Source organism: Methylocystis sp. H62 (genome assembly GCF_015709515.1).
Taxonomy (GTDB): Bacteria; Pseudomonadota; Alphaproteobacteria; order Rhizobiales; family Beijerinckiaceae; genus Methylocystis.
Window position 1 is genome coordinate 1 of record NZ_JADNQZ010000041.1, and the last position, 55,509, is coordinate 55,509.

Annotated in this window: 58 protein-coding genes and 1 pseudogene (1 of these 59 only partly in view); 22 read left to right on the plus strand and 37 right to left on the minus strand. The window is 62.1% G+C overall.

Annotation, left to right across the window (positions count from 1 at the left end; translation table 11 throughout):
- Positions 1-166 precede the first annotated feature (166 nt).
- The 6 genes from istA to merT form a co-directional block, all read right to left on the minus strand.
- Positions 167-1,666 (minus strand): IS21 family transposase, encoded by a 1,500-nt coding sequence (istA, locus tag IYY11_RS03235; RefSeq protein WP_196402689.1) that lies wholly within the window; start codon positions 1,664-1,666, stop codon positions 167-169.
- A 292-nt stretch (positions 1,667-1,958) separates the two neighbouring features.
- Complete coding sequence (gene petA, locus IYY11_RS03240; RefSeq protein ID WP_196402690.1) at positions 1,959-2,477, minus strand: ubiquinol-cytochrome c reductase iron-sulfur subunit; 519 nt, start codon at positions 2,475-2,477, stop codon at positions 1,959-1,961.
- 149 nt (positions 2,478-2,626) lie between these two features.
- Positions 2,627-2,947, minus strand: coding sequence for a hypothetical protein (locus IYY11_RS03245; RefSeq protein ID WP_196402691.1), 321 nt, complete (start codon positions 2,945-2,947; stop codon positions 2,627-2,629).
- Between the two features lie 3 nt (positions 2,948-2,950).
- The gene (gene merA / locus IYY11_RS03250; protein WP_246719595.1) at positions 2,951-4,606 is read right to left on the minus strand and encodes a mercury(II) reductase; all 1,656 of its coding nucleotides are present in this window, start codon (positions 4,604-4,606) and stop codon (positions 2,951-2,953) included.
- Between the two features lie 186 nt (positions 4,607-4,792).
- Positions 4,793-5,071 (minus strand): mercury resistance system periplasmic binding protein MerP, encoded by a 279-nt coding sequence (gene merP / locus IYY11_RS03255; RefSeq protein WP_196402692.1) that lies wholly within the window; start codon positions 5,069-5,071, stop codon positions 4,793-4,795.
- Between the two features lie 15 nt (positions 5,072-5,086).
- The gene (merT, locus tag IYY11_RS03260) at positions 5,087-5,479 is read right to left on the minus strand and encodes a mercuric ion transporter MerT (protein ID WP_210331222.1); all 393 of its coding nucleotides are present in this window, start codon (positions 5,477-5,479) and stop codon (positions 5,087-5,089) included.
- A gap of 303 nt (positions 5,480-5,782) precedes the next feature.
- Here merT and IYY11_RS03265 point away from each other — a divergent pair, with 303 nt between their 5' ends.
- Positions 5,783-6,262: a MerR family transcriptional regulator gene (locus IYY11_RS03265; RefSeq protein WP_196402694.1), complete on the plus strand. Its 480-nt coding sequence runs from the start codon at positions 5,783-5,785 to the stop codon at positions 6,260-6,262.
- Positions 6,263-6,761: 499 nt separating this feature from the next.
- On the opposite strand, the gene IYY11_RS03270 is transcribed toward IYY11_RS03265, so the two are convergent.
- From IYY11_RS03270 to IYY11_RS03280, 3 genes are all read right to left on the minus strand, one after another.
- Positions 6,762-7,865, minus strand: coding sequence for a Fic family protein (locus IYY11_RS03270; RefSeq protein ID WP_196402695.1), 1,104 nt, complete (start codon positions 7,863-7,865; stop codon positions 6,762-6,764).
- Between the two features lie 153 nt (positions 7,866-8,018).
- A complete protein-coding gene (locus tag IYY11_RS03275) occupies positions 8,019-8,342 on the minus strand; it encodes a DUF433 domain-containing protein (RefSeq protein WP_196402696.1) in 324 nt (107 codons plus the stop codon).
- 20 nt (positions 8,343-8,362) lie between these two features.
- Positions 8,363-8,599 (minus strand): hypothetical protein, encoded by a 237-nt coding sequence (locus IYY11_RS03280; RefSeq protein ID WP_196402697.1) that lies wholly within the window; start codon positions 8,597-8,599, stop codon positions 8,363-8,365.
- Between the two features lie 726 nt (positions 8,600-9,325).
- Here IYY11_RS03280 and IYY11_RS03285 point away from each other — a divergent pair.
- From IYY11_RS03285 to IYY11_RS03305, 5 genes are all read left to right on the plus strand, one after another.
- A complete protein-coding gene (locus tag IYY11_RS03285) occupies positions 9,326-9,712 on the plus strand; it encodes a single-stranded DNA-binding protein (protein WP_246719591.1) in 387 nt (128 codons plus the stop codon).
- A 508-nt stretch (positions 9,713-10,220) separates the two neighbouring features.
- Positions 10,221-10,970, plus strand: a complete 750-nt coding sequence (locus IYY11_RS03290) for a ParA family protein (RefSeq protein WP_196402699.1) — start codon at positions 10,221-10,223, stop codon at positions 10,968-10,970.
- Positions 10,967-11,968: a ParB/RepB/Spo0J family partition protein gene (locus IYY11_RS03295; protein ID WP_196402700.1), complete on the plus strand. Its 1,002-nt coding sequence runs from the start codon at positions 10,967-10,969 to the stop codon at positions 11,966-11,968. Before IYY11_RS03290 ends, IYY11_RS03295 begins: the two co-directional genes overlap by 4 nt.
- Before the next feature lie 352 nt (positions 11,969-12,320).
- Positions 12,321-12,839 carry a plasmid mobilization protein gene (locus IYY11_RS03300; RefSeq protein ID WP_196402701.1) on the plus strand — a complete coding sequence of 173 codons (519 nt, stop codon included), beginning with the start codon at positions 12,321-12,323 and terminating at the stop codon, positions 12,837-12,839.
- Positions 12,839-13,885, plus strand: a complete 1,047-nt coding sequence (locus IYY11_RS03305) for a relaxase/mobilization nuclease domain-containing protein (protein WP_196402702.1) — start codon at positions 12,839-12,841, stop codon at positions 13,883-13,885. The genes IYY11_RS03300 and IYY11_RS03305 overlap by 1 nt, the downstream gene beginning before the upstream one ends.
- Before the next feature lie 349 nt (positions 13,886-14,234).
- Here the strand turns inward: IYY11_RS03305 and IYY11_RS03310 are convergent, their stop codons facing one another.
- From IYY11_RS03310 to IYY11_RS03345, 7 genes are all read right to left on the minus strand, one after another.
- Positions 14,235-14,852 carry a class I SAM-dependent methyltransferase gene (locus IYY11_RS03310; protein ID WP_409455215.1) on the minus strand — a complete coding sequence of 206 codons (618 nt, stop codon included), beginning with the start codon at positions 14,850-14,852 and terminating at the stop codon, positions 14,235-14,237.
- Positions 14,849-16,384 carry a methyltransferase domain-containing protein gene (locus tag IYY11_RS23440; RefSeq protein ID WP_312029692.1) on the minus strand — a complete coding sequence of 512 codons (1,536 nt, stop codon included), beginning with the start codon at positions 16,382-16,384 and terminating at the stop codon, positions 14,849-14,851. The genes IYY11_RS03310 and IYY11_RS23440 overlap by 4 nt, the downstream gene beginning before the upstream one ends.
- Positions 16,385-16,399: 15 nt before the next feature.
- Positions 16,400-17,527 carry a cysteine desulfurase family protein gene (locus IYY11_RS03325; protein WP_196402703.1) on the minus strand — a complete coding sequence of 376 codons (1,128 nt, stop codon included), beginning with the start codon at positions 17,525-17,527 and terminating at the stop codon, positions 16,400-16,402.
- 3 nt (positions 17,528-17,530) lie between these two features.
- Complete coding sequence (locus tag IYY11_RS03330; RefSeq protein WP_196402704.1) at positions 17,531-17,881, minus strand: DsrE/DsrF/TusD sulfur relay family protein; 351 nt, start codon at positions 17,879-17,881, stop codon at positions 17,531-17,533.
- A 139-nt stretch (positions 17,882-18,020) separates the two neighbouring features.
- A complete protein-coding gene (locus tag IYY11_RS03335) occupies positions 18,021-18,392 on the minus strand; it encodes an SHOCT domain-containing protein (RefSeq protein ID WP_196402705.1) in 372 nt (123 codons plus the stop codon).
- A gap of 17 nt (positions 18,393-18,409) precedes the next feature.
- Entirely contained in the window at positions 18,410-19,687 is a 1,278-nt protein-coding gene (locus IYY11_RS03340; RefSeq protein ID WP_196402706.1) for an MFS transporter, read from the minus strand.
- Complete coding sequence (locus tag IYY11_RS03345) at positions 19,684-20,424, minus strand: MBL fold metallo-hydrolase (RefSeq protein WP_196402707.1); 741 nt, start codon at positions 20,422-20,424, stop codon at positions 19,684-19,686. The genes IYY11_RS03340 and IYY11_RS03345 overlap by 4 nt, the downstream gene beginning before the upstream one ends.
- Before the next feature lie 104 nt (positions 20,425-20,528).
- On the opposite strand from IYY11_RS03345, the gene IYY11_RS03350 reads away from it, so the two are divergent.
- Positions 20,529-21,197, plus strand: coding sequence for a metalloregulator ArsR/SmtB family transcription factor (locus IYY11_RS03350; RefSeq protein ID WP_196402708.1), 669 nt, complete (start codon positions 20,529-20,531; stop codon positions 21,195-21,197).
- 132 nt (positions 21,198-21,329) lie between these two features.
- Here IYY11_RS03350 and IYY11_RS03355 read toward each other — a convergent pair whose 3' ends face one another.
- From IYY11_RS03355 to IYY11_RS23205, 17 genes are all read right to left on the minus strand, one after another.
- Positions 21,330-21,863, minus strand: a complete 534-nt coding sequence (locus IYY11_RS03355) for an RES domain-containing protein (protein ID WP_196402709.1) — start codon at positions 21,861-21,863, stop codon at positions 21,330-21,332.
- Positions 21,860-22,222: a DUF2384 domain-containing protein gene (locus tag IYY11_RS03360; protein WP_196402710.1), complete on the minus strand. Its 363-nt coding sequence runs from the start codon at positions 22,220-22,222 to the stop codon at positions 21,860-21,862. Before IYY11_RS03360 ends, IYY11_RS03355 begins: the two co-directional genes overlap by 4 nt.
- Before the next feature lie 65 nt (positions 22,223-22,287).
- Positions 22,288-23,115, minus strand: coding sequence for an LPD7 domain-containing protein (locus IYY11_RS03365; protein WP_196402711.1), 828 nt, complete (start codon positions 23,113-23,115; stop codon positions 22,288-22,290).
- Complete coding sequence (locus IYY11_RS03370; protein WP_196402712.1) at positions 23,108-25,117, minus strand: type IV secretory system conjugative DNA transfer family protein; 2,010 nt, start codon at positions 25,115-25,117, stop codon at positions 23,108-23,110. The genes IYY11_RS03365 and IYY11_RS03370 overlap by 8 nt, the downstream gene beginning before the upstream one ends.
- Before the next feature lie 64 nt (positions 25,118-25,181).
- Positions 25,182-26,204 carry a P-type DNA transfer ATPase VirB11 gene (virB11, locus tag IYY11_RS03375; RefSeq protein WP_409455216.1) on the minus strand — a complete coding sequence of 341 codons (1,023 nt, stop codon included), beginning with the start codon at positions 26,202-26,204 and terminating at the stop codon, positions 25,182-25,184.
- Between the two features lie 47 nt (positions 26,205-26,251).
- Positions 26,252-27,409 carry a type IV secretion system protein VirB10 gene (virB10, locus tag IYY11_RS03380; protein ID WP_196402714.1) on the minus strand — a complete coding sequence of 386 codons (1,158 nt, stop codon included), beginning with the start codon at positions 27,407-27,409 and terminating at the stop codon, positions 26,252-26,254.
- 37 nt (positions 27,410-27,446) lie between these two features.
- Entirely contained in the window at positions 27,447-28,307 is an 861-nt protein-coding gene (virB9, locus tag IYY11_RS03385; protein WP_196402715.1) for a P-type conjugative transfer protein VirB9, read from the minus strand.
- A complete protein-coding gene (locus tag IYY11_RS03390) occupies positions 28,304-28,978 on the minus strand; it encodes a virB8 family protein (RefSeq protein ID WP_196402716.1) in 675 nt (224 codons plus the stop codon). Before IYY11_RS03390 ends, virB9 begins: the two co-directional genes overlap by 4 nt.
- The gene (locus tag IYY11_RS03395) at positions 28,971-29,312 is read right to left on the minus strand and encodes a hypothetical protein (protein ID WP_196402717.1); all 342 of its coding nucleotides are present in this window, start codon (positions 29,310-29,312) and stop codon (positions 28,971-28,973) included. The genes IYY11_RS03390 and IYY11_RS03395 overlap by 8 nt, the downstream gene beginning before the upstream one ends.
- A 35-nt stretch (positions 29,313-29,347) precedes the next feature.
- Complete coding sequence (locus IYY11_RS03400) at positions 29,348-30,331, minus strand: type IV secretion system protein (RefSeq protein WP_196402718.1); 984 nt, start codon at positions 30,329-30,331, stop codon at positions 29,348-29,350.
- A 2-nt stretch (positions 30,332-30,333) separates the two neighbouring features.
- Positions 30,334-30,615, minus strand: coding sequence for an EexN family lipoprotein (locus IYY11_RS23670; RefSeq protein ID WP_196402719.1), 282 nt, complete (start codon positions 30,613-30,615; stop codon positions 30,334-30,336).
- Positions 30,612-31,322, minus strand: coding sequence for a P-type DNA transfer protein VirB5 (gene virB5, locus IYY11_RS03410; RefSeq protein ID WP_196402720.1), 711 nt, complete (start codon positions 31,320-31,322; stop codon positions 30,612-30,614). The genes IYY11_RS23670 and virB5 overlap by 4 nt, the downstream gene beginning before the upstream one ends.
- Positions 31,319-33,691 (minus strand): VirB4 family type IV secretion/conjugal transfer ATPase, encoded by a 2,373-nt coding sequence (locus IYY11_RS03415; protein WP_196402721.1) that lies wholly within the window; start codon positions 33,689-33,691, stop codon positions 31,319-31,321. Before IYY11_RS03415 ends, virB5 begins: the two co-directional genes overlap by 4 nt.
- Positions 33,684-34,019, minus strand: coding sequence for a type IV secretion system protein VirB3 (locus IYY11_RS03420; protein WP_196402722.1), 336 nt, complete (start codon positions 34,017-34,019; stop codon positions 33,684-33,686). The genes IYY11_RS03415 and IYY11_RS03420 overlap by 8 nt, the downstream gene beginning before the upstream one ends.
- An 8-nt stretch (positions 34,020-34,027) precedes the next feature.
- Entirely contained in the window at positions 34,028-34,321 is a 294-nt protein-coding gene (locus IYY11_RS03425) for a TrbC/VirB2 family protein (RefSeq protein ID WP_196402723.1), read from the minus strand.
- A gap of 53 nt (positions 34,322-34,374) precedes the next feature.
- Entirely contained in the window at positions 34,375-34,902 is a 528-nt protein-coding gene (locus tag IYY11_RS03430) for a hypothetical protein (RefSeq protein ID WP_196402724.1), read from the minus strand.
- Positions 34,903-34,922: 20 nt separating this feature from the next.
- Positions 34,923-35,048 carry a hypothetical protein gene (locus tag IYY11_RS23205; protein WP_281431668.1) on the minus strand — a complete coding sequence of 42 codons (126 nt, stop codon included), beginning with the start codon at positions 35,046-35,048 and terminating at the stop codon, positions 34,923-34,925.
- A gap of 240 nt (positions 35,049-35,288) precedes the next feature.
- On the opposite strand from IYY11_RS23205, the gene IYY11_RS03435 reads away from it, so the two are divergent.
- The gene (locus tag IYY11_RS03435; protein ID WP_196402725.1) at positions 35,289-36,014 is read left to right on the plus strand and encodes an autoinducer binding domain-containing protein; all 726 of its coding nucleotides are present in this window, start codon (positions 35,289-35,291) and stop codon (positions 36,012-36,014) included.
- Positions 36,015-36,041: 27 nt separating this feature from the next.
- Here the strand turns inward: IYY11_RS03435 and IYY11_RS22740 are convergent, their stop codons facing one another.
- Positions 36,042-36,413, minus strand: a complete 372-nt coding sequence (locus IYY11_RS22740) for a hypothetical protein (protein ID WP_246719602.1) — start codon at positions 36,411-36,413, stop codon at positions 36,042-36,044.
- A gap of 50 nt (positions 36,414-36,463) precedes the next feature.
- A pseudogene (locus IYY11_RS22745) lies at positions 36,464-36,742 on the minus strand (serine hydroxymethyltransferase); the annotation flags it as partial.
- Positions 36,743-36,920: 178 nt separating this feature from the next.
- Between IYY11_RS22745 and IYY11_RS03445 the strand changes: the two are divergent.
- Complete coding sequence (locus IYY11_RS03445; RefSeq protein WP_196402726.1) at positions 36,921-37,586, plus strand: SOS response-associated peptidase; 666 nt, start codon at positions 36,921-36,923, stop codon at positions 37,584-37,586.
- Between the two features lie 6 nt (positions 37,587-37,592).
- Positions 37,593-38,741, plus strand: coding sequence for a DNA polymerase IV (dinB, locus tag IYY11_RS03450; protein ID WP_196402756.1), 1,149 nt, complete (start codon positions 37,593-37,595; stop codon positions 38,739-38,741).
- On the opposite strand, the gene IYY11_RS03455 is transcribed toward dinB, so the two are convergent.
- The gene (locus tag IYY11_RS03455) at positions 38,738-39,400 is read right to left on the minus strand and encodes a hypothetical protein (RefSeq protein WP_196402727.1); all 663 of its coding nucleotides are present in this window, start codon (positions 39,398-39,400) and stop codon (positions 38,738-38,740) included. The two genes, dinB and IYY11_RS03455, sit on opposite strands and share 4 nt — an antisense overlap.
- A 299-nt stretch (positions 39,401-39,699) precedes the next feature.
- Here IYY11_RS03455 and IYY11_RS03460 point away from each other — a divergent pair, with 299 nt between their 5' ends.
- The 10 genes from IYY11_RS03460 to IYY11_RS03505 all read left to right on the plus strand — a co-directional run bounded on the left by IYY11_RS03460 (position 39,700) and on the right by IYY11_RS03505 (position 52,490).
- Positions 39,700-40,845, plus strand: a complete 1,146-nt coding sequence (locus IYY11_RS03460; RefSeq protein WP_196402757.1) for a DNA cytosine methyltransferase — start codon at positions 39,700-39,702, stop codon at positions 40,843-40,845.
- Positions 40,842-41,702 carry a hypothetical protein gene (locus IYY11_RS03465; protein ID WP_196402728.1) on the plus strand — a complete coding sequence of 287 codons (861 nt, stop codon included), beginning with the start codon at positions 40,842-40,844 and terminating at the stop codon, positions 41,700-41,702. Before IYY11_RS03460 ends, IYY11_RS03465 begins: the two co-directional genes overlap by 4 nt.
- 67 nt (positions 41,703-41,769) lie before the next feature.
- Positions 41,770-42,429 carry a GIY-YIG nuclease family protein gene (locus IYY11_RS03470; RefSeq protein WP_246719593.1) on the plus strand — a complete coding sequence of 220 codons (660 nt, stop codon included), beginning with the start codon at positions 41,770-41,772 and terminating at the stop codon, positions 42,427-42,429.
- A 167-nt stretch (positions 42,430-42,596) separates the two neighbouring features.
- A complete protein-coding gene (locus tag IYY11_RS03475; protein WP_196402730.1) occupies positions 42,597-44,684 on the plus strand; it encodes a ParB/RepB/Spo0J family partition protein in 2,088 nt (695 codons plus the stop codon).
- A 105-nt stretch (positions 44,685-44,789) separates the two neighbouring features.
- The gene (locus IYY11_RS03480; RefSeq protein WP_196402731.1) at positions 44,790-45,545 is read left to right on the plus strand and encodes a hypothetical protein; all 756 of its coding nucleotides are present in this window, start codon (positions 44,790-44,792) and stop codon (positions 45,543-45,545) included.
- Positions 45,546-45,681: 136 nt separating this feature from the next.
- Positions 45,682-46,224: a hypothetical protein gene (locus IYY11_RS22750; RefSeq protein ID WP_246719594.1), complete on the plus strand. Its 543-nt coding sequence runs from the start codon at positions 45,682-45,684 to the stop codon at positions 46,222-46,224.
- Positions 46,193-50,677, plus strand: coding sequence for a strawberry notch-like NTP hydrolase domain-containing protein (locus IYY11_RS03490; RefSeq protein ID WP_196402732.1), 4,485 nt, complete (start codon positions 46,193-46,195; stop codon positions 50,675-50,677). Before IYY11_RS22750 ends, IYY11_RS03490 begins: the two co-directional genes overlap by 32 nt.
- A 13-nt stretch (positions 50,678-50,690) precedes the next feature.
- A complete protein-coding gene (locus tag IYY11_RS03495) occupies positions 50,691-51,713 on the plus strand; it encodes a toprim domain-containing protein (RefSeq protein WP_196402733.1) in 1,023 nt (340 codons plus the stop codon).
- A gap of 160 nt (positions 51,714-51,873) precedes the next feature.
- Positions 51,874-52,155: a hypothetical protein gene (locus IYY11_RS03500; RefSeq protein WP_196402734.1), complete on the plus strand. Its 282-nt coding sequence runs from the start codon at positions 51,874-51,876 to the stop codon at positions 52,153-52,155.
- Positions 52,156-52,247: 92 nt separating this feature from the next.
- A complete protein-coding gene (locus IYY11_RS03505) occupies positions 52,248-52,490 on the plus strand; it encodes a hypothetical protein (protein ID WP_196402735.1) in 243 nt (80 codons plus the stop codon).
- Positions 52,491-53,240: 750 nt separating this feature from the next.
- On the opposite strand, the gene IYY11_RS03510 is transcribed toward IYY11_RS03505, so the two are convergent.
- Positions 53,241-54,305, minus strand: a complete 1,065-nt coding sequence (locus IYY11_RS03510) for an ImmA/IrrE family metallo-endopeptidase (protein WP_196402736.1) — start codon at positions 54,303-54,305, stop codon at positions 53,241-53,243.
- A 228-nt stretch (positions 54,306-54,533) separates the two neighbouring features.
- On the opposite strand from IYY11_RS03510, the gene IYY11_RS03515 reads away from it, so the two are divergent.
- Positions 54,534-55,478 (plus strand): CBASS oligonucleotide cyclase, encoded by a 945-nt coding sequence (locus tag IYY11_RS03515; RefSeq protein ID WP_196402737.1) that lies wholly within the window; start codon positions 54,534-54,536, stop codon positions 55,476-55,478.
- Between the two features lie 3 nt (positions 55,479-55,481).
- Positions 55,482-55,509, plus strand: partial view of a hypothetical protein gene (locus IYY11_RS03520; protein WP_196402738.1) — the beginning only. Its footprint extends 467 nt past the window's final position; 28 of the gene's 495 nt are visible here — the first part of the coding sequence; it begins with the start codon at positions 55,482-55,484; its stop codon lies beyond the right edge, outside the window.

Consider the following 55,509-nt stretch of genomic DNA (forward strand, 5'->3'; position numbering starts at 1 on the left):
AGTTCGACGAGGCGTAGAAGGTATCGGACGTGATCCTGACCTTCGCGCGCCGCCTCGGCGGCGACCTTCTCGTATTCCCGCAGGATCGTCGGCAATTTGAGCTGCCGCAGATGATGGCCGAGCAAAACCCGCGGCGGCGCAGGGATATCGGCAGAGGCGGACGTGGTCATGCCGCCTCCCTGGAAACGAGCGCGAGATAATCGGCGGGCGATGTCGTCTTGACGTTCAGTGACGGCAGGTAGGGATAGGCGGAAAGATCGAGACGCGCGGGCCTGTTCTCAGTTCTTGCGATGACGAGTTGTTTGACTGCGTCGAAACCGATGGCGCCCAGCCTTATGGCGTCGAGCGCCGCGCCTATGACGACGGCTTCGGGAAACACTTCCGTCAGCCGCAGCACCTGAATGAACTCGCGTTTGCCGCGCTTGCCCATGCGCGTTTCCAGAAGTCGGCGCAGATGCGCGAGCGTCTCCGGCAGCGTCCAGCCCTGCAAGGGCGCCGCCTGATCGAGCGCGCCGGGCTTTTGTTCGAGCAGCGCCAGATAATGACGCGGCTCAAAAATAAAATCGTCGCGGGCGTAGCTGCGCGCATGACGGGCGATCAGGGCGCCGTCGCAGAAAATGGCGACCTCGTCGACGAAGCCTTTCGCCAGCACGTCGCGAAAGCCATACTTTGTGGGAACCGAATAATCGTTCGTGCGATAGCGGACGAGCGACAGGGACGAGACCTTTGTCGCGACCTTGTGGCAAGCCTCGAACGGCGTGGCGGGAAGTTCTCGAAAGGCGGCCATGTCGGCGACGAGCCTCTCGCCGATCGTCTGCTCATGCCGGCCGGCGCGCTCGTTCTGGCGAGCGCGGCAGCGCTCCGCGAGCCTGGCGTTGAGCGCTTCGATGGACGGCGCATGCGGAACGGGCGTCAGAAAATTGGCCCGCGAATATTTTACCAGTCCTTCTACTTTCCCCTTGTCGTTGCCCTTGCCCGGGCGACCAAAGCGATCGTCGAACAAAAAATGGCTGACGAGTTCGGTAAAAGCTTGCGTGCGCCGGCGTTTGCCGTCGCCGAGAATCTTCGCCACCGCGATCTTGAGATTGTCATAGAGGATCGACAGCGGAACGCCGCCAAAGAACGCGAAGGCCGACACATGGCCGTCGAGAAAAGCTTCCGTCGTCTCTGCCGCATAGGCCTTGATGAAGCAGGCGTCCGACTGCGGCAGGTCGAAGCAGAACACATGCAGCTTCATCCGCACGCCGCCGATGACGCCGACGCATTCGCCAAAATCCACCTGCGCGTGACCCGGCGGATGAGCGAGCGGCACGAAGACCTCGCGCGAGCGCGTGCGCGCCAGCCGCACATAATCCTTCACCACTGTGTAGCCGCCGGCAAAGCCGTGCTCATCCCGCAGCCGTTCGAAAATCCGCTTCGCCGTATGCCGCTGCTTCGGCGGCGCCGTCTTGTCCGTCTCCAGGATCGCGTCAATCACCGGGAGCAGCGGCCCGAGCTTCGGCCGCTTCGGCGCCTTTGTGCGCACGTAACCCGGCGGCGCCGAATAGCGGCACATCTTCGCGATCGTGTCCCGGCTCAGTCCAAACACGCGCGCCGCTTCACGCCGGCTATTGCCCTCAATGAAAACAAAGCGTCGAACCGCCGCATAAATCTCCACCGCAAACATCCCCGGCCGCCCTCCCGAATCAATGTTCGGGAAGTCAGCCTAAAACTGGCCGGGTTTTACGCCGCCACGCGGCCGCAATATGCGCCGCTCAATGGCCGATTATTGCGCCGCCGCGTACACAATCAGCGGTCGAGCCCAACGAAGCATGGTCTCCTCGCTCGAAGAGAAAACAGACATAGTTCGCGCCGCATCCCGCTTCAAGCAGTGCGATTTTGTGTCGCAAGCGCGCACTGTTCGGAGCCTCCGCTGACGAGAATTGACTGAGACGTGAGGAGCGATCGGACACCCGCTCTCAGCCGATCTTGACTCGGGTGGCGCCGATGAAGGAGTACTTGGGCACTTCGAGATTGGTTGGCGCGGGGCCGGCGCGAATTCGCCCGGATGTGTCGAAGACGGAGCCATGGCAGGGGCAGAGCCATCCGCCATATTCGCCCTCGTAACCGATAGGTATGCAGCCGAGATGCGTGCAGACGCCGACGACGATGAGCCATTCTGGCTTTTTTACGCGCGCGGAGTCGGGCTGGGGATCGCTAAGGTCCGAGAGCGGCGTATTTTGCGCCGCCTCGATCTCCTGCCTCGTGCGATGACGCACGAAGACCGGCCTGCCGCGCCATTTCACCGTGACGATTTGCCCCTCAGCAATGCCGGAGATATCGACCTCTACGGAAGACAACGCCAGCGTCGAGGCGTCGGGACTTATTTGCGCAATGAGCGGCCAGACGGCTCCGGCCATGCCCGCGGCGGCGGCTGCGCCTGTGGCGACGTAAAGTATGTCACGGCGGTTTGGTTGAGCCTCTGCCGTCTCAGCCATCTCTGAGCCTGGAACTCCCTGGCGAGTTTGATGACGATCCCCCCAGCATATAGCGCGCCCGCCAAGTCTCGCGAGGGAGACCTTGGCCAAGCCGCTTGACCGATTAAAGCGGGTAGCATCAAGGCGTCGAACACTTGCGGCGGCGCTCATTACGCTGCCAGGCGAAATCTCGCGTCCAACCACCGCCATGGAGAGCAGCCGATCCTCACGCAGCGGCCGAGCAGAAGACTGGGCGCCGCCCCGAGTTCCGGGCAACCGGGATAGGCCATCGCCGCCGCGAGGATGTGGGTCGCGCCAAGCCAGCCTGCGATGACGGCCAGCGCGATCCAGCTGACGGCTGACCAGGGGAGAGCCAGAGCCAGCGACAGCAGGGCGACACCGACGATCAGCCTGGCTCGGCGCTGCCTCGCGTTCAGCGGACGCCAGTCGGCAGGATCGCCATTGCAACAGGGCGTCAAGCGCTCTTTCATCGCTTACCCCGCGCAGCAGGACAGTTGCTTCACGTCCTTACTGAACGTCTGCGCGGCGAGCTTCAGCCCCTCGACCATCGTCAGGTAAGGGAAGAGCTGATTGGCGAGGTCGTGTACACTCATCCGTGCATGAATGGCGATCACCGCCGCCTGGATGACTTCGCCCGCGTCCGGCGCCACGGCTTGCACGCCAATGAGCCGGCCCGAGCCTGCCTCGGCGACAAGCTTGATGAAGCCTCGCGTGTCGAAATTCGCTAAGGCGCGCGGCACATTGTCGAGCGTCAGTGTGCGGCTGTCGGTCTCGATGCCCTCATGGTGCGCTTCCGCCTCGCTGTAGCCTACGGTGGCGACCTGCGGATCGGTGAACACCACGGCCGGCACGGCGGTCAGATCAAGGGTGGCGTCGCCGCCGCTCATATTAATGGCCGCGCGGGTGCCGGCCGCCGCCGCCACATAAACGAATTGTGGCTGGTTGGTGCAGTCGCCGGCGGCGTAAATATGGGGCGCGCTGGTGCGCATGCGCGTGTCGACGATGATTGCGCCCTGTGGGTTGACGGCGACGCCGGCGGCTTCCAGCGCCAGGCCGCACGTGTTCGGCGCGCGGCCTGTGGCGATCAGCAGCTTGTCGGCGCGCAATTCGCCGTCACCGGTCGTAAGCACGAATTCACCGTCAGCGAACGCCACGTTGCTCGCTCGCGTGTGCTCCAGCACTTCGACGCCCTCCGCCCGGAAAGCGGCCGTGACCGCCTCGCCGATCGCCGGGTCTTCGCGGAAGAACAGCGTGCTGCGCGCGAGGATCGTCACCTTGCCGCCAAGCCTCGCAAAGGCTTGCGCCAGTTCGACGGCCACCACCGACGAGCCGATCACCGCTAGGCGCGCAGGGATTGTGTCGCTCGCCAGCGCCTCGGTCGAGGTCCAGTAGGGCGTCTCTTTCAGTCCGGGAATGGGCGGGACGGCCGGGCTCGCGCCCGTGGCGATGAGGCAGCGGTCGAAACTGATTTCGCTTTCGCCGCCTTCGTTCAGCCGGACGATCAGGCTGCGACCGTCTTGGAACCTGGCTTCGCCACGCAGCACGGCGATGGCGGTATTGCCTTCAAGAATGCCCTCGTATTTAGCGTGCCGCAGCTCATCGACGAGCGCCTGTTGTTGGGCGAGCAGTTTTCCGCGGTCAATTGTTGGCTCGCTCGCCCCAAGGCCCTCGTCGAAGGGGCTCTGCCGGCGCAGATGCGCGATATGAGCGGCGCGGATCATGATTTTGGAGGGCACGCAGCCGACATTGACGCATGTCCCCCCGATCATCCCACGCTCGATCAGCGTGACCCGCGCGCCGTCTTCGGCAGCGCGCAACGCGGCCGCCATCGCTGCTCCGCCGCTGCCGATGATCGCCACACGCAACGGCGCGCCCCGGCGCTCTTGCTTGGCTTCGCGATTGAGTATTTTACCGGGCCCACTCTCTGGAGGGCTGACGCCGCGGGCGCGTTTTGCGACAACTGCTTGATAGCCTGCGGCCTGCACAGCGGCGGAAAGCGCCGCGGGGTCGAGCGCCCCGTCGCCGCTGACTCGCGCCGTCCCTTCGGCGTAGGACACGTTCGCCTCATGCACGCCGGGGGCTTTGAGCAAGACCTTTTCGACATGACTCGCGCAGCTGCCGCAGGTCATGCCGGTGATCTGCAAGACCACACTATTCCCTTCGCGCCTTCGATCGGATGAGGCGGGGGATTCCTCAGAAACGATTCGTTGCCCGAGGACATGGCGCAGGCGCGCGAGAAGCGGCATGGCGTGGCCCATCGCGGCGCCAAACGAATGTTCGAGCGCTGTCTTGATCGAAGGTGTTTCGTCCATGGCTCACTTCTTCAGTTCGGAAGGATAACCGGCCCCTTCGGTCGCCTTGGTGAGCGCTTCGACGTTTGTTTTCGCGTCGTCGTAGGTTACGACGGCTTCCTTCTTCTCGTAACTCACTTCGGCTGATTCCACGCCCTCGACCTTGATCAACGCCTTCTTGACCGTGATCGGGCAGGCGGCGCAGGTCATGCTAGCCACTGACAAAGTGACCGTCTTCGTTGCGGCAAAGGCCGACATGCTGAAAACGGCGGCCATAGCGATGACTGCGGTGAGCTTTTTCATGTTCGGGGTCCTCTTTCAGTAGAACAGCGGAAGCACATAGGGGAAGACGGTCGACCCTCCGATCAGCGCCGCGATGCCCCAGAAGATCATTTTGTAGGCCGACCTCACCCGCGGCGCGGCGCAGGCCTCTCCTGGTTTGCAGGCTGCGGCGGGGCGATAGATTCGACGCCAGGCGAAGAACAGCGCGACGAACGCCGCGCTAAGGAACAGCGGCCGAAATGGCTCGAACACTTTAAAATTGCCGAGCCAGGCGCCGCTGAATCCGAGGCTCACCAGCACCAGCGGCCCAAGGCAGCAGGCCGACGCCAGGATGGCGGCGACGCCGCCGGCGGCCAGCGCCTTGCGGCCGGACGCTCGATCTGCCGCCCGTTGGCCGGATGCTGATCGGTCGGATGCTGTCTCGGACATGATCTGTTCGGACATGGAGGTTTTCCTCGTTTCGTTCCGGAAGCCCCTTCGGGTTTGGCTCGCGCCAACCTCAGGCGCGAACCCAACGTATGAAAAGGAAAAACAGGGCGGCAATGCCTGCCGTCGCCGCGAGCCCCATCGGCGTCATCGCCATCTGGATGAGACCAAGACCTTCGCCGTCACACATTGCCGCTGCCCCCATCGTGTTGCTTGCCAGCGCCGTTCGGCCGGAGTAATCAGACCATAGGGCCTGTAGCTGCTACAGGGTCAAGAGGATTTTTCACGAGCGTCAAGAGGCCGGATATGAAGCAAAAAAATGGGCTCTCGATTGGCGAATTGTCGAAGCAGAGCGGCGTCAACATCGAGACGATCCGCTATTACGAGAAGATCCGCGTCATGCCGGCGCCTGATCGCAGCGCAAGTGGCTACCGCGTTTACGACGCCGACCACCTCAAGCGCTTGAGCTTCGTGCGACGCAGCCGGCAACTTGGGTTCAGCCTCGATGAAATTCGCGGCCTGCTTCGCCTCGTGGATGGACACGCTTACACCTGCGCGCAAGTTCGTGAGCTGACGCTGGATCACCTGGCGGAGATTCAGCGTAAGATCGCGGATTTGAAGCGGCTCGAAAGGGTGATGGCGGAAATGGCGGCTCAGTGCAGCGGGGACCGGGTGCCTGAATGCGCGGTCATTGACGCTCTCTTCGATACGCGGCCGCCAGCCGTTGAACCCTCTGGGCGTCAACCGCCAATGCCGACGGCGACCTCAGTCATGAGGCGGCGGTAGCGTCGGTACATTTTTCCTCTTTCCTCGCTCCAACTCATGCAGCGGCCTGCTCATGGGCTGTCCTTCTTTTTTGGCGCGAGCTGCTCGCCTCACGCCTGCGCACGCCGAACTGCGACTGCCTCGGCCTTTAGGAACTGGACGTGAAGCTCGCCGCGATTGGCAGGATCGTGAACGATCAGCATATGCAGACCATCCGCAACGGCGTTTACGCGGCCGGGGCGGCGCCATCGCGATTTTCCCGGACATGTCCGCTTTCTTGTCCGGCAATCATCCTGCCCGAGTTGCCATTGTCAGACATAGTTTCCGGACAAATTGGCGATGGACCGTGAAATGATCGATTGCCGGACACGGGGTTGAAACATGCGCAGTCTGGCGAAGGCATAGTTCGCGACGCTGCAGCTCAAGCTCTTGAAGGTTGCCGCTTGCCTCGTCGAGACGGCGGCTTTCCGGCGCAGGGATGCGTGCGCCAAGCCCGGCCCCGCGCTTTCGCCGATGTTCTTCAGACCTGGCGCATCGAGTAGCACGTGCTGCGGCCGCCAGCGGCATCCTTGATCAGAATGTCGCGCTCGAGGAGGTCGTCGATGTCGCGCAGCGCGGTATCCTGTGAGCATTTGGCGAGCTTCGCCCATTTCGAAGATGTGAGCTTGCCCTCGAATCCATTCAACAGCCGATTGATGATCGTTCGTTGCCGGTCGTTGAGCCTTTCCCCGGCGTGAGCGTCCCAAAAGCGCGCTTTTCGCAAAACGGAAGCCAAGATCGTCTCAGCGCTTTCGAAAGCTCGGTTCAGGCAGTCGAGGAACCATTCGAGCCAAGCGGTGACGTCGAGGTCGCCTCTCTGGGTTGTTTCCAGGATTTCGTAATAGGCGTTCCGCTCCTGGCGGATTTGCGCCGACATGCTGTAGAAGCGTTGCGGGTTGCCCTCCGAACGCGTGAGTGCGAGGTCGGCGACCGCGCGCGCAATGCGGCCATTGCCGTCCTCGAACGGATGGATCGTGACGAACCACAAGTGCGCGACACCGGCTGTGATTACGGGGTCGATCGACAGGTCGGCCTCGAACCAACCGAGGAAAGCCCGCATCTCTTCCTCGACCCTGACTGCGTCCGGCGCTTCGAAATGCACGTGTTCGCGCCCCGTCGGTCCAGAGACGACCTGCATTGGACCTGACGCCTTGGTGCGCCATGCGCCGACGACGATCTTGCGCATTCCGCTGCGGCCGGTCGGAAACAGCGCGGCATGCCAGGCGAACAGCCGCTCTTTCGTCACCGGCGCCGTATAATTCTGGGTCGCGTCGAGCATCATCTCGACGACGCCTTCCACGTGGCGATCGGCAGGGACGAGTCCAGCAATGTCCATGCCGAGGCGACGAGCAATGGAGGAGCGCACCTGTTCCTTGTCGAGCAGCTCTCCTTCGATCTCGCTGGATTTCAGGACTTCTTCAGTGAGAGTCTGAAGGACCGCTTCGGCCCGCAGCTGAAAGCCGAGCCCCTCCATGCGCCCGATAAGGCGTCCCTGCCGGTGGCGGACAGACGCGAGGCGATCCGCCAAGCGCTCTTGACTCCATCTGAAGGCGGGCCAGTCTTTAGTTTCATGAACGTATGTCATAATAACCGCGTCGCGTGCGGTGATTATAGGGCCCATTCGCCGCGCTCGCAAGTGTTTTCGCCGCAAAAAATGCGGCGATCAAGCCCGGTAAGTCTCTCCCCGGAAGCTGGAGTCCGGCCGAAGGTGCGAGCGGACGCGCGCGCCGCCGCAATATTACCTCGGGACCAAAGTCGACGGCCGACCCCGCAGAGGCCGCGCGTTCGCATAGACGCGCGCCGCCGCGATCCGCTCTTGCGAGAGCCCGTAATCCTCCATGAGGTCGTCGGCCGGGACGCCACGCCGCAGCGCCTCGGCGATCGGCCGCACGAGAATTCTCGTGCCGCGAAAGGTCGCGGCCCCGGCCTGAATCTCGTCGTCTTCGACGATCAAGGCGAGCGCCGCTTCGAGCGCGGAGAGACGTTTGGCCACGCTGTCCGACACGGGCTTGAAGTCGATTGTCATCGGCAATGCGGAGGAGGGAACTGCGAGCTCCTTCACGGATTCGATCGGCTTCTCCTTCAAGAGCGTGGCGAGACGCTTGCGCAGCTCCTGGCGCGCCGGCGCGGCGACATCGCGCGCGATCGATGATCGGCGGCGATAAGGAAGGCGCCTTTCGGCGTCAGGAGAGGCGCGCGTCGGCGGCGTTGCACGAACGGCCGTCCGATGCGGAGCCGATCGATCGCGCGGTCCACGACCGTGGCGTCGAGCCCCGCCACGAACGCGGCGTCCGATTTCGACAACAGCATCGCCGGCATAATGGTTCTCCGACCGATGGAAATATATTGCGCCCGAACCCATCCATGCAAGGCGCGGCCGCTCGCATGGGCTCGTCGGCGGCGCGCCGGCCGGGGCGTTGGCGCCGTCCCGTCCTCTTGGCGCTCCCACTGTTTTCCCGCGACGTACGCCGGCCTGGCCCATGCGTTCGTTCAGGCGGTGTCGCTTCGGGCGAGCGTCGCCTCCGGTCGAGCGTGCGATCGCCTCGCCGATCCGGCTTCTGGCTCCTCACCAGCGCCGCGCCATCGCGACCAGGCGGTTTGGCGCGCGCGACTTGGTCTGCGATCGGCGCCGTCCCAACGGATTTCGTTCCCGCAGGCGCTGCTATTCTTCGCCGAGCGGTTTCGGGACGGTAGCAGCGCTGAGATCGAGGCGCTGGCTCGCTGGCTTCACGAAGCCTGACGTTCCGATAATCAGAATTCGCCGCGTATTTTCTACATCGCTCTCCGTTTACGTGCGCTCGCCTCCGGTTGCATGGCGTTTCGTCCTATGGCCGCAGTCGCCGCCCAAAACCCTGCGGCCACGACAATTTTCCCCTTGGCGCGTGCCGCGCCAATTCCTCGCGCAAGACAAAATTATCGCGGCCTTCTGGTCCTCCACATCGTTTCGGCCTCGCGCCGTTCCGGGGCACGGTTATGGCGTCGCCCTTGCGGCCATCACGGCCAGCCATCGCAACCGGGGCAGCCGCCCCAACGATGGAGAGCAAGATGAAGACTTTCGCGGAATTCCAGATCCTCGGCCGCATCGGCAAGGTTCGTGAAGTCGGGCAGACGACGCGCGTTTCGATCTGCGCCAACTACGCCTTCAAGGACCGCAACGGCGAGATACAGGACAGGCCCTACTGGAACGAGATCACGATCTGGAGCGAGAGCGCCCGCAAATATGTCCGCGACTATGCGAAGCCCGGCGATCTGGTTGTGGCGCGCGGCACACTGAAGCAGAGCAGCTTCGAGAAGGACGGCGAGAAGGTCTACACGGTCGACCTCAACTGCGACGATTTCTCGATCGTCGCTTCCGCCAAGGCGGACAAGTCCGACAAGGACGAGGCCGACGCGGCGCCCGAGACGCAGAAGAAAGCCGCCAAGCGCAAGTGACGCGGAGAACGGGGCGGCCGCGCGCCGCCCCGCCCTTCAAAACGTCGCGGGCAGCGACGCGTACGCTTGCCTTTTTTCAAGTGACGGCTGCCCCGAAGTTTGTCTGGCAAACTTCGGGGGCACGCGCGAAGCGTTGCTCCTCCGCTTGCGACATCTCGCCGACGCGTGTCGCGACTCCCATGGAGTGCGATAGGTCGCGCCCTGGCGCGCCGCGCGCTTTTGCTCATCCTCTTTGAAGCATGTGCGGAAGTTTGTCTGGCAAACTTTCGAGGCGAGACCTGTCCCAAATTACGGCTCAGCGATCCGTCTCGCGCAGCCGACGATCGCTTCCTCTCGAAGTTTGTCGTGCAAACCTGATTCTACCCCTGTGAAATCTCACAGTCGCGCAAGACCAGTTGAATTTGCTTCTTGCGTTGAAACGTCCCGCCGACTGATTCGTCGAAACATCAAATGTCTCGAACCGAAGAAGGACTCATTATGCGTCCATTGCTTCGACTGGAGCCGTCTCGTGAAAGTGATCGTCGTGAACAACGAGAAGGGCGGCGTTGGCAAGAGCACGATCGCCGTCCACCTCGCCTGGTATTTTGCCGAGCATCGCAAACGCGTGCTCTTTCTCGATCTGGACCCGCAGAGCAATGGCACGACGACGCTCTCGGCTCAGATTGGCGAGCCTGAGGCCGCGACGTTCTTTAGCCGCCCCGTCGCCCTTCCGCCGCTGTCCGCGCCCGGCATCCGCGTCGCGCCCGCCACTCCGGCCTTGCGCGGAATTCTCACGGTAGACGGAAAGCTCATTCAGCAGTTTCGTTCGAATCTCGAGGATGCCTCGCGCGCCTATGATGTCGCGGTGATCGACACGCCGCCGACCTTCGGCGTGCGCAATCTCGCCGCGTTGATCGCCGGCCATTTCGTGTTGGCGCCGATCGACCTCGATGATTACGCGATCGACGGCATCGAGACGCTTTTGAAACATATCGTCGGCGTCAGGCAGAAGTACAATCCTGGGCTCAACTTTCTCGGCTTGATACCAAACCGCCTGCAGACGACCTCGCCGCGCCAGCGCGACAATCTGAAAAACCTCGTCCAGAAGTTCGGCACGAAATATCTCTTCGACGGCGTGATCCCGCAGCGCTCGTCGATCGGCGAGGCTCTGGCGGAAAAGAAACCCGTCTGGAGCCTACCGAAGACAGCGGCCCGCGACGCTGGTCGAGAAATGCGGATCGTCTTCGACAAACTCGCCGCGAAAATGGAGCTTACATGAGCTACGCCCAAAAACTCGACGACGTCGCGGCGCTCCTCGACCATCTCGAGGGGCTTGAGCCGCCCATCGGCTCCAATGGCGCGCCGCTGGAGATTGCCTTGAGCCTGATCGAGGAGGACCCTGGACAGCCGCGTCGCAATTTCGATGCGCTGGCGCTCGAAGAATTGGCCGCTTCGATCCGCGAACGCGGCCTGCTCCAGCCGATCGGCATCACCGAAAAGCAAGAAAACGGCATGCATCGCATCGTTTTCGGGGCGCGCCGATTTCGGGCGGCGAATATAGCAGGTCTGACGACCATTAAGGCGATCATTCAGCCAGGGCAGGCCGGCGATGATCCATACGATCAGATGGTCGAAAACATACAGCGCGACGATCTGTCGGCAACCGAGATCGCCGCCTTCATCGAAACGCGGCTGAAAGCCGGGGAGAAGCAAAAGGATATCGCCAGACGCCTCGCCAAGAGCAAGGGCTTCGTCGCGATGCACGCATCGGTCGGGCAGATGCCGAAGGTTCTCCGAGATAAGCTTTCAACATCGCCGCTTCGGGCGGTCTATGAACTCTATCAGCTGTGGAAGCGAGACGCGGCAAGAGTCGAGGAATTCTGCGCGCGGCATGAATCCTTTACGCGCCCGCAAGCCGAAGCGTTCATCGAGGAAGCATCTGCGAAGCCGAACGACAGCGACAAAGCAGATTTGTCGACAGATCGGAATTTCCGCCCGGAGCATCTTGCGCCTCAGCCGGTAGAGGAGGCCTCGAAAAAGGACGCACGAGGGCTGCGCACGGGCGAGCTCGCTCCGGCGGCGCCACGAAAATCTTCATCTGAGGTCATCGTACGAGTCCGCCATGAGCAACGAGGCGGTCGCTTAGTTCTTGGGCGGGTTTCGAATAGAGGGTCGCACTTTGCGCTCGTCGTATTGGACGAGCGTGACGACGAAGCCGATGTGTTGCTCTCCGAACTCGCCCTTATCGAGATGCGAATGGAGGCATCTCTCCCGTAAGGATTTGTCGAGCCACGCGTCAGGTAGCGGCTTTTCCATCCCGCAGGGACGAAGCGAAGCGGAGCGCCCGGAGGCCGAACGCGCTCATCAAATAGCGCCGTAGTGACGCCGGAGGGTGTGGGAAAGGCGCGGGGGAAAGGGGAGAGGGTCTGCAGCCGTCGTCTCGATCTTCATGCCGCCGCGAACGATCCGAGTCAGTTGAAGAACTCGCCGCGAGGCCACGGCCACCAATCGGAATCGAGCCCCGAAACTTCAAGATGGAGCGCATCGTGTTTTTCGAGGGCGAGTGCAGGATAGGCTTGCCGCCAGCCGTTTTTAAACACCTCGCCCTCTGAAGGGACCAAACGTACGCATGACGTTTCTGGGATTTCATATTGACGACGCGCTGGCCAAAAAATTCGCGGCGATGGCGGCGAACGAAGGGGGCAAGTCCGCCATGATGCGGCGTCTCGTCGAGCGAGCGGTCGGCGACGGAAGAGCAGCGGCGCGTGCGACGATGCCGACAAGTGCGTCGCGCAAGGTAACGATCAGACTGAGCGAACGCGAGCTGCATCTTCTGGCGACCATCGCCGCGCAGCGCGGCATGAACCGCACGCAATGGATCGCATCGCTGGTACGGGCGCGGATCGGCTCGCCTGTGCAGCAGCCGCATGACGAGCGCCAGGCGCTGCGAGCGGTGGCGCGCGAGCTGAATCGCATCGGCGGCAACATCAATCAGATCGCCCATGCCGCCAATCTCGATCGGCTGATCGGCCCCTCGGTGAAAATCGAGGCCGACGCAGTTCGGGAGGCCTCGGCGTGCATCGAGAGCGCGCTCGCTGAGCTGCGCGCGGCGCTGAAGCGGAACGCCGATTATTGGGAAGGCCGTTGATGAGCGGAGAGGGAGATCGGGACCTCGAACTGCCGCCGATCTCCTACGTCTGGCAAACGCCGGTCCGGAAACCGAGGCGCGCCAAGTGGGAGATTCCCGATCTTACCAATCCACATACGCTCACGCCCGCCATGCGGGCCAAGTTGCAGCGGATCGTCGCCCAGACGCCGGAGGTCATGGTCAAGATCACCGGCAAGACCAAGACCATCGGCCATCTCAAATCGCATCTCGAATATATCACCCGCAACGGCGAACTCGCGGCGGAAACGGAGGTCGGCGCTGTCATGGAAGGGCGGCACGGCTTGCACGACATCCAGGCGCAGTGGGCCGACGACGCGGCGCTCGATGCGAGCCGGCGTCAGGATGGGCCGTTATCCCATAACATCATCCTGTCGATGCCACCCGGAACGGACCCGGTCGCCGTGAAGGATGCGGTCCGCGCCTTCGCGATCGAAACCTTCGGCGGGCAACACGATTATGTTTTCGTGCAGCATCTCGACGATAAGCATCCGCATGTTCACCTAACCGTGCGCTCCCTAGGTTACGACGGCAAGCGCCTCAATCCGCGCAAAGCCGATCTTGCGACATGGCGCGAGCAATTCGCCGGCGAATTGCGATTGCGCGGCGTTGAGGCGGAGGCGACGCCGCGCCGCGCACGCGGCAAGGTCAGGCGGGCCGAGCGCGGCGTCGTTCGCACGATCAGAAAGCGCGGCGAGCAGCCGCGCGTAGAACGACTCGCTCGCGAGGAGACCGTGAGGGAGGCGCGTGGAAACAAAATCTCGGCGCATCAGTGGGACGCGAAGACGCGCGAAAGACAGATGGCGATCAAGGAGGCCTATCGACGACAGGCTGAGGAGTTGCAGCGTTCTGTGAGCGCGGCTGACCGCGACCTGGCGACGCAAGTGTTGCAGTTCGTGGCGAACATGCCCGAGTTCGAAACCAAACGCGATCGGCTTTTGAAAGAGCTCGCCAAGGCGATCAGTAAGACCCGGCCGCCGCAGCATGGAAGAGACAAGGAAAGGGGCGGGCCGGAGTCGGAGAGGTGAGCGTCGTCTGCGAGCCGTCCATCAGACGCCCTTGCGATCGTCATCGTCAAATGTCCGCTGAGTAACAACTCTCAAAACATATGCTCAGAATGGGTTCTTCTCGATTTGACCCATTAGCAGCCTCAGTTGGCCCTACTTGCGAATGGCCGGAACGAGAGACAAGCCGACGTTCTGAACTAAGAGATTGGTGCGAAGTTCACAAATCTTGTACTAGGCGGAGGCGCTCGTGCGATATGGTGAAATCGCGTTCTTTGCCCCCGTCACGCTTGCAAACGAAGAGCCGCCGATGACTCATCGCCGACAGTTTCCATATTTGCGGCTTATGTAAATTATTTGAAGAGAGATCACGTCATGCTGTGGGCCGAGCGCATCCTTCGTACATGTATGTGAACGTGCGGGCGCCGCGCGCGTACTCCGTTCGAATCTTGGTCAGTTCGAAACCGGCCGAGCGTATCAGGTTATCCATTGTCCGATCCAAGTGACAACCGCCTGATATGGGGCCCCAGATAGGGGTGAGTCGATGCTGCCAGCGCTCGACACCGGCCTCGGGGGAAAGTCCGTGTTCGATAGAGAGCAGCCTGCCATCTGGTTTAAGCACCCGCCGTATCTCGCGCAGCGCGGTCAGCGGGTCGGGAATCGAACAAAGCGTCCAGGTCATCACGATCGTGTCTATTGTGTCGTCGGCGAGAGGGATCGCGGTCGCAGACGCTTGTAGGAGTTCGGTGAGGACGCGAGCCGCCTCGGCGCGTCGGCTCGCCATCGCGAGCAAACGGGGCGAAGGATCGATTCCGATAACAATCTCGACCTGTTCGCTATAGAACGGGAAATTCAGTCCCGAGCCGACCCCGATTTCGAGCACCCGGCCGCTGGCGGCGGCCACAACCTCGCGACGATACTTCTCGAGCTGGGTCTGACGCATGACCAGATCGAGCAGCGGCGGAAAAACCCAGCGATCATAGACGTTCACGACGACGCCTCCGCTCGCCAGCGCTTCGCGGTCAGAGAAATGACCCGCAGTGACTCCTCCGCGCCATCCATGACTCCTTTTTCGAAGTCTCCCTCGACCCGGCCCATCTGATTGGTCACATGCGCGAAGCAGATTGCGGATCGACCACGCGCCTTCGCAAGAGCGTAGAGCGCTGCGGCCTCCATTTCGACCGCGAGAATTCCGGTCCGCAATGCGGCGTCGATCGCCGCTTCCGTTTCCCGAAAGGGGGCGTCGGTCGTCCAGGAGGCGCCGACCTGCGCCGAGATTCCCGCCGCAGTGAGCGCCTCGCGCGAGAGCTGGACCAGTCGTGGATCCGCCTCGCTGTAATCGGACGGCGGCAGATAGTGATAGCTTGCACCTTCGTCGCGTAGCGCGCGGTCGATGACGATGAAGTACGGCGGAGCTTGCACCGGAAGGATTTGCCCTGCCGAAGTCACGCTGATCAGGAGCCGGCAGCCGGCGGCGAACAGCTCTTCCGCGACCAGAACGGCAAAAGCGGCGCCGACGGCGCAACCGACAATTCCATATTCGTGCCCGTCATGACGAAATAGGTAAAGATCGGTGTGATAGCAGGCCCAGCCGGGATGGTGATCGGCATAGCCCGCAACACGCAGGCGCCGCACAATGTCGCCATCGGGATCGAGAACGCAGATTTGGGGAACGGCGGCGACGGAAAGGCCTTTCTGGCGGCGCGCCTCGCGCAACAGGCTCTCGGGCGTGAAGGCGGACGGCGCGTCGTAATGCTTATGAGAAAGGATCGGCGGCGTTTTCATTTCACTCTCCGGCGCGGCGCTAGCAACTTCTTGCTGTTTTGCGATAGGCTTTGTTGCCGATACGGCGATGAAGGCCGCTCCGAGAGCCGTTTTTCGCCCGAGCCACGGGTCGAACGGAGCAAGCAACCGCGCGGCGGCCCCGCAGGGCGGATAATAGACGGCGCCGCGCATCTCGATCGTATCGAGTCCGGCGGCGCCCAGGAGTTCGCAAAGCTCCCCCGTCGTGTGGAACGTCGCCTCTCGCCAAGTTGGATGGCCGAGCCAGCCGCGAATGCGCCGATAGGCGGCCCATGGGCTCCAGCGCCCGAGTTCGCCGATGATGAGCCGACCTCCTGGCTTCAGCACGCGAGCCATTTCCGCCACGGCCCGCTCGCCGTCGCGAACGAAGCAGAGCACCGCCACCGCGAGGACGCTGTCGAACGTTGCGTCCGGGAATGGCAGCGCCTCGGCCTTTCCTTCGACGAGCCGCAATTGAGCGCCCTCGATCACGGCCCGCCGTCGCGCGGCGGCGGTCATCGCCGGGTCCGGATCGAGGCCGGTTACAATTGCCCCGCGCCGGGCAAGCTCCGACGCAAAGGCGCCGTCGCCGCAGCCTACGTCGAGTGCTGTCTTGCCGGCGAAGGCGCCGAGAAGGTCGAAGAGGAGCTGTTGCTCCAATGCGTCGGTGATCTGGCCGAGACGGCTCGATCGCCAGCGAGCGTAAGATTCGCTCAGCCCTGTCGTTTGCGCGCCGCTCATAAGGCTTTCGCCTCCTCAGTTCGCGGCGCCGAGCGCGTCGGACAAACCTTCGATCACCGCATCGATTTCATCGCGGGTCGTGCCGCGCCCGAGACTGAAGCGGATAGCGCCCATGCCGACGTGAGGAGCGACGCCCATGGCCTCCAGCACCGGCGACAGCGTGACGCGGCCGGAGTGACACGCCGATCCCGTCGAGGCCGCGACGCCGTCGAGCCGCGCCAGAACTTCGGCGCCGATCCGGCCAACGAAGGAAACATTGAGCGTGTTCGGCAGGCGATGAACCGGATGGCCGTTGAGGGCGACGCGATCCCCGAAACGCTCCCGCAACTCTCGCCAGAAATGATCGCGCAATTCGCAAACGCGATCCATGGGCGAAAGATCGCGCGCAAGCTCGCAAGCCTTGCCGAGGCCGACCGCGAGCAGGGCGCTCTCGGTGCCGGCACGTCTCCCGCCCTCGTGTCCGGCGCCGTGAATGAGCGGTTCGAGCGAGACGCCACGGCGCACGAACAGCGCCCCCACTCCCTTTGGCGCATAAAGCTTGTGGCCGGCGACCGACAGAAGATCGACGCCGAGCGCGTTCACGTCGGTGGCGACCTTGCCGGCGGACTGGGCGGCATCGGTGTGAAACAGCACGCCATGCTCATGAGCGATCCTGGCGATATCCTCGATCGGCTGGATAGTTCCGACCTCGTTGTTGGCGTGCATGACGGAAACGAGGACGGTGCGCGACGTGATCGCCTTGCGGAGGTCGTCGGGCTCGATGAGGCCAGCGCCGTCCACCGGCAAATAGGTGACGTTTACGCCGAGGCGCTCCAGAAACCGGCAGGGTTCGATGATCGCTGGATGTTCGATGGCGGTCGTGACGATATGGTCGCCCTTGGCGCGCAACGTGAAGCAGGCGCCCTTGAGCGCGAAATTATTGGCCTCGCTGCCGCCGCTCGTGAAGACGATTTCGTCGCTCTCGCAGCCGAACAGCGCCGCTGTCTGGCCGCGCGCCGTTTCGATGCCGGCCTTCGCGCCGGTTGACGCCCAATGGCCGCTCGACGGATTGCCGTAATGATCGTCGAGAAACGGCCGCATCGCGTTCGCGACCGCCGGATCAATCGGCGTGCTGGCGTTGTAATCGAGATAGATGCGCCGCATGGCCTAAAACACCAAGACCTTGTCGGCTTCCAGGGTCGCCGCCGCAAGTTCGTCCATCGTGCTGCGGTGGGCGCCTTCCAGAGCAGCGGCCTCGTCGAGGCCGCGCGCGTCCATGCAGGCGCCGCAAAGAAGCACCACGCCCCTTCTGGCCAGCACGCGCTTAAGCATTTTCTCGACGTTGTAACAGCCGTCCGGCGTCTTTTGGCCAGACTTGGCCGCGATGACCGCGTCCGCCATCAGGAAGATGGTCACTTCCGCCCGCGAATCTTTCTGTAGCGCATGGGCGAGCCGCAGCGCGTTGTAGCAACGCTCGGTCCCATAGGGCGGGTCATTTAGAATGAATAGAGTCTTCATGGAAATTGCCTTTCCCTTGCCCCAAGGAACTTCTCGCATCGCTTCATGCTTGCGCTGCGTGGTCAAGCGCACAGCTCTGTCGCGTCCCGCGATCATGGCCGAGCGCGGACATTCCAAGACTCGTTCTGACGCGAACGGGTTATTGATCGAGCACGCGTCGACGCTCTTCGAACTCTTCCTTGTCGATCTCGCCGCGGGCGAAACGCTCCTTGAGAATATCGAGCGGCGTGCGTCCTGGAGGCGGTTGGTATGGCGGCTGGACCCCAATCCACGGGCCGCCAATCCAACGGACGAGAAGTACGACGACCGCGATCACCGCGGCGAGCGCCAGGATCATGAAAAGCGGGCCAAAGATCATGCCGTACCAGCCTCCGTCCCACATCATATGCGACATGTGTCGCTCCCAATCATATTTGTCGGGCTCGGTTGGAGTTTGCGCCCAGCTCCAGGCGGGTCGCATGATCAGCGCGGCGCACGAAGCCGTCGCCATAAGTGTCCTGTGACCGTTCATGTCTTCCCTCCTTCCGGTTACTTGTCATTGGTTCGCCTCGAGCCCGGTTGAGAATCGCGCATAAGCAACGCTGCAATTAGGCCGGAGAGAAATGTGAGCGCGGCGATCGTCCTGATCGCCCATGACAGCCCGAAGATATCGGCGATGACTCCCGCGGAGAGCGCGCCGATCGCGTAGCCGAGATCACGCCAAAACCGGTAGACGCTGAGCGAGCGAGCGCGCCACGATGGATGCGAAGCATCGGAGACGGCAGCGATCAGGCTCGGATACACCATCGCCGTTCCGACCCCTAGCAGCAGGCTGCCGATCAGCCAAAATTCGAACTCACGTGTTGCCGCGGTCAGAAACAGACCCGCCGCCTGGACCCACATCCCCGCGACGATCAGGCCTTTGCGTCCCCAGCGATCGCTTAAGGGGCCGGTCGCGATCTGGAGAATGCCCCATGTCGCCGGGTACACGGCTTTGAGAATGCCGATCCGCTCGACGCCGAGGCCGAAGGCGGCGAAGAACAGCGGGAAAATGCCCCAGCTCATGCCATCGTTCAGATTGTTGACGAGTCCGGCTTGGGATGCCGCGAAGAGATTGCGATCACGGAACGAGGTCAGTGTGAACACCTCCCAGAAGCCGATCGCTGCGGCTTCACGCGGGCTGTCGCCGATTTCCAGGCGAACGTGGTCGCGCGTGTCGCGGACGAGAAGGGTGGAGAGTAGCGCGCCAGCAATCGCGTAGCCGACGCCCAGATAGATCGGCACTGGACGGAGCCCGTACTCCGCAGCGAGGTAACCCGTGAGAAAGGCGGTCACGCCGACCGCGAGATAGCCGGCGGACTCGTTGAGGCCGACCGCCAGGCCGCGCGACTTCGGCCCGACGAGGTCGACCTTCATGATGACGGTCATCGACCAGGCGAGGCCCTGATTTATGCCGAGCAGCGCATTGGCGGCGATAACCCATCCCCAGCTCGGCGCCCACATGATCATGAAGGGAACTGGAAGTCCGAATAGCCATCCGAGGATCAGCACACGTTTGCGACCCCACACGTCGGCGAGATGTCCCGAGACGAGATTGGCGAAGGCTTTGATTACGCCGAAGCTGACGATGAAAGAGACCACGAGTGTGGTCGACTCGATTCTGAACTCCTCGGAGCCGATCAGCGGCACGACCGTGCGCTCGATCCCAACCATCCCGCCGACGAAGGCGTTGATCAGAACAAGCAATGAGAACTGTCGCCAATTGGCGCGCAGCCCGAGGCTTATGGCGCTGGCTCGGAGCGACGGGTTACCGTCGACCGCACTCATTCCGCCGCCGCCATCAATCCCGAGTTGATTGCGCGGATGTGGGCGGCTTGCGGCGGCGGTGGCGGCACATCGGCGACCATGGCGCGCACGAAGGCGTCTTCGTCGTCGATACCGAACGCCTTGTTGTGGCGCCTCTCGAAGCCGATCGTGGACATCGGCTTGCCACTCAAGCTGCGGCCGCACACCGAACCGGAATACGCTCCGGGCAATACTTCGAGATAATCAGGGAGGCATTTGAGTCTTTGCGCGCTGCGGAACAGGGCGCGTGCGCCTTCCTCCGCGCTCGTGGCAAGCTCGGTTCTGCCGAGGTCGCCCACCATGAGCGTGTGACCCGTCAGCGCGAGCCATGGCTCGTCGGCCCGCGTTTGATCTGCAACCAGAAGCGAGATGTGCTCGGGGGTATGCCCTGGCGTGTGCAGAACCTCGATCGAAACGTTCCCGAGTTCGAGCGTTTCGCCGTCGCGAACCCCGCGGAAAGGAAACGTCGCTTGCGCTTCGGCGAAGAGCACGTATTCGGCGCCGGCGGCTTCCGCGAGCGCACGGCCGGCAGACAGGTGGTCCGCATGCAAATGCGTATCGATGACATAGCGAATGCGCATGCCGGTCTCTTCGGCGGCGCCAAGATAGGGGGCGATGTCGCCGACAGGATCGACGACGGCCGCGGCGGCGCGCCCCGCGCATCCGAAAAGGTAAGAAAGAGCGACCGGGTCGGAGTGCAGGAACTGGCGCAAGATCACGGGAGGCCTCCGTTTTTGCCTGAAATCTGGGCGGGCCAACGCATCTTGACAAAGCGCCAGCCTGAATTCAAGTATTCAATTGAATGAAATATCAAGCGGAAGCGATGTCAAGCCAGAGTCCAAAACAGGCCCTATTCGCCCAGTTCGCCCTTGTCGCAAAAACCTTGGGACATGCTCATCGTCTGGAACTGCTGGAACAGCTTGCCCAGGGCGAGCGCAGCGTCGAGGTTCTCGCCCAGAAGACGGGTCTGTCGATCGCCAACGCCTCGCAGCATCTCCAGCACATGCGGCGCGCCGGCATGGTGACCACAAGGCGAGACGGCAAGTTCGTCTATTACCGCCTTGCCGACGACGCCGTTCTCGACTTGCTGGCGGCGCTGGGCGGGCTCGCTGAGCGCAACATGGCCGAAGTCGAACGGCTCATGCGCTGCTATTTTCATGATCGCGACGCAATGGAAGCCGTCTCTCGCGAGGAGCTGCTGCGGCGAATTCGCGCCGGGACAATCACTGTGCTCGACGTGCGGCCCGAAGATGAATTCGCCCTGGGCCATCTGCCCGGAGCGATGAACATCCCGCTGCGCGCGCTTGAGGCGCGACTCGCCGAATTCGACCCCTCGCGGGAAATTGTCGCCTATTGCCGCGGCCCCTATTGCGTCCACTCCTTCGAGGCGGTCGCCGCCTTACGCGCACGAGGATTCAAAGTTCGCCGTCTGCAAGACGGTCTTCCAGAATGGCGCGCCGCCGGCCTGCCGGTCGTTACTAGTCATGCATGATCCGCACGAACCAGCCCAGCATCGTTGAACAGAATGGGGCTAAATGCGAAAGCGGGGCTTCGCGCTCGAATTGAAAGGAGTGGGTTGGCGTCGTCGTGTCTGCGAGTTTTTCCAATGCGCCTTAGAAAAATGTCATCGATGTTTCCACGACGATTGTTCCGCGGGGAGCTCGCGGAGCGGATCGAGCGCTGCGACTTTCGTCGTTTCTTCGATATTCCAGCGCCACAGGACAAGGTTGAAACCAGCGGCCTGAACCGAGGGGACGCGAATCCCATCGACATTTTCTCTCAGCAGGCGTTCGGCGATCGACCATGTCGGAGGCGCCCGTTTCTCGACAAAGGCGATATGTTTCCATGGCGCGCGCAAGGCCGCGGTGTCGATACCCAATGTCTGAAGGGTTCGAGCGTCGGCGAGGTCGGCGATCCGCTCGCTTTGAACGTCGTAAGCGCAAAGCGTTCCCGGTCGGATGCCGAGATCCTGCTCGTATTCGGCGACCGCCGTCGAAAACTCTTCCGACATATAGAGAGCTGGCATGCCGGGAGAATTGAACCGTCCGCCGCGCAACGCCGCACCGGCGCCGTTCAACGGATCATGCGCCCACTTGGGCGCGAGCATTCGCCAATAGCGGCGAGCGATCGGAATCGTCCGCACGCGCTTGGCGGTCACGCGTAGGCGCCCTCGCGTAAGAGGTCGAGATGGGCGAGAACGGCGTCGCTGTGGCCGGCGGCGACCAGCTCCTCCGCCGTTTGTCCATCGAAACCCGCCAGCGGCTGATGCTTGAACCAGACGATCGCGCGGCCCTGGTCGCCGCCGAGAAGTTCGGTTGCGGTCGTGATGATCCGGGCGATATCGCCCAGGCGCTCTTGCACCACCGGCGAATCCGGATGCTGGGCGAGAGTGTTGCGGTGGACCTTGGCCAGGCGGGCGATCTTGGCGAGCGGCACATGCAGAGCCTCGCTCACCCGCTGCGGCGAGATAAAGCCGCCGCGCCGGTCGGTCACTTGATCGAGGAAGGCGCTGAGCATGCCGAACGGTCCTTTGTGCTTGATATGGGCAATATAAGCACATTTCAGGCACTATTTCAAGGCCGTCAGCGATTCCTGCCGCGCTGCTCGGCGCGATCTGTCTCGCGGGTCCTTCTGGCGGCCTTGCTCATTGGCTCACGCGATGGCGAGGCTTTTCTCTCGATTATTTCCGCTCGGTCAAATCGAGCCCCGCGACGGCGATGATGCGCCAGGCGCTCGCGCGCGGCGTCGAGAACACGCTTGCGCGCTTCCGGGTCTTTCGGGAAGGCCGCGAGGGCCACGCGTTCGATGAGGGCAAGGTGCGAGCGTGCGTTCCGGTCGCTGCTTCCACTTGCGCGATCCCGCTCCGTTGGAGCAGACGACGAGCGCTGCATTTGCTGTGACATTGCCTTTGATCCGTCACGCGCGAAGGCAGGCGCCTTGTCGCCCCGCTCGAATCCCCTCTGCGTTTTTGCGAGCGCCGCGCGATCGAGCTCTGTCGGCTCGTAACCCTTCGCCTCGATCCCACGCGCCGATGCGGCGAGCCACGCCTCTCTGCGGAATTCCATCGAGCCAGTCAGTTCGATCCTTTCCCAGCCGCGATGCGCGGCGATGGCGACCATGTCGCGGACGATCTCGATGCTGGCCACCTGTGTGACGAGGTGGTCGCGGCCGGCCTTCGCCACCAGATATTCGCCGCCTCGGTCGGCGTAAATCCTCGCTTCCGCCGCGTCGATCTCCACCACGTAATATTTGCGGCGCAGATGCGCGGGCAAATGATCGAACTCGGCTGCGCCGCTCGATCTCGAAGCCGCGCGTCGATTGGTGGCGAGCTCCGTCCGTTTGTCGTCGCCGTCTCGCGCGACTCGCTTCAGTTCGAACGCGCGGCTGTCGTCTCTCGCCTTCTCAGCCACGGCTCATCTCCCGATTTCGCTTGCGCCGCTGACCGCGCCCTGATGCGCCCTTCGCTACCGCGTCTTCGGCCTCCGCCGGCTGGTTCGCCTCGGTCGACTCGGAACTCTCGTCATAGCGCGCGGCGCCGTCGATATAGCCCGACACCCAGGCGTTCAGCGCTTCCTCCGAAACGTTCTCCAGATCGAGCGGCACGTCGGCGAGGCTCGAGAGCGCGTCGGCCGGGATCGACGCTGGGTCGTCGATTTCCGCCTCGGTCAGTGGACGACGAATGACGATGGCGCGCAATTCCGCAACGTCCTGCCTCAGCTGCAGAAGCTGGGAGGCGAGCGCCGCACCCGTCGCCGCCGGCATCGGTTCGATCATGGGAGGCGGCGCGAGCCGCGCCGTGAAGCGGCGATCTTCATGGTAGACGAGCTTATCGGCTAAGATTGGCGGTATGCCGGCCATCAGCACGAAGGCCTTGCTTTTTGCGACGAGTTTCAGTTCTTGCGGCAGGAGCAGGGGGCGTCTGTGATCCGAGACCGTCTCCGAGCGGGAGCGGTTGGAGAGGCCCCAGGGCCGCGAGCGGCTCTTCGCCTCTACGGTCTGCGTGCCGAAACGTTCCGAGAGCTCCACGGCGACATCGTGCTCCTTTGGCGCGAAGACGATCTCGACAGCGTGGTTGGTCAAGAAATTCTTGGCTTCGTCGATGCCGTAGATCGCGCGTAGCTGCGAGGGGCTCTGCAAGATCGTCAGAAGCCTTATGCCATAGCCGGCGACGAAGGCGACGCTCTTCGCCAGCACGCCGACATGACCGAGAGACGGGAATTCGTCGAGAAGGAGCAAGAGCTGACGCGAATGCGCCGGATTGTGCTCGGGCAATTCGCGGGCGTTGAGATCGACGACCTGCTGGAAGAAGAGATTGAGGAGCGGCGCCAGCCGGTCGAGATTGTCGGGCGTGACCGCGAGATAGATCGAGATTGATTCGCTGCGCAATTTGCTCAGATCGAAATCGCTCGCCGCCGTCGCGGCGTCGATGCGCGGATTGAGCCAGAGCCCGAGGCGGGCGGTGACGGTCTTGCGAACTGATTGCAGCGTGTTTTCCGAGGCGGCGATGAAGTCGTTGAGCGCCGCGACGCAAGGCGCCGAGAGCTGCTCCGGGCCTGTTGTTCGCGCCTTCATGACACTCTCGAAATGCGCCTTCACATCGCTCGCCGCCGTCAATTGGCGCAGGATTTCGCCGATGGTGAAGGGCAGCTGCGGCGTTTCGGCGACATAGCCGCCGATGGCGATGAAGGCCGAACGCGCCGCTTCTGTCCAGAACGGATCGCCACGCGGATCAGGCGGAAACAGCATGCCGGCGATCCTCTGCAGATCGTCATAGAGATCGGCCGGATCGCGGCGCGCGGCTGAGAGCGGATTATAGCGCGCCGTGCGGCCCTCGGGGTCCAAGGGATCGAAGAGATGGACCTTTTGGCCGTGCGCCGCGCGAAATCCCGCCGTTTTGACGAAATTCTCCTTCTTGATGTCGAGGACGACGACGCTGTCGGTCCAGGAGAGAAGATTAGGGATGACAACGCCGACGCCCTTGCCGGATCGCGTCGGCGCATAGACGATGACATGCTCCGCGCCGCCGAAGGTCAAGAGCTTGCCGTTGGTCTGGGCGAGCAACAGACCATGTTTCGCCCGCAAGTCGGCTTGCTCGATCTCGCGCGGCGTGGCGAAGCGCGCGGCGCCGTGCAGCGCCCGCGGCCGGGTGCGCAAGATCACGCCGAGCAGACCGAATGTCGCGATGGCGCCGGCCAGGACGCCGATGGTCAACCAGCGGTCGAGGCGCTTGTCGCTCCCGAAATGCCCCGCCAGCGTCAGAATATCGAATATATGAAAGCCGCCGTCATGTACGCGCAGCCCGAGCAGCAGAACGTTTGAGGCGACGAAAAGAAAGACCATGGCCGCCAGGAGCGGGAGGCCGGCGTAAAGCGCGAGGCGCGGCCAGGAGTCGGTCAGCTCAAAACGGATCATGGCGCTTTCTCCGCCTCGGGACGTGATCTTCATGAGGGCGGCGACAATTCTCGCGGTTTGCCCTTCAGAACGCATTGAGGCGCTTGGCCTCGGGATCATAGTGGATTTCCGTGATGCGGTAGCGGCCGTCGCGGCGACAGATCTGCACGACGACGTCGACCGTGAGATGGAGCAGCCGCCTGATGTCCTCGCGGGCGAGTTCGCGCCCTTCGGCGCTCTCCTTCACGAGCAGGGTGAGCTGTTCGAAGGCGAGCCGCGCGGAATCGGCATGCACCGTGGTGATCGAACCCGGATGGCCGGAATTCACATTGCGCAGATAATAGAAGGCCGTGCCGTCGCGCAGCTCTTGCAAGAGGATGCGATCGGGGCGCATGCGCAGCGCCGATTCGAGTAATTCGCGAGGGCCGATCCTGGCGACGCCTTGTCCGTCCTTGGCGTAGAGCAGGCGGACATGATTGGGCTGGGGTATGGTGAGTTCCGCCGCATCCTCGATCGTGAGCATTCGCTCATGCTCCGGGATCAGCGCGACGAGGCCCTTGGCGAGCGTCGTCTTGCCAGATCCCGTCGCCCCGGAAATGACGATGTTGCGGCGGCTGGCCACAGCGCGTTCGAGGAAGGCGCGCCATTGACCTGCGTCTCTGAGCCGCACGAGCTCCCGCTCGTCGGCCGAGAGTTCGTCGCTCGCCTGGCGAACGTCGGCGAAGAGAGAGCGGCGGTCGAATTCGTCGAGGGTCATTGTCAGCGGCGCGACTTTTCGAATCGTGAGGCTGAGCGTGCCCGCGGGCACGGCGGGTGGGGTGACGATCTGGCAGCGCTCGCCGAAAGGGAGAACGGTCGAAACAATCGGATGGTCGGAGGCGATGTCCTGGCGGGTGAAGGCCGCGGCGGCGGTCGCGAGATTCATCAGATGCGCGAAGGTGAGGCCCCTGCGCTCAAGGCGCGTCCAGCCAATGGGGCCTTCGGTGAAGACTTCGCCCGGCCGGTTAACGACGATTTCCGTCAGCTCGGGGTCTGCGAGGAGATCGGCGATCGGCTCGAGGCAGCGCAGCAGAACGCGGCGCTCCGCCGACGGCGCGGCGCCGTACATCTCGTCTTGCACGAGAAAATCGTCGAGGGCCGCCGCGCCTTCGCCGCTCATGGCTTGGTGACCCATTGCGGCCCCGTGACGCCGCCTACAATTGTGCGATCGAGAATTTGGGTGCGGCCCTCGACGATCCGAAGGCGATACACGGAAGAGAAGTCGAGATCGCGGGCGACGAAGATCGAGACGAGCTCGCCCTGGTTCTTATAAAGCGTCGGCGGAATGTTGATCGATTGTTCGGTGGCGATCGCCGCCGCGCTCTGTCCAGAGTTCTGGATCGAATTCACCTGGACATTGGCTTGCGACAGCCGATTGGCGGCGATTTGTCCGGCATCGTTGACGATCGACAGCAGCAGGGCGCCGCCAAATCGTTCGAAGAAATGATTGTCGACCTCGCCGTCGAAACCGGAGCGCCCGAGCGCGTCGGTCGCGAGGCTTGAGAGCGCAACGATCACCCCGGTCGGCGTCTTGGCCCGGGTCCAAAGGACGAACATGCGCTTTGAGCCGCGCCGCACATTGCCGCGATATTCGCCGACAATCTGCGTGCCCTTCTCCATCAGCACGACTTGGCCAGAGTCCGACATGACGTCGCGTTCGACGACGCAGGAGACGAACCCCGCCACGTCCGAGGACATGGCGGTCTCCAGCACGCAAGGAATGGCGGTCCCCTGCGTGACGATCAGATGGCGATTGGGCAGCCGCGCCGCGCGCACCCCGTCGAGCGTGGTGGGCTTGAGTTTACTCGCGAGCTCGTTGGGCGCTTCGGGAGGACCATAGCCGTTTGGGTAAATTGAACCCGTAGGCTCAGGATCTACGCCGGGAAATGGAGCGGTCGGCGCACCCGCCCGCGTCTGGGGCGGGCGATTGAAAGCGAGCACCGGGGCGCGCCGCGCGCTGTCCATGAGTTCGTCGGCTTTGGACCGCTCGGGAGGGGCCGGCATTGCGATTGGAAGCGCCGCCGGCTCCACTCGAGCCGCAGGCGGATCGCGCGGGCGTTCGAATGCGCTCGCGACAGTAATCATCGGCTTCTGGCGCGCCTCGGCTTCGGCCGGCGCGCGCTTCCAGCTCGCCCACAACACGAGGCCGCACAGCGTGACGAGACCTACAACGCCCAGCCCCTTGCGCCACGGCAGCGTCGTATCACTATCAGACGAGACGGGCGTGATCCGGCGCTCCTGATCGAGCCGACTGGCGGCGGGGTCTTCATTCATCGTGGTTGCTTTCTCGAATATGGTTGCGAGTTGACGCTCATCGTGTTCGTTGCGCGCGGCGCGACAGGCGCGCGACGCTCGGGCTCGTCGTCCGCGTCGCCTGGTTGACGCCGACGGGGTCGAAGGCCTCGTTGAAGACGCAGAGAACCTCCGCGCCTTGGCGAAGACGCAACTCACGTCCAACCGCATGGACAACGACGAGTTCGCCGCGCACATCTTTTGGAACCAAGCTCTCGGTCCCGTCGGAGACGACGAGGTAGATCGCCGGAACTTCGCGGTTGCCTTCGAAACGCAGCGTCGTTTCCTTGCCATCATCGTAGACGGCGTCGGGCTCCAGGCTCGGCGCGCCTTGCGCCGAATAGCTCCAGTTGCGCGGGGCAGTGGCGTTATGGAGCGAAAAGGTCTCATCGATGGCGCGCAACTCGGTGTCGCCGCGCCTTGCGACGCTCGCTTCGCGGCGCGCTTCGGCCTCGTCGCCGGGATAGGCGAAGCGGACCATGAAATAGCTGTCCGCGAGGGAAATCTCCGCGATCGACAGCTCGAATTGATAAGAGCGTTTGCGCCCGTCGCGGCGCGTCGTCACCACTTGCAGATTGGTTGGCGGGTGTTTTTCGCGGGGTTTGAGAAAGAGGATGTTGCCGGCGGGCGCGACTTCCCAGGAGACGGCGTCGCCGATCGCGACATGGGCGATCTCTTCGTCTTCCGCGAACAGAATCTGAGTCGAGGCGCGGATCACGCCATTGATCTTGACGACATTGCTCGGATCATAGGCGACCATGCGCACGCGGGCGTCGCGCGAGCCGGCCGTCGGTTGCTGCAAGGCGGAAGCCGGTAGCGGCGTCAGCACAATGCCCGCGGCGAGCACGACGACGCTGGCTAAGAAGAGGCGGTTCATCATGGCGCGGTCTCCGGATCGGATCGGTATTCGGAGACGAGAAAACCGAGCGGATTGATCAGGCGATCGGAAGAAGAGATCGTCGCCTTCTTTTCGAAGGAAAAGGCGACCGTCGCGATCCAATGCGAAATCTTGGTCTCATCGCCGCGCCGGGTTTCGCGCAAGTAGCGCACAGAAGCGAGATTAGGGCCAAGCAGCGAGATCGCCTTAATGCGGATTTCCGCTACGCCGCTACGGCCATAGGCGACTTGCGGGCTGTCGGGATTGGAGCCCCGATAGAGCGAAGCAAAACGCGCCTGTTCGCTCTGCGTCGAGAGCAGCGAGATGGTTCGGAAACTCGTCGGCGCCTCGATGAAACTGTAGCCTTCCCGCGTCCGCACATATTGGCCTAAGAAATATTTGACGATCGCCTCGTCATAGGTCTGCGGTTCGTCCTTGAGCCCGGAGACGACGTCGACGATTCCGGTCGCATTGTCGACGCGAATGACGAAAGGCTCGACGGTCTTGAGCGGCGTGAGAACCACGACCGCTCCGATCGAGACGAAGGCGAGGATCGAGGCCGCCGCCGCGACGCCCCAGGCGAGGCGCTTCGAGCGTTGCGCCGACAGCAGCAGATCCTGCTCCCAGAGCCGCGCGCGCTCGAAATAGGTTTTCAAATCGCCCGCCTCAACCATGATCGGCTCCACCACAGCGCCGCGTCGAGGCGGCGACATCGAAGGCGGGGAGGGCAATCCCGCGCGCCACCGCTCGAGGGCGGGCGAGTTCGCCCTTGCGGATGAGCGGTTCGCCGCTCGAAGGCGGAAGAGGCGCCGCCGTTGGCGTCTCCATCAGCGGGGCCGCGATCGGCGCGCCTGAGATCGACTTGGCGCTCTCCCACTCCCAGAGCGAACGATTGAGCGGGCGTCGCGCGGAGCCGTCGCAGGACGGCGCGCCCGCGCCCGTCAGGCTGGCGCAGCCGCCGAGCGAGCTCGCCATGGCCAGCGTCAAAAATGTGATCCGTAATTTCATTCCGTCTCCGAGATCTTCGAGATGATCGAATTCTGCTATTCCGCAGGAACATGGCGGATGCCGCCGCCTGCGCGCCGTCCGCGCAGCGCCCGGAGCGTTCGCGCCGTGGCTATGCTCGCTCCGGCGTAGGCGCCGATCGTGGCCGCCGCCGTGGCGGTTGTTGCGTAAGCAGCCATCCAGCGGTTGAGCATATGGGCGGCGAGCGAGGCCCCGCCGCCAGCGAGCGCCCCGGCGATCTCCGGCAACTGCAAGGCGATATAGGCGGCAAGCCCCAAGACCGCGCTGATCGCCACCGCGCCGACGATCAACTGGCCGCCGGTCGTGGCGTTGGCGCCGTATTTGTCGACAAAATGCCCGACGGTCGTCAGCATCAGCCCGATCAGCGCGACGACGAGCACATGCAGGATCACAAAATTGGCGAGTTGGCGCGTCCAGGCTTCGCCGAAGGTCCGCGTCGCCTCGAACAGCATGAGGGCGATGAAAATCGGGCCGAGCGCCAGCACGAGGGCGAGGCCAACCTTGGCATAGAGCATGATCGCGAATTGCAGGAAGCCGCTGACGGCAGTGAAGACCAGTAGGATAGCGGCGACGAGCGCCGGCACGATATCGGTCAAACCGGCCTGATCGTATATTTTTTGGGCGACTGAAATTCCTTTCGTCAACAGTTGGTCGAAGGGCTGACCAGACTTCATGTCGAGGCCGCCGCCGGCGATGGCTCCGCTGATTTCCCTGGGAAGCGAATCGAAAAACAGGGCCGTGACATATTGCTGATAGGATGCGGCGTTAGTCGCGAGCAGGATGACGGTCACGATCCGAATCGCCCGCCAGGCGAAGTCGAGGATCGGCTCCTGGATCGCGCCGCGCATGACCGCGATTCCGTAGATCACGATATAGAGCATCACCGCCACCCGCAGCGGCGCGTCGACATAGGATGTGAGGTTCTGGACGGAGTTCGACACGAATTGCGTGATCGGCTGTTCGAACTCTTTCAGAAATTCGTCAAAAACGGCGATGGCCATGATCAGTGACCTTCACGCGAGCGACGCAGGGCTTCTTCGCGCCCCCAAACAAAAATCTGCTTTTGCGCTTGATCCGCGTTTGTGCACTCGGCCGTGTCTCGCAGCGCTCCCGGATTGGCTTTGCACCGCCGTTTGGTTGCGTCATGCTCGGTCTCGTGCTCGAGATACCAGGCAACGTCGTGGACCTCGGGCGCCGTCTTCGACGCGGTGTCAGACGACCTGGGTCCCTTGTCGCATCCTGCGAGGCACATTGTGATCAATAGTGTCGAGATGAGTGTCTTCATTGGAGGGCGGCCTTCATTTCATCGACCGTTTGCCGCCGCCGTTCGCGCTCGCGCTCGACGTCCATGTCGGCTTGCGCGCGCTGGATCATGGCGAGGCCTTGCAGACGCACGACGTCGTTTTGTAGCAGCGCCTGTTCGGCCTGCAGGCGAGCGGAGAGATCGAGCACTTCCTTGGCGTCCTTCGAGGCGCTGATTTGGCGGCGCAATTCCTCGAGCTGGTCGACGCGACGGGAGGCCGTGTCGTAGACGGCCTGTCCGAGCGAATGTTTCGCGCCCGTCTGGCGGGCGATGCGATCGAGTTCGGAGGCATAGAACGAGTTACCGGGGTTCTCGCTATAGACGCGGTTCTGCGAGAGATAGGCGTCGATCGAAGAGGCGAAGCTGCCCGAGCCAGATCCCTTGATCAGGCCCTCGATCTGCGAGAATTCCCCCGGCAGATATTTGCGAAATTCCGACGAGTTCAAAAGGCTCGCGACGTCGTTGGCGTTCGTCAGCTTGTTGAAGGAATCATAGAGCTGCTTCGCCTGCGCGAGCTGGTCCTGCGCGACTTTCAACTGCGAAGTGAGCGTCTCGACCTGTTTCTTCATTTCGATCAACTGGTCGAACTGGCGGGCGAAGACGCTCGGATCGAAGACGACCTGGGCCGACGCCGGGAAGGGCAGGGCGACTATGATCGCGAGAGGGATGGTCACTTTGCGCGGGTTCATGCCAGACCCTTTCGGCGTTGATGGAACAGAGGGAGCCATTTCGCCGGATCGTCGCCGACCTCGGCGCGCAGGCGATTGAGAAGTTCGACGGTCGCGGTGCGCCCGGAAAGGACGGCGAGCGCGTCGTCCATGCCTTTGAGGTCGAGTTCGGCGACCACGGCGTCATGGCCCTGCTTCAAGAGGAACCGGCGGCTTTCGGTCGAAAGCTCCTCGCGGATCAGCCGGAATTCCGTCTTGGAGAGGTGGAAGCCATCGACATAATCGCGCGCCTGGCCGCGCGCGTTCGGAAAGAAGATTTGGGTCGGGCATTGCTCGACGATTGTATGGGCAATCGGGGAGGCCAGAGCGTCGCGCGGCGACTGGGTGCCAAACACCATGACGCCGTTCTTCTTGCGGATGGTCTTCAGCCCGTCATTGGCGAGATCGCGAAAGGCCTCGTCGCCGAGCGCCTTCCAGAATTCGTCGATGGCGATGACGATGCGGCGGCCGTCGATCAATTCCTCGACGTGCCGGAACAGCACCATCATTATGGGCGTGCGGATAATCGGATCATCGAGCACCTCGGTCATGTCGAAGCCGAAGGCGTGAGAATCGATGCTGATGATGTCCTCGTCAGCATCGAGAACCCATCCCAAGGCGCCGCCCTTGCACCAGCGCTCCAGCCGCGCGCCGATTCCCTCCGTATCGCGCTGACCGAGGAACACCCGCAACGCCGAAAAGGAGCGCTCTGTACGCGGCATGTCGCGCAGCGCCAAGAGGCCGTTGTCGATCCTCTGCTCGTCGGCGACGGACAGCGGCCGGCCTTCGACGCTGACGAGTTTGCGCACTAGCGCGCCGAGAAACGTCAGATTCGCCGGCGTCAGGTCGAAACACTTCAAGGGCGCGCAACCGGTCGGCGCACCGCTCTTCAACGTCAGATACGCGCCGCCGATCGCCCGGATGAAGAGTTCGGCGCCGCGATCCTTGTCGAAGAGCACGAGCTGGCAGTCGAGTTTCTCGGCCTGCGCCAGGGCGAAGGTCAGGAATGCGGTCTTGCCCGAGCCCGAGGGACCACAGATGAAGGTGTTGCCGAGATCGCCGACATGGAACGAGAAATGAAATGGCGAACCCGATGCGGTCTTCAGCACGGCGACGGCCGGTCCCCAATGATTGCCTTCGGCCTTGCCGGAGGGATAGGCGTGAAAGGGCGAGAACGCCGCATAATTGCGCGAGGTAATCGCCCCGGCGCGCGCCCGATATTTGAACAGTCCCGGCAATTGCGCCCAGAAAGCCGCCTCAAGCCCCAGATCCTCGCGCACGACGGCGGCGCCGGCGTCGGCGAGAATCCGGCGAGCGAGGCTCATCTTGTCGAGCAGGGCTCTCGGCGCATCGGCGAGGACGAGGAGCGACAGGTGATGTTCGCCCATCACGAAGCGGTTCGATTCGAGATCGTCGAGCGCCGCGTCGAGGTCGCCAATTTGCGAAGCCGCCGGATCGTTGGCCGAAAGAAGCTGGTTTTGCTTGCGCGTCATGACGGTCTTCGCCCCCGATTTGTCGAGGAAAGCGAAGCTCTGCGCGAGCACGAGCTCGAAGGGGGCGGCGAGGAGACCGTCGAGGAGGCCGGGCTTGGTCGTCGCCGGATAATCCTTGAAGGCCAACATGCCGGCAAAACGTGAACCGCCGGGGCCGCGGATTTCGATCGTCTCGCGGCCGAAGATCAGGCGATTCGCGTAGAGCGCCGGCCCGATCGGCCCCTGAACCAGCGGGAAGGGAAAACTTTCACAGGCGACGAGCTCCTGCAGGAAGGAGCCCGTTTCCGAAAAGACAACGCCATGCCGCTCCACGAGGCCGAGACGGCGCGGCCGATAGCGATCGAGCGCAGCCATCAGATCGCGCGTCACATCGTCGAGCTTCTTCAGCCCGTGAGAATCGACCTCGGCCCCGGCGCGCTGGGCGCGTCCAAGACGCGAAAAGAACAGCGAAGCGCGCTCGGCGGGGTCGCGTCCCGGATGCCAGACGAGGGTGAGGTAAAGGTCGTTTCTGTAGAGCGTCTCGGAAACGAGACGCGCCCGATAGGCCTCGTCGAGTTCACGCGCGAAATCCGAGCGAAAGGCGCCGTCCGGATAATCGACGGCCCGACGGCGGATGACATGCGTCCACAGCGCCAGCCGTTCGTCGGCGATGTTGCGAAGCGTCAGATTGAGCTTGGCGTGCAGATCGTTGAGATCGGTCGCATCGGCGGTCTCGAAGGAGACGCCAGAAAGACGTATCGTGGTGATCAGCGCGCGCGTCGACAGCGAGATCACATGCTCGGTGACATGGCGCAGATAGGGGAGGTGGACGCCAGATTCCACTTCCCGCGCCTTGACGCGCATTGCGACGCTAGCCATGGACGAGCTCCTCGGCGCTGAAGCGGCGAACGAGCCGCAGCGGCGTGCAGGACGAGCCGCCCCATAAGCGCGCGTTGCGGTGACGGCCGCGCGTCTCGATCCAAGCGAACAGGATGCGGAACTGATTGGCGTCGCGCCGGCAGATGAGCCGGCAAGCGAAATGGATGGGCAAGGCGACGAGGCCGTAGAGCAGGCTGCCTGCCAGCACAAACAGGATCGACGAGAAAATGACGTTGAGGCCCATGGCCTCCATCGTCACGCCGAGAATCATCGCCGGACGCGTGCAGGCCAAAAACAGAGTGTCCTCGACGAGGCGTTCGTCGCTCATGGGCGCGCTCATCTGCCGGTGAGCGTGGAGACGATTTCGGCGGCGCCGAACAGGATGGCGACGCCGAGAATGACGTAGCCGGCGCGCCTCAAGTCGAGATAGCCGAACATCCACGACATGCCGGTGATGATGATGGCGAGCGTCGCGAGCAGCTTCGCCACGTTGCCGGTGAGCGCGTCGACGATATTCTGGAGAACCTTTTCGACATTGGCGCTTTGCGCCGCGGCGGGCTCGTTGAGGGCGAGCGTCATGACGGCGCTGGCGAGCAGGAGGAAGGAGAGACGGCGAGGCAGTGATTGCATGACGGATCGAGGGCTCCATGTGAACGAGAGATGGTGAGTGATTGGCGGTGCGGTTAGCGTGGGGAAGGCGAGGGCGCCTCATAGACAAGGAGCGAACGTCCGGATGCACTGCCGAACACGTCCCATGGCTTCTTGGGCGGCGGCTCTGGCTCCGCGACAATGCGTTCCTCGCGATGCTCGACCTCATCGTCGGTCGGGAGCCTCGCGCGCGCCACGCCCAGGATGCGCGCTGTTTTCGGTCCCGCGAAATGCTTAGGGTCGTCACTGAGAATCTGCACGGTCGCGCGCAGCGCCGCACAAGGCTCGAAGGCTTCCGCCACACCGATCCCAGCTTTGTCGAGATCGCCGAACGTTAGACCCACGAGACCAAGCTGCGCGTCTTGTCTGGCGATCTTTGCTTGTATCGCTAATTCGATCGCTTCCGGCTTCGAGGTCGCCAATATTTTGATTGGCTTGCGGCCATCGATCGTCAGCGAAAGCGGCTCAATGCCACTCGCCGCCCGCACGATTTCGATCAACGGCCGCGCATCGACGGGCGGAGTGCAGCGTTCGGCGAGCGCCATGAAGGCTGAAGGATCCATTCGATTGGCTCCGCGGGCGGTCAGACGGCGACGCGCAGGGGGCGCGCGGCGGCGGCGCAGTGCTGCGTGTCGACGCAAAAGCTCCTTTGAGAAATGAGACCGTTGTTGGCGTGCAAGCGTCCGCGGCTGAGTGCGATGATCTGCATGAGACTGAGCCTTCCGAATCGGCGGTGAATTCGCAGCGGAACAAACCAAAAGCGTGGGCGCGCCGAACCTGCGAGATTTCGCAGGGGTTGTTTGCGCAAAGGCGTTCACAAAATCGCCGCATCCTGCTCACACACACCGTTTGCAAATTGGCGGCGGCGTTCATTCGAGCACATGCAACGTGAGGCCATTGCATAAAGCAGGAGCAGGCGGGCGCCGGGGCAAGGCGAAAGGGTTAAAAAATGCGGCAGCTAGAAAATGTGTTTCAGGAATTTGTCGACGCCGTGCATACGGCAGCAGATCCATTGGCTTTCCGCGCGCTCGGTGAGCGGGCGACTCAAAGATTGGGTTTTCGCTCGTTCGCTTATCTCGGATTCTCTGACGAGGCTCATACTCTGATCTCGACCTATTCGAAGGAATGGACGACGCACTACTTGAACGAACGCTATCAGCAGATTGATCCGGTGATCATTCGAGCACGGCGCGACCGCGATCTGTTCCACTGGAACGGAGCCCGGGCATCGAAGGGGCGGGGAAACCCTTGCAAACGCTTTTTCGGCGAAGCAGCTGAGTTTGGCATAGAAAAAGGCGTCACCATTCCGATCCGGGCCGGTTTCGACCGCTTTGCACTTTTCACCTTCGCTGCTGATAAGGGCGGTCCGGATGTTTTCGAGAAGGTCGCGGAAGCGCAGGAAATCATGCAGCTCATGGCCATGTATTTCCACTCCCATGTCGAAGCCGCGCTGAAACCATCGACCGTTTTCAAGCGATCGTCACCGCTGAGCCAGCGCGAAGCGGAGTGTCTCGCCTGGACCTCGCGTGGGCGCGCCATGGATCAGATCGGCCAGATCCTCGATATCAAAACGCGCACGGTCGCCTATCATCTCGACAATGCGCGCAACAAGCTCCATGCAGAGAATGTGGCGCACGCGGTGGCGCTGGCCTTGAGGCGAGGGATGATTCCCTGACGGCGGAGCGAAGCCGGCGTCGGGCTTTCACTCTTCGGGACTGTTTGCAGCGTTCGTCGTATCCGGTTTGGCCGTCGCCGGAATTGGGAGGTAGCCCAATTCGTCGTCGAGGGCGGCAAATTCTTTGTAGGCTAAGTCCAGCGCCGCCGTGGCCTCGCTCATGGCGAGTCTAACCTCATGGAGCCGAGCAATGGTCGCCTGGCCAGTCTGTATGAGATGCGATCTCGCGGGCGAAGCGTTGCCATTGAACGTTGCGATTTCGACACGGCCCTGCCACTCGGCAAGCGCCCGACGCGCGGCCGCCTCCTCCTGTTCCAGCCCTTCAACCCGGGTGAGCGCCTCGCGGTAGCAGTGCAAAGCCTTGACAGCTCGCTGTTCGAGATCGGCATTGTCGCCCACGGTCCCATCTCTCCGAGCAGGATTTTGTTTAAACTACCGAATTTTCGTTTTCGAACTCTAAACGGAGCGGCGCCCGAAGACTTGGCCGGCGCGTCGATCGCGTCGGCGATGTCGGCGCCGCCGTAGTAGCGGCTATGGGGCAGGCCCTCGACGGTCTACTTGGTCAAGACCGAGGCCTGCGATTCGAGCACCAAGCGCGAGATGATGTTTTCGGAGGCGATCAGCTCGATCCCGTCCTGCTGCCGGCAGAGTTCGCAGCGAATGAAATCGGCAAGTTCCGGATCAGCGTCCAGGCGGGTCGTGAAGTAGCCATCGTGGAGGTGAGACATCCGATCCTCTCGGGCGGGCGCGCATTTTCGAGCGCGGTCCAGACTTCCGCTCCCAGGCTGTCACCTCGACGAAGACGAATCGACGGGCGTTCTCTGGATACTGCGAAGGCGTTGCGAACAAAACGCGAAATGTGGTTCAGTGGACCGAGCGGCATGTGGCGGTGTGGAGAATCAGACCGTGTGCAATCTGTATTCGGTGACGAAGGGTCAGCAGGCGATCCGCGAGTTCGCCGGCGCCATGCGCGACCGCACCGGCAATCTGCCGCCTTTCCCCGCTATCTTTCCCGACTACCCCGCCCCGATCGTCCGAAATCAACCGGAAGGGCGCGAGTTGACGCTGGCGCGGTGGGGAATGCCCTCGCCGGTCTTTGCGCTGAAAGGCAGGAACTCGGATCCTGGCGTCACCAATGTTCGCAACGTCAATTCCCCGCATTGGCGGCGTTGGCTCGGGATCGAGAACCGTTGCGTCGTGCCTTTCACCAGCTTCTCCGAGAACGAGGCGCTGCCCGACGGCACACACCCGACGGTGTGGTTTGCGCTCGACGAGACGCGGCCGCTGGCGTTCTTCGCCGGAATCTGGACCCTCTGGACGTCCGTGCGAAAGGTGAAGGAAGGCGAGACGACCAATGACGTCTTTGCGTTTCTGACCACCGAGCCGAATAATGTGGTTGGCGCGATCCATCCGAAGGCGATGCCCGCCATTCTGACGACGCGCAAGGAAATCGACCTCTGGATGACCGCGCCGGGCGAGCAAGCGCTCGAGCTGCAGCAGCCGCTTGCCGACGATGTTCTCATGATCGTCGCGAGGGGCGAGAAGCAGGATGAGGGAGGCCTTGCGGCCTGAATGATCATGCTCGCGCCGAACGACGTTTCAGACAGGGAGAGGAGCAACGTCGAAAGGCGGGATCAAGACGCAGCTTTCGAACCTGCACGACAGCGCAAAATCATCCACATCGATATGGACGCCTTTTACGCGTCCGTCGAGCAGCGCGACAATCCGGAGCTGCGTGGCAAGCCGGTCGCCGTTGGCGGATCGCGGGAGCGCGGCGTCGTCGCGGCGGCAAGCTATGAGGCGCGAAAGTTCGGCATACGCTCGGCGATGCCGTCCGTCACCGCCAAACGGAAATGCCCTGACCTTATTTTTGTGAAGCCGCGTTTCGACGCCTACAAAGACGTGTCACGACAGATCCGTGCGATCTTCGCCGAGTACACGCCGATCATCGAACCGCTGTCGCTGGACGAGGCCTATCTCGATGCGAGCGAAAATCTGAAGGGGATCGCCTTGGCGACACATATCGCCGAGGACATACGGGCGAAGATCCGCGCCGAAACCGGCCTTACGGCCTCAGCTGGGGTCTCCTACAACAAGTTCCTGGCGAAGCTCGCCTCCGATTACAGGAAGCCGGACGGCCTGTTCGTCATCACGCCGAAGATGGGGCCGGCCTTTGTCGAGACTCTGCCGGTCGGGAAATTCCATGGCGTGGGGCCGGCGACGACCGCGAAGATGAACCGGCTCGGCATCCAAACCGGACTCGATTTGAGAGCGCAGACGCATTCCTTCCTTCAGCAGCATTTCGGCAATGCCGGGCCATTCTATTATTGGATTGCGCGCGGCGTCGACGACAGGCCGGTCCGAGCTGACCGCATTCGCAAGTCGGTCGGCGCCGAAAACACTTTTTCCGATGACCTCTTCACGTTCGAGGCGGCGCGCGACGCGCTCCAGCCGATCTTCGAAAAGGTCTGGCGCTATTGTGAGGGAAGCCGCATCGGTGGGCGCACCGTGACGCTGAAAGTCAAATATGCCGACTTTCGCCAGATCACTCGCAGTCGGACCAGCGCCGCATCAATTGCGACGCAAGCGGAACTCGAACATCTCGCCGTCACTTTGCTTGGACCCGTCTTTCCCGTGCAAAAGGGAATCCGGCTTCTGGGCGTATCGTTGTCATCTCTCGAAGAGGCGCGGCCGACACTTGACGCACAATTGAAGTTGAACCTTTAGCGTAACTTAGAGGACGACTGCGTTCCACAATTGCTGTTTCTTTTCCACGCGGTTTCCGCGAAATGGACGAGATCCATTCCGCCTTGTCCATAAATTTGCCCGACGCCATTTTCGTCGCAGAGGAGCCCAACATCTGCCGCCACGGCGCAAAGCATTATCTCAGGAGCCAAGTCCTTCGGGAGGAAAAATGCAACGTAGGGATAGCTTGCTTGGTGCTGGCCGCCGAACGCGCCTGCGTTGCAGCTGGACACGGGCGTCGCGCCGTATGCCGAGATTGCGATCGTCGCTGCGGCGACTCCGACATCCAGCCCCCAGAGCGCTGGTTCGTCGTCGAATGCGGTAACCCGCTCTTCTTCGAAGGCCGAGGCTTCCGCCTCGACGTCATCGGCCGTCTTCAGTCGGTCAATCACTTTGATCTCGATATCGAGAGTGGTGCGAACGAGGTCCCACCCGCAGCCGCGTAGATCGTAGTACGAACGATTGCCGGCGAGCGCGCCCTCCTCCTCCGCTTGTTCGAGTTCCTCTGGCGACACCACGGCCAAGTCCGCGACTTTCAGTTGGCGGAGAATCATTACGGGGAACAAGCGCGGCGCCCAATGCATGTGCGGTGACCTGACAAAAGATGCTCGTTGGAACATAGCACGCGCGGGCGCCGTCACGTGATCGAGACCTTTGTCCTCGATGCCGGAATTTAAGGAACAAACATCGAACATACTGGACTTGGCGCCAAAAAGGCGCCAGCCTCACTCCATGACTGATTCTTCAAAAAACCCGGCGATTCGCGGACTGGATCGCATAAATCTTCGGCTGTCGTCCGAGACGTTCGAGGCGATCGACCATGCGCGGAGCACGCGCCCCGGCAATGTCTCTCGCAACACTTGGATTGCGGAAGCTATCAAAGAAAAGCTCGCGCGGGACGACGTTCAAGTTGGCCGCCAAGCCTTCGATCGGAAGCGGCATGCCTAACTTTTATGAGTTTTTTGCCGGAGGCGGGATGGCCCGAGCAGGACTCGGCGCAGGTTGGACATGCCTTTTCGCGAATGATTTCGATCACAAGAAAGGCCTCGCGTATCAAGCCAACTGGGGCACGGGCGGAGAGCTCAAAATTGGCGATGTTCGAAAAATCACGGCAGGTGAATTGTCCGGATACGCCGACCTTATTTGGGGGTCGTTCCCTTGCCAGGATTTATCACTGGCCGGGGGTGGAGCAGGATTGAAGGGGGAGCGGTCTGGAACATTCTATCCGTTTTGGGACGTCATCACGGGGCTGATCGACGACGATCGTGCGCCGAAGATTATCGCGATCGAGAATGTTTGCGGCACGCTGACTTCTCACGACGGACGAGATTTCGAAGCGATCTGCAAGACCTTCGCCGATGCTGGATATCGATATGGGGCTGTGATCATCAACGCCTCTTTGTTCGTTCCGCAATCGCGGCCGCGATTATTCGTTATTGGCGTACGGGACGATGTGACGATCGACCCGTCGCTCTTGTCGCCGGAGCCAATCGAGCCGTTTCACACGCTCGGATTGCGCAGAGCAGTCGACGGCATATCCGCCCGCGCCAGGAAGAAGATGCTCTGGTGGAATTTACCGACACCGCCGCGTCGTAAGAATTCTTTCGCTGATATCATCGAAGAAAATCCTTCGAGCGTCGAATGGCACACCGCAGCCGAAACCAAGCAGATCCTTGCAAAAATGTCTGCGGTCAATCTAGCGAAGGTTGAAGCCGCCAAGCGCTCTGGTCGGCGGATGGTGGGCGGGGTCTATAAGCGCACCCGGTTCGACGAAAATGGCGTAAAGGTGCAGCGGGCGGAAATTCGGTTCGACGATGTCGCGGGGTGTTTGCGCACGCCGGCAGGCGGTTCAAGCCGACAGACAATTGTTGTCGTCGATGGAAACAAGATTCGCTCGCGCCTGATTTCCTCACGAGAGACCGCCCGGTTAATGGGCCTCGACGATGGATACAAACTGCCGAAGAACTATAACGAGGCTTATCATTTGACGGGCGACGGCGTCGCCGTCGATGTCGTGCGGCATTTGGCATGTTATCTGCTCGAGCCGCTTCTTGGCGTCTGCGCTGCGGCGGAGAAGGCCGCGTGAGCGTGATCCCATGCGAGCAGGATCCAAACCTGCGCCTTCAGATCGAACAATTTGCTGAAGTGCTCAAGACGCAAGCCCATAAGCTGGGCGACCATGGGCTTGCGGAGAAAGACTTCTATGCTTCCCCGATATTTCGTGGCGCTATCCAGCAGGTGCGCGGAGAATTTTCCGCGACGATGCGAGACAAGCGGGAATTCGTCCAGCACGTGCTCAATCACCTGGAGGACCGCGGATACATTGCGAGTTGGGACCGTGCTAAGCGTGGCGTGCTGCACGACTATGTTGTGAAACTTAAAAGCGGACGAACCGCAATCATCGACCTGAAAGGCTGTTTGGACGGCGACAACTCCAAAATTTTCGAGCGCCCGGGAGGCGCGGATGAATTTGTCATCTGGAGCTTGTGCACAAACGTCGGCGCCGACCCACGGCGTAACGCCTGGTCCGGCGTTCATACGCGCATAAGCGCACAGATAATCACTCGCAATCAGTGCGTCGACGGCCTCATAATTTGGGATATGGTGTGTGGAACAATTGGACGTGCTTGTCCAAAGCTGGCGACCGGAGGTGGCGTCGACAGAACGACAGTTATCGGCCCTTTCTGCGCGCCGCCGCCTTGCATCTATCTATTCCCCGCTTCGATTCCGTCTGCCGAAGCGCCGAAAGTCAGCGCTCAATCGCTGACGAACGTCGAACTCCTGGCCGCATTCCATTCTTGTTTTGGAGGTCGGGACGACGAGATCAATCATGTGAGTTTCGAATTCGCCTCTGTTGGCGAAGAGACAATGAGGCGCACGACAGTCGAACGCGGGGGCGTTGTCCAGCATTCCTCCGAAATGACGGCGATCCGACGTGCCTAGCCCGAGCGATCATCCTCCCCGCCGCGATCCGGATTACGTAAACTTTCCACCGTTTGAAACGGAGGACTTGCGGGCTAATCTGACGAGATTTCTCGACACGCCTTTCGAAGACGATTCCAGTCAGACGCGGAAAATTGGGCATTACAAGTGGGGCGTCTATGCCTTCTTCGATTATGACGGCGAACCAATTTACGTCGGGCAGACCAACGAGATGCTGCGCACTCGAATTCGCCGTCATCTGACCAACCAGCGCACCGATGCTGTGGCGATGTCAGTGCTTGATCCATTCGAAGTTCTCGAAATCGAGGTGTGGCCTCTACCACAATTCCAGGAAACAAATCGCGCTGATGTCGCCGCGCGCCAGCACCTCGACGCCTTGGAACGAGTGATAACACAGCGAGCCGTCGAACAGTCGGAGTTCAAAGCGATTTTGAACGAGAAAGACCCGCCGCTGGGGCCTCTCGTCGTCGAAGCTCCCCGATCATTGCGCGCGAGAATTGTTTCTAACCGCGTATATGAGCTCCGGTCACATCCTGATTTTCGGATCGCTCGCAGATCGCTCATTATTTCGCGTCTTGCGCAAGTGATCTCCGAGCGAAAGGTGCAGGGTGGGTTACGACGCGTGCTTCTGACGCAAGCCATGCGCCTTCAGTGGTTGGCGTCTCGCCGTTATGACGCGCTTGGCGGCGCAGCGTCAGTCGAACAGGAAACCGACGAAGATGTTTGACCCGATGTCGCCGGGCGCGGGAAAGGCGTCGCCATCCGCCAAACGTGACCGGGTGATGGTTCTCGGGTCGTGGTGACAGTGGAGAGAGTAAGAGGGCCCTTTGGGCTTTGTGATGGAGCAGAGGGTGAGAGAGAGGCTTTCGCCCGCCCGTCGCGGAGTCTTGGGACATGTCGAAGGTCGTATTGACGGCGGCGCGAGATATTGCGCTCGATAAGCTTGTGGCGTCGGACGCGAATGTGCGCCGGATCAAGTCGGGTGTGAGCATCGAGGATCTGGCGGAGGACATCGCCCGGCGCGGATTGTTGCAGTCGCTGAGCGTGCGGCCGGTGCGGGACGCCGAGGAGCAGGAAACCGGCAAATTCGCGGTGAGCGCGGGCGGTCGCAGGCTCGCCGCGCTGAAACGTCTCGTGAAGCAGAAGCGGCTGGCGAAGAACGCGCCAGTTCCCTGCATCGTGAAGACGGACGGGATCGAGGAAGAGGACTCGCTCGCCGAAAACACGATGCGTGAAGCGTTGCACCCGCTCGACCAATTCCGGGCGTTCAAGTCCTTGCATGATCAGGGTGTGACGATCGACGAAATCGCCGCGCGGTTTTTCGTCGGCGAGCAGGTGGTGCGCCAGCGGCTGAAGCTCGCCGCGGCGAGTCAAAAGCTGCTTGATCTTTACGTCGGCGCGGAGTTGACCCTCGAACAGCTCATGGCGTTTTGCGTCACCGATGATCACGCCCGGCAGGAGCAGGTGTGGGAGGGGTTGAGCCGCTCCTATAATAAGGAGCCCTATACGATCCGGCGGATGCTGACCGAGGGCGCGGTCAAGGCGGGCGACAAGCGCGCCGTCTTCGTCGGCGTCGACGCCTACGAGGCGGCGGGCGGCGTGATCCTGCGCGATCTCTTTGTCCACGACCACGGCGGATGGCTGCAGGATGTCGCTTTGCTCGATCGCCTTGCGCGCGAAAAACTTAACCTAACGGCGGACGCCCTTCGCGCCGAGGGGTGGAAATGGTTCGAAGTCGCGATCGATTTTCCCTATGGCCATACGAGCGGCCTGCGGCGGCTGCCGGCGTGCTACGCGCCCATCTCGGAAGAGCAGCAGGCGCGTTATGACGCCGCGCTCGCCGAATATAACGAGCTGTCGGACGAGCATGAGGGCGCCGACGATCTTCCCGAGGAAGTCGACCACAGAATGGCCGAGCTCGAAATGGAGATCGCAGCGGTCGACGAACGTCCGGCGATCTATAATCCTGACGAAATTACCCGCGCCGGAATTTTCGTCAGCATCGACCATTCCGGCGCGTTGAATGTCGAGCGCGGATTCGTGCGCCCCGAAGACGAGGCGTCCGCCACAACTACGCAGATGAGCGCCGGAGCCGGATCGGCGAGGGCGTCAAACGGCTCGGACGGCTCAATGGCCGACGACGCAATCGAGGGGCAGACGGCCGCCTCTTCGTCCACGCTCGGCGAGGACGAGACGGAGACCTCGTCAAAACTGTCCGACCGGCTTTTGAGTGAACTGACCGCGCATCGCACTCTCGCGTTGCGCGTCGCCCTGACCAATGATCCCGATGCGGCGTTTCTGGCGGCGACCCACGCCTTGGCTCTGAAGGCCTTCTATGGTTCGGGTCATTTCGATGGCTGCGTCGAACTCGAGACGAAAAACGTATTTCTTGGCTCCTACGCGCCCGGCCTCGCCGACACGCCGGTCGCGCGAGCGAACGACGAAGCCAACGGGCATTGGCAATTGCGTCTGCCAAAGAGATCGCAGGATCTCTGGGCCTGGCTGGTGAAATCGGATCGGGACGCCACCGCCGGGCTCTTCGCTTATTGCGTCGGGCAGAGCGTCAACGCGCTCCAGCTTCCGCACGACCTTCGGCCGCGAGCGCTCGAACATGCCGATCAACTGGCCGAACATCTCGGGCTCGATATGAGCGCTCATTGGGCGCCGACTGCCGAGAGTTTTTTCGGCAAGGTGACCAAGGCGCGAATTCTCGCCGCCGTGCGCGAGGCGAAGGGCGAGGCGACCGCGCAGATGATCGATCACCTGAAGAAAGCCGACATGGCGACCGAAGCCGAGCGGTTGCTCCAGGGAACGGGCTGGCTGCCGGAGCCTCTGCGCACCGCGTCGTTGGAAGCGGCGGCGGATGCGCAGACCGGGGAAATTGGCGAAGGCGAAGCCTTGCCGGATTTCCTCGTGGAAGACGATGGCGATACGCCGACCGACGCCGAGGAGGATGAACCGCACGCGGCGGCGGCCGAGTAATTTTCCAGCGCGGAGCGGCGATAGCCGTCCCGCATCCGTCTTCCCATCACTCCCATCCAGAGGGCCCGGCCATCGCGCCGGGCTTTCGTCTTTCTGGAGCACTCCATGGCCGACTATTTTTCACCGACCGTCGTTCAACCGACCATCCCCAACTCCGACATGACGGCGCTCGAAAGACTGCTGTTGACGCATATCTTCGAGAGCGAGCCGGACGGCGACGGACTCTATTTCTTCGCGGAGACGTCCTCGAACAATCAAATAGAGCTACCCATCGAAACCGTCCGCGCCGCGCTTGCCGCGGCGGGGGGCGTCGCCAGCGAGGCTGCCAACTTCGTGCGCGACCAACTGAAAGACGTGGGCGACGACGAGGCGTACGTCGAGATTGACCTCAGCCAAACATCGTTCGAGGTCATTTTCCAAGATATTATCAAGCGCTCGAAGACGCTGGATCACGTCGCCATCGTCACGTCTTTCACTTGCACGAAAATGCGGCCGGACGGGTTTGGCGGCATGGCCGTGCTCGTCACCGCAGATGCGATCAAGGGCAAGAGCACCGAGGATATTCTCGGCGATTTTTTGGACGAGGCCGAGCATGGTCCGCTCGCGACAGCTCCGGGATTTGGCGCCCATGTCTTGCTCCGCCTCGAGGAAAAGAGCGTCCGCGCTCAGATCGCGCAACTCATCGAGGCGGACGAGACGCTTACGCTCGCCGTCGACGCGGTGACGGATGCCGACATTCGCACTGGTTGCCTTCTTGTCGCCGAGCGAACCGATCTGACCCAAGAGCGTGGTTTCGCTGTTTTTAAGGCGGCTCTGGCCGCCATCCACGAAGCCGAGCAGCGGCTCGTTCCCGCCCGGTGATCGCGGCTGTGTTTCGTCATCACGGTGGCGTCCGCTTTCACATGACGCGTGAGCGACAACGTCACCCGGAATCTCCTGCTTCAGGAACTCGAGCCCGCCCTCATCAGCGGGCTCCTTCAATTTCAAGGAGACGACCATGTTCGATTGGCATCGCCGTTGCGCTTATGACGCCGAGCAGAAAACGCAGTTTCATCGTCACGCCCGCGCAGCGCTGCGCGCGCTCGCGAAAGAGCTGCGGTTTGAATCAGCATCTCTTGAAATTCGTTCCAACGTCGGCGGCGTCGCTGTGAGCGGCGAAATCACGCTGCATCACGACGGGGTTTACATCCAAGTCTGTCAGCCCGCGACCGGCGCCGACAGCGGCGTTCTGATCCGAACCTGCGAAGGCCGGCGCGATTACACAGGCGGCAGGAATCATTTCGCGCCGCTGTCGTTGCTCGACGATCCAAAGGCCTTGGCCGACTATGTGCGCGCGGTGATGAGCAATGATCTTTCGCTGATCAGCCGGATGTTCGGCCCGCTGGCCGCGAGGCGATCAGCGCGCGGGTTAAAGGGGAGGAAGAGGAAGAGGGCTTTGCCGGGAGGGCGAGCCCGGTGGAGTGAAGAGAGAGCGTCCCGGGCTGGTTCGCAAACCCCGGAGACAATCGATGAGCCAGATCCTCGCCGCTGCCCTTCCTGAAGAGCATCAAGCCGATCTTTCCTTCGCGACCGACGACAAGCCGAATGCCCTGAAGACGGCGGCGCAGGCGCTTGTGGCCCTTCTCGCCAAGGGCCGCGCCATCGACACGGCGATCCTTCGATCAGCGATGGAAGGCGCCTTTGGCGCCAGCGACGCCGATGGCGCATGGAGCTGGAAGGACGCCTATGACGCGATGGAGGCGGCGCAGGTTCTGTTCCTGCGCCGATACGGCACGGCGATTTTTGCGCGCGCCAATAATGAACCCTCGCGGGTGCTTGCGATGCTGGCCAAAATCGGCAGTTTGCTGCCGACGCAAACGCGGCGCTCGGAAGAGAGCCATGCGCTGCAACAATTCTCGACGCCGCTGGAGTATGGCTATGTGGCGAGTCTCGCGGCAGGGATCGGCGCCGGCGACATTGTGCTGGAGCCCTCCGCCGGCACGGGAATGCTGGCGATCTTCGCCGAGCTTGCGGGAGCGAGGCTCATCCTCAACGAATGGGCCGAGACCCGAGCCGACCTTCTCAAGTTGCTGTTTGCCGGCGCACCGCTCAGCCGTTTCGACGGCGCCCAGCTTCACGATCGCCTCGACGCCGAACTCGTCCCGAGCGTCGTGCTGATGAACCCGCCCTTTTCGTCATCGCCGCTGATCGAAGGACGTCACGCGGCAGCGACCTTCGAGCATATTCGCGCGAGTCTGACGCGGTTGCAGCCGGGCGGCCGACTCGTCGCCATCACCGGCGAGAGTTTTTCGCCAACCTCCAACGCCTGGCGCTCTGGCTTCGAGCGCCTGCAGGAACAGGGGCGGCTAATTTTCACCGCAGCGCTGGCGCGCGGATTTTTCGCGCGCCATGGCACCAGCGTCGAGAGCCGTCTGACCATCTTCGACAAGACGGCGGCGGAAACCCCCAAGCAATTTCGCGATGGCTTCGGCCCCATCGCCACCCTCGAAGAATTGCTTCAACTCGTGCAGCGCGAAATCCCGCCACGAGTAGAGTGCGTTGCGACGCCATGGTCGGGTGACGCGGTGCTTCTTTCTGCGAAAGCCGCCGCCAATTTCCCCCCAAAATCCTCCGCGCCGATCAATCTTCGCCGTTCGACCTCGCTGTTGTCGCTCAGAGCGCCTGAACGATCCGCTCGAGGCGTGCGTTCCGGCGCTGCGCCGCGACCAGCGCCTTCGGCTGCCGGCGTGCTCGCCGAAATCGTCGAATTCGCGTACGAGATGCGCGACTGGAAAGCGCCGCAGGGCGGATCGCTTAGCGTCGGGCTCTATGAGCCCTACTCTGTGCAATCGATCGTGATCGAAGGCGCGAGGCCGCATCCGACGACGCTGGTGCAATCCGCCGCCATGGCGTCCGTCGCGCCGCCAAAACCCTCCTACCATCCGCATTTGCCGCAAGCCGTCATCGAGTCCGGACTCCTGTCCGACGCGCAGCTCGAGAGCGTCATCTATGCTGGTGAAGCCCATGTTGGACACCTCGCCGGCTCCTTTCTTGTCAACGAGACTTTTGACACCGTCGCCGCCGCGCCTGACGCTGCCGAAAATGCGGTACGCTTTCGCCGGGGCTTTTATCTTGGCGATGGCACCGGGGCCGGCAAGGGCCGCCAGGTCGCTGGCGTCGTGTTGGACAATTGGCTCAAAGGTCGCCGTAAGGCGCTGTGGATTTCTAAATCCGACAAGCTGCTCGAAGATGCGCAGCGCGATTGGGCGGCGCTGGGGCAGGAAAAGCTTCAAGTCGTATCGTTGTCGCGCTTCAAGCAGGGTGCGCCGATCCGGCTGGCTGAGGGAATCCTGTTCACGACTTACGCCACCCTGCGCTCCGACGAGCGGCAGGGCCGCGACGGCGCCCTGAAGGCGTCCCGCCTGAAGCAGATCGTCGACTGGCTTGGCGCGGATTTTGACGGCGTGATCGTTTTCGACGAAGCGCACGCCATGGCCAACGCCGTGGGCGACAAGGGCGGGCGCGGCGAAAAGACCGCCTCGCAGCAGGGACGCGCGGGCCTGCGTATGCAAAACGCCCTGCCCGACGCCCGCGTCCTCTATGTCTCGGCGACGGGGGCGACGACGGTCGCCAATCTCGCCTATGCGGCTCGGCTCGGCCTTTGGGGCTCGACCGATATGCCCTTCGCGACCCGGCAGGATTTTGTCGGCGCTATGGAGGCGGGCGGCATCGCGGCGATGGAGGTGCTCGCGAGAGACCTGAAAGCTCTCGGCCTCTATGCGTCCCGCGCCCTCTCCTACGACGGCGTCGAAGTCGAGATGCTGGAACATCGACTCTCCGAAGAGCAAATCCGCATCTACGACTCTTACGCCTCGGCCTTCGAAATCATTCACAACAATCTCACCGCCGCTCTGGAAGCGGCCAATATCACCGGCGAGGGTGGCAGGGCATATAACCGCAACGCCAAATCCGCCGCGCGTTCAGCCTTTGAGAGCAACAAGCAGCGTTTCTTCAATCATCTGATTACCGCGATGAAGGTTCCAAGCCTCATCTCATCGATTGAACGGAATTTGGAGGCGGGCCACGTCTCCGTGATTCAGATCGTCTCCACCAGCGAAGCGCTGATGGAGCGCCGCCTCGCCGAAATCCCCACATCCGAATGGAGCGATTTATCCTGCGATTGTTCTCCCCGCGAGTATGTACTTGATTACCTCGCCCATTCCTTCCCGACCCAGCTTTACGAGGTCTATTCCGACGAGAACGGCGACCTGCAATCGCGGCCCGTCGTCGACGAGAACGGCCAGCCCGTGCATTCCCGCGAGGCGATGGAGCGGCGTCGTCGGCTGATCGAACATCTCGCGGCGCTCCCCGCCGTGCAGGGCGCGCTCGACCAAATCGTCCACCGTTTTGGGACCGAGATGGTCGCCGAGGTGACAGGCCGCTCGCGCCGCATCGTCAAAAAGACCAATGCCGACGGCTCAGATCGGCTGTGTGTCGAAAACCGCCCCGTCTCGGCCAATCTCGGCGAGACGCAGGCTTTTATGGATGATGAGAAGCGCGTCCTCGTCTTTTCCGACGCCGGCGGCACCGGCCGCTCCTATCACGCCGAGCGCAGCGCCAAGAACCAGCGGCTTCGCGTCCATTATCTTTTGGAGCCCGGCTGGAAGGCGGACAACGCCATTCAGGGCCTGGGGCGCACGAACCGCACCAATCAGGCGCAGCCGCCCTTGTTCCGGCCCGTCGCCACTGACGTGAAGGGCGAGAAGTGCTTTCTTTCGACCATCGCCCGGCGGCTCGATACGCTCGGCGCCATCACGCGCGGCCAGCGTCAGACCGGGGGACAGGGGCTGTTCCGGCCCGAGGACAATCTCGAATCGCCTTACGGCCGCACGGCGCTGCGCCAGCTCTATCAGTTGCTTTATTCCGGCAAGGTCGAAGGCTGCTCCCTGACGAGATTTCAGGAGGCGACCGGACTCGACCTCACGGATCAAGATGGCTCGCTCCGTGAAGAACTGCCGCCGATCTCGACCTTCCTCAATCGTATCCTCGCTCTGCCGATTGCGCTGCAGAATCGCCTGTTCGAAGTGTTCGAGGGCTTGATGGAGGCGTCAATCGAAGCCGCCGTCCAGGCAGGAATCTTCGATGTTGGCGTCGAGACGCTCACGGCGGAGAGCCTCGTCGTCACAAACCGTCAGACCATCGCCGCTCATGCCAAGAGCGGCGCGCAGACGTCGTTGCTAACCATTCTGCGCAAGGACAAAACCAGAGTCACGACGCTGGCCGAGGCTTTTGACTTCGCGACTGCGTCGCAAAAATCCCGACTGATGGTCAATGATCAGTCAGGCCGCGCTGCCGTCAAACTGCCAGCTCCTGGATTGATGCAGGACGACGGGTCGGTGCACCCGCGCGTGCGGCTGCTGCGCCCGGTGCACCGCGACCTCATCAGCGTTGAAGCTCTGGATCGCTCGCATTGGCGCGAGGCGAGAGCCGAAGAATTCCAGCAAGCGTGGGAGGCTGAAGTCGCTGTGCTTCCGGAATTTACCGAGAGCACGTTCCATATCGTCACCGGCCTCTTGCTCCCGGTTTGGAACCGGCTGCCCGACGAGACCGCGCGGGTCTATCGTCTGCAGACCGACGAGGGGGAACGCATCATCGGCCGACTGGTTTCGCCGGCGAGCGTCGTCCTTCTCGTGGAGGCGTCAGGCGCCGAAGCCCCTGCCCTCGCGCCTACCGCCGCGATCGCGGCTGTCATCCAGGACGGCGCAGGTGTCGTTCTGGCCGAGGGCCTGGTTCTCAAGCGCTCGCTGGTCATGAACCGCCAGCGGCTCGAACTCGTCGGCTTTTCCGACACTGTCGTGGATCGCCTGAAGGCACTTGGCCTCGTTTCGGAAATCATCGCCTGGAAGCTGCGGCTGTTCGTGCCGCTCGGCGACGTAGCAACAAAAATCGTCGAGAAACTTTTCGAGCTTTACCCCCTGCTCCGCGTCGCGCCGTCGACCCGCGTGAATTCCTAAACGGGAGGCGACGATGGAAAGCCCCGTCAGGACTCTGTCGCGCGGCCTCGCCGAACATGTCGAGTCCGTCTGCAAACATTATCTCTCCAACGGCTGCCGCTGCGGCAATTACTGGATCGTCGGCGACGTGAACAATCACGCGGGTCGAAGCCTTTACGTCCGTCTCAAGGGACCGCTCTCCGGCAAGGGAGCGCGCGGCAAATGGGCCGACGGCGCGACGGGAGAACATGGCGATCTGCTCGATCTCATCGCCGCGCGGGAAGGTTTTGGCTCGTTCAGGGACACGCTCCACGAGGCGCGGCGCTTTTTGAGGACGCCGCGAGAGTCTCCTCCGGAATTGCGCGACGGCCAACCGTCGGAGCGCGACACGATAGCCCTGGCGCGAAAAATCTGGGCGGCGTCGCGGTCGATCGCCGGCACGCCGGCCGAGGCCTATCTGCGGGCGCGCAAGATCACGGCCGATCTCGACCCTGCGTCCCTACGCTATCACCCGGCGCTGTTCTACCGGGAGCGTCCCGGCGCGGTGCCTCGGACATTGCCGGCGCTGGTTGCCGCAGTCACTGATCATCGCGGCGAGATCACCGGCGTGCATCGTACTTTTCTCGACCCGATGCGCAAGGATAAAGCGCGCGTTTCGTCGCCGCGTCGTTCACTCGGCGCCATTCTCGGGCATGGCGTTCGCTTCGGGAAGATCGATGAAGTCGTTCTGATCGGTGAAGGAATCGAGACGGTTCTTTCGCTCAAGAGCGCCCTGCCCGAATTGCCCATGGTGGCCGCGCTCTCCGCCGGTCATCTCGCGGCGTGGAAATTTCCGCCTGGTCTATGTCGCCTCATCGTCGCCTCTGACAATGACGCCGCCGGGCGGGGTGCGGCCGGTAGTCTCGTCGAACGCGCCGAAGCGAGGGGTATCGAGGCGGGAATGATTTCGTCGCTGCGCTCCGACTTCAACAGCGACCTACGTGCGACGTCGGCAAATGCGCTACGATCACGAGTCGCAGCATTTCTTGGTTGCGATTGTTCCGACCTCGATAAATAGGGCAGCATTTAGTTCGAAGGACTAATCGGCTCGTGCGACGCCAACACGAGTCAGGTGGTCATCGATGTCACGTATGGTCGAACGTGCGTGGAAGAGCCCTCGAGGTGATTTAGATCTGATGCCGATGTTTCAGGGTTCGCGACTACGTCCAACGGAGACAATGACGCCTCTTATTGTAAAGTTCACGCTTGACTCTGGCAAAGGTGAGAACAAAATAGGAACGTCATCTGGGGGCGTCGCCGTGGTCTACCGAAACAAGCCCTACCGGCTCGAAAACCCCGGGCCGCTGATTGGCGAGATGACGCGCTGCCGCGACGCCGCAATTCGAGCGGCATGCTCGGCCATGTTTCACGGCGTCATCGATCATGCACTCCAGATGGTTGTGGCTGCGATTGACGGAGCAGCCCACAATCATCACGGGGCAGCCTTATTACTTTTCTGAGGGTGGCACCGGGCCCAGCGAGTCCGAGCGAGCGCGGGCCGAGCGCCAAGAGGCCTTCGAGCGGGGCGAGGGGGAATTATAGGAGATCCACAATGTCGCAAGTAACCTATTACGTGGCTTTGCCCTTCCGATATGTCGATGGTGAGATGGTCGCCGGCGAGCCGCAGGAATGTCGTGATGCCTTCAAGGCTCGTTCTGTCGCGGCAGTGCTCGCCGGCAATACGGATAACTGCGGGGCGGTGGCATTCTCTCGGAGCGGGGATCCCGCGCTTGGGGAGTTCGATGACGCCGTGATCATTGCTCGGCTAGGTGAAGTCGATGACGCGCTTATGTGATCGGCGGCGTTGACCGACACGGCGTTTGCTTGGTTCTCGACCATCCGCTGTGCCGCATGGTTATGGCGGAAACGCAAAGGTTAGCCGACATATCGAAGTTGTCGCGCACGGCGGCCCGTGACCCAATGCAGGCATTTCAGTGCACATCGTAGATCACCTCGAAGAAGGGGTCGGCGGCCGCCTCCGGGCAGGTGGTGTTGGTCATGGTCTTCTCGATGTTAAGACGATGACCTCGTTACTCGTTGGGCGGAGCTTATATTGCATACCGCTCCAGTCGCTGACGCACTTCGCCTGCTGGCAGCCGGCAGCGAGGATGAGAAGAGATTGCTGTGAGCCCCGCATGCAACCTTGGACCGGGAACGTGCTGTCCGTCTTCGAACTTGATCGCAGATCCACAGGACGCCATGAAATGCGATCCGACATTCGGCTGCGAGACGACGCAAGGCGCCGTCGCCGGTAAGCAGCGGCCATTGTCTTCCTTCTGCGATGGCAAAGGCGAAGGTATCGGGAGTTGATAACTCCTTTCGTTCTCGTCGCACTGTCGTAGCGCGGGTCAACTCTGCGGGAGTGAGTTCTTCAACCCGCAGCCCAAATGCCACAAGGCGATCGCCGAGCGGACCTGCCAACTCCCGATGAAACAGCAAGTCAGGCACCGCGAATCCAAAGGGCAGCCGAAAGAGATCTTCTAGAAGCGCTCCGCGTTCCAGGTCGATAATGACCGAGGTATCTGAAACGAGGATCGGCATAGGACTATGCAGCCACCTGATCGAGCCGGGCGTCGAGTTCACGGACAGATATGCCGAGAAATTCGGCTGCCCGCGCCTCGCCGATGATCCCTTCGGCCAGCGCCCTATAGCATAGGCGTTCGAACCGCTTGGGTTCCTCCAGTTCTGGGCCCATCGTCGCCGGCTCGGCAAAAGGAGCAGTTCTCCAGCCTCGCTCCGCGAACACTTTGAATAGCTTTGCGAAAGCGGTTTGGTTGATGATGCCTAGGTCCTTGCAGCGATACGTAATTGCTTGAACACTTACGCCAAAGCGTTCTTTTAGCGCAACGAGTTCACCTAGGCTGAGAGATGACCGGTTCGCGCCGACTTCTGCGCGCAAGACGTCCGCCGGCATCAGGAAGGCGCCCGCAAACCGATGCGCGGCCTTTTCCTCGTCGATGCCCGGCATGACCTGCAGGACCATATGGCCCAGCTCATGCGCGAGATTAAAGCGCTTTCTTTCCGACCACGTGCTGCGTTTGATGACGATGACGCGTGCGGCGTCTCGATCGCCGCGGCGCACCTTTGCCGCTAGGCCATCTATGTCGTCGAGATCGAGCGACATCACCTTGATGCCGCGTTCCTCGAGAAGTTCTGCGAGTTTGGGAATCGGCTCATTGCCCAATCCCCAATCATCTCGAACCGAACGAGCGGCGTCCTCGGCATCGCGCAGGTCGGCGACAGGGTACGGCGCGCTACGTGGCTGCTCCCAGTCCACGCTGCGGAGGTGCAGCAGGTCCTCGACCGCCAAATAGCGCTCCAGCATGTGTATCGTGCGTGCTTCGAGCGTCGCCTCCTCACGCGTCGAGGATCCCGCCTTCTTTCGGAAATCGACACCTTCTAAGGCGATCTCATCCTTGGCGAGCAGATAGTCCTCCGTCACACCGAGGGCGTCGGCGAGTGCGATCAGAACGCGAGAGCCCGGCATATCCTCGTCGCGCTCGTATTTGCCGATCGCCTGCGCGGATACCAAACCATCCATAACCTCGGCCAGGCCGCGCAGGGACATGCCAGCCGCCGCGCGTGCGACCTTGAGCTTGTGTCCGATCATGTCGACCTCCTGTGTTGAGCCGGTTTACATAATGCCAATATAGTGCTGTTTTTGTAAACCGATACCCTTTAAAATCGTATAAGTCAGTCCTATTTTCGTTCCAAATAGGCTTTTTGCGGGCAGTTTTGTAAACCGCAGCACGGCAAGGCGTGATTTTGTGGGGTGCGGCGCGGCGACCTGTTTGAGGGTCGCTGCCTGATTCGCCCCCAATAGGGAAAGGGACTCCAGATGGCGTTGAGTAATACCGAGCTTAGATACTACGATAGCGATGTGCTGCGGCTGCCCGCCGACAAGCGCAAAGAATACCACGCTCAAGTTGATCGATTAGTTATGGAGCTCTGCAAGAGCATTCGAGATAAGACCGAAATAAAGATCACCAAGTTCGTGAAGGCTGGATCGTTCGCGAAATATACGATCCTGCGCAAGACGATGGTCGACCCGGTGGATGTCGACGTGGTGTTCTACATCTCTGGCCGAGATGCCAATCACGAGACGCTGAGCAGCCTGAATGATCTGATTTACGACCTCCTGATTAAGATTTACCCAACGAAGTCGGTGGACGACTTTGAAATCCAACGCAAAGCGGCGACTGTCACCTTCGTCGGCTCGGGGCTCAGCGTCGACATCGTACCCGTCATCGAAGACCCTGGCCGGCCTGGCTATGGCCGGCAGTTCGATATCCACGATGGATCGAAGATCATGACCTGCGCGCCCTGCCAGATCAAATTTGTTCGCGACCGAAAGGATCAGGACAAGGATTTCCGCACGCTCGTGCGAATGGCCAAGAAGTGGCGCAACCATGCGGGCCTGAAGCCGCTCAAATCCTTCATCATCGAGTTGATCATGGCCCATATTCTGGCTGAACAGGGTGCTGGCGGCTCGATCGAACAGCGGTTCCGCAATTTCCTGCTCTACATCGCCCAGTCGGGTTTGAACAACGAGATTCGGTTCCCCGAAAACGTCGCGCCCTTCACCATCTTCACCGATCCGGTGGTGATCCTGGACCCGGTCTACAGCCTGAACAACGTTGCCAGCCGCATTTCTGAGGCCGAGCGCCAAGAGATCGTGTCAGCGGCTCAGGAGGCTTGGGAGACGGCGAATTTCGCATCGGCTGAAAACGACAACGAGGTCTGGAAGGAAATCTTCGGGCCTCGCTTCAAGACGGAGGACTGAGCCGTGTCCCAAACGCGAACCGCAACCGCGA

Excerpts from the sequence above, each read along its gene's own strand:
- istA (WP_196402689.1), bottom strand. The coding sequence starts at position 1,666 with ATGTTTGCGGTGGAGATTTATGCGGCGGTTCGACGCTTTGTTTTCATT.
- petA (WP_196402690.1), bottom strand. The coding sequence starts at position 2,477 with ATGGCTGAGACGGCAGAGGCTCAACCAAACCGCCGTGACATACTTTAC.
- IYY11_RS03245 (WP_196402691.1), bottom strand. The coding sequence starts at position 2,947 with ATGAAAGAGCGCTTGACGCCCTGTTGCAATGGCGATCCTGCCGACTGG.
- merA (WP_246719595.1), bottom strand. The coding sequence starts at position 4,606 with ATGACCTGCGGCAGCTGCGCGAGTCATGTCGAAAAGGTCTTGCTCAAA.
- merP (WP_196402692.1), bottom strand. The coding sequence starts at position 5,071 with ATGAAAAAGCTCACCGCAGTCATCGCTATGGCCGCCGTTTTCAGCATG.
- merT (WP_210331222.1), bottom strand. The coding sequence starts at position 5,479 with ATGTCCGAGACAGCATCCGACCGATCAGCATCCGGCCAACGGGCGGCA.
- IYY11_RS03265 (WP_196402694.1), top strand. The coding sequence starts at position 5,783 with ATGAAGCAAAAAAATGGGCTCTCGATTGGCGAATTGTCGAAGCAGAGC.
- IYY11_RS03270 (WP_196402695.1), bottom strand. The coding sequence starts at position 7,865 with ATGACATACGTTCATGAAACTAAAGACTGGCCCGCCTTCAGATGGAGT.
- IYY11_RS03280 (WP_196402697.1), bottom strand. The coding sequence starts at position 8,599 with ATGCCGGCGATGCTGTTGTCGAAATCGGACGCCGCGTTCGTGGCGGGG.
- IYY11_RS03285 (WP_246719591.1), top strand. The coding sequence starts at position 9,326 with ATGAAGACTTTCGCGGAATTCCAGATCCTCGGCCGCATCGGCAAGGTT.
- IYY11_RS03295 (WP_196402700.1), top strand. The coding sequence starts at position 10,967 with ATGAGCTACGCCCAAAAACTCGACGACGTCGCGGCGCTCCTCGACCAT.
- IYY11_RS03300 (WP_196402701.1), top strand. The coding sequence starts at position 12,321 with ATGACGTTTCTGGGATTTCATATTGACGACGCGCTGGCCAAAAAATTC.
- IYY11_RS03305 (WP_196402702.1), top strand. The coding sequence starts at position 12,839 with ATGAGCGGAGAGGGAGATCGGGACCTCGAACTGCCGCCGATCTCCTAC.
- IYY11_RS23440 (WP_312029692.1), bottom strand. The coding sequence starts at position 16,384 with ATGAGCGGCGCGCAAACGACAGGGCTGAGCGAATCTTACGCTCGCTGG.
- IYY11_RS03325 (WP_196402703.1), bottom strand. The coding sequence starts at position 17,527 with ATGCGGCGCATCTATCTCGATTACAACGCCAGCACGCCGATTGATCCG.
- IYY11_RS03330 (WP_196402704.1), bottom strand. The coding sequence starts at position 17,881 with ATGAAGACTCTATTCATTCTAAATGACCCGCCCTATGGGACCGAGCGT.
- IYY11_RS03335 (WP_196402705.1), bottom strand. The coding sequence starts at position 18,392 with ATGAACGGTCACAGGACACTTATGGCGACGGCTTCGTGCGCCGCGCTG.
- IYY11_RS03340 (WP_196402706.1), bottom strand. The coding sequence starts at position 19,687 with ATGAGTGCGGTCGACGGTAACCCGTCGCTCCGAGCCAGCGCCATAAGC.
- IYY11_RS03350 (WP_196402708.1), top strand. The coding sequence starts at position 20,529 with ATGTCAAGCCAGAGTCCAAAACAGGCCCTATTCGCCCAGTTCGCCCTT.
- IYY11_RS03360 (WP_196402710.1), bottom strand. The coding sequence starts at position 22,222 with ATGCTCAGCGCCTTCCTCGATCAAGTGACCGACCGGCGCGGCGGCTTT.
- IYY11_RS03370 (WP_196402712.1), bottom strand. The coding sequence starts at position 25,117 with ATGATCCGTTTTGAGCTGACCGACTCCTGGCCGCGCCTCGCGCTTTAC.
- virB11 (WP_409455216.1), bottom strand. The coding sequence starts at position 26,204 with ATGTACGGCGCCGCGCCGTCGGCGGAGCGCCGCGTTCTGCTGCGCTGC.
- virB10 (WP_196402714.1), bottom strand. The coding sequence starts at position 27,409 with ATGAATGAAGACCCCGCCGCCAGTCGGCTCGATCAGGAGCGCCGGATC.
- virB9 (WP_196402715.1), bottom strand. The coding sequence starts at position 28,307 with ATGATGAACCGCCTCTTCTTAGCCAGCGTCGTCGTGCTCGCCGCGGGC.
- IYY11_RS03390 (WP_196402716.1), bottom strand. The coding sequence starts at position 28,978 with ATGGTTGAGGCGGGCGATTTGAAAACCTATTTCGAGCGCGCGCGGCTC.
- IYY11_RS03395 (WP_196402717.1), bottom strand. The coding sequence starts at position 29,312 with ATGAAATTACGGATCACATTTTTGACGCTGGCCATGGCGAGCTCGCTC.
- IYY11_RS03400 (WP_196402718.1), bottom strand. The coding sequence starts at position 30,331 with ATGGCCATCGCCGTTTTTGACGAATTTCTGAAAGAGTTCGAACAGCCG.
- IYY11_RS23670 (WP_196402719.1), bottom strand. The coding sequence starts at position 30,615 with ATGAAGACACTCATCTCGACACTATTGATCACAATGTGCCTCGCAGGA.
- virB5 (WP_196402720.1), bottom strand. The coding sequence starts at position 31,322 with ATGAACCCGCGCAAAGTGACCATCCCTCTCGCGATCATAGTCGCCCTG.
- IYY11_RS03415 (WP_196402721.1), bottom strand. The coding sequence starts at position 33,691 with ATGGCTAGCGTCGCAATGCGCGTCAAGGCGCGGGAAGTGGAATCTGGC.
- IYY11_RS03420 (WP_196402722.1), bottom strand. The coding sequence starts at position 34,019 with ATGAGCGACGAACGCCTCGTCGAGGACACTCTGTTTTTGGCCTGCACG.
- IYY11_RS03425 (WP_196402723.1), bottom strand. The coding sequence starts at position 34,321 with ATGCAATCACTGCCTCGCCGTCTCTCCTTCCTCCTGCTCGCCAGCGCC.
- IYY11_RS03430 (WP_196402724.1), bottom strand. The coding sequence starts at position 34,902 with ATGGATCCTTCAGCCTTCATGGCGCTCGCCGAACGCTGCACTCCGCCC.
- IYY11_RS23205 (WP_281431668.1), bottom strand. The coding sequence starts at position 35,048 with ATGCAGATCATCGCACTCAGCCGCGGACGCTTGCACGCCAACAACGGT.
- IYY11_RS03435 (WP_196402725.1), top strand. The coding sequence starts at position 35,289 with ATGCGGCAGCTAGAAAATGTGTTTCAGGAATTTGTCGACGCCGTGCAT.
- dinB (WP_196402756.1), top strand. The coding sequence starts at position 37,593 with ATGCTCGCGCCGAACGACGTTTCAGACAGGGAGAGGAGCAACGTCGAA.
- IYY11_RS03460 (WP_196402757.1), top strand. The coding sequence starts at position 39,700 with ATGCCTAACTTTTATGAGTTTTTTGCCGGAGGCGGGATGGCCCGAGCA.
- IYY11_RS03475 (WP_196402730.1), top strand. The coding sequence starts at position 42,597 with ATGTCGAAGGTCGTATTGACGGCGGCGCGAGATATTGCGCTCGATAAG.
- IYY11_RS03480 (WP_196402731.1), top strand. The coding sequence starts at position 44,790 with ATGGCCGACTATTTTTCACCGACCGTCGTTCAACCGACCATCCCCAAC.
- IYY11_RS22750 (WP_246719594.1), top strand. The coding sequence starts at position 45,682 with ATGTTCGATTGGCATCGCCGTTGCGCTTATGACGCCGAGCAGAAAACG.
- IYY11_RS03490 (WP_196402732.1), top strand. The coding sequence starts at position 46,193 with ATGAGCCAGATCCTCGCCGCTGCCCTTCCTGAAGAGCATCAAGCCGAT.
- IYY11_RS03495 (WP_196402733.1), top strand. The coding sequence starts at position 50,691 with ATGGAAAGCCCCGTCAGGACTCTGTCGCGCGGCCTCGCCGAACATGTC.
- IYY11_RS03500 (WP_196402734.1), top strand. The coding sequence starts at position 51,874 with ATGACGCCTCTTATTGTAAAGTTCACGCTTGACTCTGGCAAAGGTGAG.
- IYY11_RS03505 (WP_196402735.1), top strand. The coding sequence starts at position 52,248 with ATGTCGCAAGTAACCTATTACGTGGCTTTGCCCTTCCGATATGTCGAT.
- IYY11_RS03510 (WP_196402736.1), bottom strand. The coding sequence starts at position 54,305 with ATGATCGGACACAAGCTCAAGGTCGCACGCGCGGCGGCTGGCATGTCC.
- IYY11_RS03515 (WP_196402737.1), top strand. The coding sequence starts at position 54,534 with ATGGCGTTGAGTAATACCGAGCTTAGATACTACGATAGCGATGTGCTG.